The 56387-nt window shown below is 63.8% G+C and carries 52 protein-coding genes and 1 tRNA gene (1 of these 53 only partly in view); 27 read left to right on the top strand and 26 right to left on the bottom strand.

All coding sequences use genetic code 11. The features are described 5' to 3' along the window. Window positions 1-102: 102 nt before the first annotated feature. From BLW40_RS00995 to BLW40_RS00960, 8 genes are all read left to right on the top strand, one after another. Window positions 103-474, top strand: coding sequence for a DUF2946 family protein (locus tag BLW40_RS00995; protein ID WP_074764634.1), 372 nt, complete (start codon window positions 103-105; stop codon window positions 472-474). A 73-nt stretch (window positions 475-547) separates the two neighbouring features. Beyond that, the gene (locus tag BLW40_RS00990; protein ID WP_083386560.1) at window positions 548-2704 is read left to right on the top strand and encodes a TonB-dependent receptor; all 2157 of its coding nucleotides are present in this window, start codon (window positions 548-550) and stop codon (window positions 2702-2704) included. Beyond that, on the top strand, window positions 2704-3387 hold the full coding sequence (locus BLW40_RS00985; protein WP_074764633.1) for a TonB family protein: 684 nt from the start codon (window positions 2704-2706) through the stop codon (window positions 3385-3387). Before BLW40_RS00990 ends, BLW40_RS00985 begins: the two co-directional genes overlap by 1 nt. A 93-nt stretch (window positions 3388-3480) precedes the next feature. Next, complete coding sequence (locus tag BLW40_RS00980; protein ID WP_074764631.1) at window positions 3481-4086, top strand: hypothetical protein; 606 nt, start codon at window positions 3481-3483, stop codon at window positions 4084-4086. 100 nt (window positions 4087-4186) lie between these two features. Next, complete coding sequence (locus BLW40_RS00975; RefSeq protein WP_074764629.1) at window positions 4187-5206, top strand: ABC transporter substrate-binding protein; 1020 nt, start codon at window positions 4187-4189, stop codon at window positions 5204-5206. Further along, window positions 5187-6236 (top strand): ABC transporter permease, encoded by a 1050-nt coding sequence (locus BLW40_RS00970; RefSeq protein WP_244511011.1) that lies wholly within the window; start codon window positions 5187-5189, stop codon window positions 6234-6236. Before BLW40_RS00975 ends, BLW40_RS00970 begins: the two co-directional genes overlap by 20 nt. Further along, complete coding sequence (locus tag BLW40_RS00965; RefSeq protein WP_074764627.1) at window positions 6230-7021, top strand: ABC transporter ATP-binding protein; 792 nt, start codon at window positions 6230-6232, stop codon at window positions 7019-7021. Before BLW40_RS00970 ends, BLW40_RS00965 begins: the two co-directional genes overlap by 7 nt. After that, window positions 7015-8634, top strand: a complete 1620-nt coding sequence (locus tag BLW40_RS00960) for a GMC family oxidoreductase (protein ID WP_074764625.1) — start codon at window positions 7015-7017, stop codon at window positions 8632-8634. Before BLW40_RS00965 ends, BLW40_RS00960 begins: the two co-directional genes overlap by 7 nt. A 64-nt stretch (window positions 8635-8698) precedes the next feature. On the opposite strand, the gene BLW40_RS00955 is transcribed toward BLW40_RS00960, so the two are convergent. The 3 genes from BLW40_RS00955 to BLW40_RS18040 all read right to left on the bottom strand — a co-directional run bounded on the left by BLW40_RS00955 (window position 8699) and on the right by BLW40_RS18040 (window position 11238). Beyond that, on the bottom strand, window positions 8699-9805 hold the full coding sequence (locus tag BLW40_RS00955; RefSeq protein ID WP_074764624.1) for an NADH:flavin oxidoreductase/NADH oxidase: 1107 nt from the start codon (window positions 9803-9805) through the stop codon (window positions 8699-8701). A 70-nt stretch (window positions 9806-9875) separates the two neighbouring features. Then, entirely contained in the window at window positions 9876-11048 is a 1173-nt protein-coding gene (nhaA, locus tag BLW40_RS00950) for a Na+/H+ antiporter NhaA (protein ID WP_074764622.1), read from the bottom strand. A gap of 61 nt (window positions 11049-11109) precedes the next feature. Continuing rightward, window positions 11110-11238, bottom strand: coding sequence for a hypothetical protein (locus tag BLW40_RS18040; protein ID WP_280139879.1), 129 nt, complete (start codon window positions 11236-11238; stop codon window positions 11110-11112). A 408-nt stretch (window positions 11239-11646) separates the two neighbouring features. On the opposite strand from BLW40_RS18040, the gene BLW40_RS00945 reads away from it, so the two are divergent. From BLW40_RS00945 to BLW40_RS00915, 7 genes are all read left to right on the top strand, one after another. After that, on the top strand, window positions 11647-11850 hold the full coding sequence (locus tag BLW40_RS00945) for a TOBE domain-containing protein (RefSeq protein WP_074764620.1): 204 nt from the start codon (window positions 11647-11649) through the stop codon (window positions 11848-11850). Between the two features lie 237 nt (window positions 11851-12087). Further along, entirely contained in the window at window positions 12088-13479 is a 1392-nt protein-coding gene (locus BLW40_RS00940) for an ethanolamine ammonia-lyase subunit EutB (protein ID WP_074764618.1), read from the top strand. Window positions 13480-13481: 2 nt separating this feature from the next. Continuing rightward, entirely contained in the window at window positions 13482-14252 is a 771-nt protein-coding gene (gene eutC / locus BLW40_RS00935; protein ID WP_074764616.1) for an ethanolamine ammonia-lyase subunit EutC, read from the top strand. A 27-nt stretch (window positions 14253-14279) separates the two neighbouring features. Then, a complete protein-coding gene (gene eat, locus BLW40_RS00930; RefSeq protein ID WP_074764614.1) occupies window positions 14280-15686 on the top strand; it encodes an ethanolamine permease in 1407 nt (468 codons plus the stop codon). Window positions 15687-15878: 192 nt separating this feature from the next. Then, the gene (qhpR, locus tag BLW40_RS00925) at window positions 15879-16880 is read left to right on the top strand and encodes an AraC-like transcriptional regulator QhpR (RefSeq protein ID WP_425283695.1); all 1002 of its coding nucleotides are present in this window, start codon (window positions 15879-15881) and stop codon (window positions 16878-16880) included. 61 nt (window positions 16881-16941) lie between these two features. After that, the gene (locus tag BLW40_RS00920) at window positions 16942-17154 is read left to right on the top strand and encodes a rubredoxin (protein WP_244511010.1); all 213 of its coding nucleotides are present in this window, start codon (window positions 16942-16944) and stop codon (window positions 17152-17154) included. A 13-nt stretch (window positions 17155-17167) separates the two neighbouring features. Further along, a complete protein-coding gene (locus BLW40_RS00915) occupies window positions 17168-19060 on the top strand; it encodes a PhoX family protein (RefSeq protein WP_074764610.1) in 1893 nt (630 codons plus the stop codon). Window positions 19061-19117: 57 nt separating this feature from the next. On the opposite strand, the gene BLW40_RS00910 is transcribed toward BLW40_RS00915, so the two are convergent. Genes BLW40_RS00910 through BLW40_RS00900 form a run of 3 tightly spaced genes read right to left on the bottom strand, consistent with a single transcriptional unit; the run spans window position 19118 to window position 20316 of the window. After that, entirely contained in the window at window positions 19118-19543 is a 426-nt protein-coding gene (locus tag BLW40_RS00910; protein WP_074764608.1) for a DUF6691 family protein, read from the bottom strand. Window positions 19544-19552: 9 nt separating this feature from the next. After that, window positions 19553-19987, bottom strand: a complete 435-nt coding sequence (locus BLW40_RS00905; RefSeq protein WP_074764606.1) for a YeeE/YedE family protein — start codon at window positions 19985-19987, stop codon at window positions 19553-19555. After that, entirely contained in the window at window positions 19984-20316 is a 333-nt protein-coding gene (locus BLW40_RS00900) for an ArsR/SmtB family transcription factor (RefSeq protein ID WP_074764604.1), read from the bottom strand. Before BLW40_RS00900 ends, BLW40_RS00905 begins: the two co-directional genes overlap by 4 nt. A gap of 116 nt (window positions 20317-20432) precedes the next feature. Between BLW40_RS00900 and BLW40_RS00895 the strand changes: the two genes are divergently transcribed. Beyond that, a complete protein-coding gene (locus BLW40_RS00895) occupies window positions 20433-22097 on the top strand; it encodes an FAD-dependent oxidoreductase (RefSeq protein WP_139305443.1) in 1665 nt (554 codons plus the stop codon). 80 nt (window positions 22098-22177) lie between these two features. Here BLW40_RS00895 and BLW40_RS00890 read toward each other — a convergent pair whose 3' ends face one another. The 8 genes from BLW40_RS00890 to BLW40_RS00855 form a co-directional block, all read right to left on the bottom strand. After that, on the bottom strand, window positions 22178-24103 hold the full coding sequence (locus tag BLW40_RS00890) for an NADH-dependent [FeFe] hydrogenase, group A6 (protein ID WP_074764600.1): 1926 nt from the start codon (window positions 24101-24103) through the stop codon (window positions 22178-22180). A 28-nt stretch (window positions 24104-24131) separates the two neighbouring features. After that, window positions 24132-25832, bottom strand: a complete 1701-nt coding sequence (locus BLW40_RS00885) for an NAD(P)H-dependent oxidoreductase subunit E (RefSeq protein ID WP_074765053.1) — start codon at window positions 25830-25832, stop codon at window positions 24132-24134. Window positions 25833-26399: 567 nt separating this feature from the next. Then, window positions 26400-27479 carry a [FeFe] hydrogenase H-cluster radical SAM maturase HydE gene (hydE, locus tag BLW40_RS00880; protein WP_074764598.1) on the bottom strand — a complete coding sequence of 360 codons (1080 nt, stop codon included), beginning with the start codon at window positions 27477-27479 and terminating at the stop codon, window positions 26400-26402. Continuing rightward, on the bottom strand, window positions 27476-28714 hold the full coding sequence (gene hydF / locus BLW40_RS00875) for a [FeFe] hydrogenase H-cluster maturation GTPase HydF (protein ID WP_074764596.1): 1239 nt from the start codon (window positions 28712-28714) through the stop codon (window positions 27476-27478). The genes hydE and hydF overlap by 4 nt, the downstream gene beginning before the upstream one ends. 16 nt (window positions 28715-28730) lie before the next feature. Then, window positions 28731-30122 carry an aspartate ammonia-lyase gene (locus BLW40_RS00870; RefSeq protein WP_139305442.1) on the bottom strand — a complete coding sequence of 464 codons (1392 nt, stop codon included), beginning with the start codon at window positions 30120-30122 and terminating at the stop codon, window positions 28731-28733. A 2-nt stretch (window positions 30123-30124) separates the two neighbouring features. Beyond that, complete coding sequence (gene hydG / locus BLW40_RS00865; protein WP_074764592.1) at window positions 30125-31531, bottom strand: [FeFe] hydrogenase H-cluster radical SAM maturase HydG; 1407 nt, start codon at window positions 31529-31531, stop codon at window positions 30125-30127. Between the two features lie 132 nt (window positions 31532-31663). Continuing rightward, window positions 31664-33355 (bottom strand): methyl-accepting chemotaxis protein, encoded by a 1692-nt coding sequence (locus BLW40_RS00860; RefSeq protein WP_244511009.1) that lies wholly within the window; start codon window positions 33353-33355, stop codon window positions 31664-31666. 130 nt (window positions 33356-33485) lie between these two features. Next, window positions 33486-34112: a TetR/AcrR family transcriptional regulator gene (locus tag BLW40_RS00855; RefSeq protein ID WP_244511008.1), complete on the bottom strand. Its 627-nt coding sequence runs from the start codon at window positions 34110-34112 to the stop codon at window positions 33486-33488. A gap of 112 nt (window positions 34113-34224) precedes the next feature. On the opposite strand from BLW40_RS00855, the gene BLW40_RS00850 reads away from it, so the two are divergent. From BLW40_RS00850 to BLW40_RS00840, 3 genes are all read left to right on the top strand, one after another. Further along, on the top strand, window positions 34225-35484 hold the full coding sequence (locus BLW40_RS00850; protein ID WP_074764590.1) for an MFS transporter: 1260 nt from the start codon (window positions 34225-34227) through the stop codon (window positions 35482-35484). Between the two features lie 140 nt (window positions 35485-35624). Beyond that, the gene (locus BLW40_RS00845) at window positions 35625-36095 is read left to right on the top strand and encodes a copper chaperone PCu(A)C (RefSeq protein WP_074764588.1); all 471 of its coding nucleotides are present in this window, start codon (window positions 35625-35627) and stop codon (window positions 36093-36095) included. Beyond that, complete coding sequence (locus tag BLW40_RS00840; RefSeq protein WP_074764586.1) at window positions 36085-36696, top strand: SCO family protein; 612 nt, start codon at window positions 36085-36087, stop codon at window positions 36694-36696. Before BLW40_RS00845 ends, BLW40_RS00840 begins: the two co-directional genes overlap by 11 nt. A 5-nt stretch (window positions 36697-36701) precedes the next feature. Here the strand turns inward: BLW40_RS00840 and BLW40_RS00835 are convergent, their stop codons facing one another. Next, a complete protein-coding gene (locus BLW40_RS00835; protein ID WP_074764584.1) occupies window positions 36702-37961 on the bottom strand; it encodes an MFS transporter in 1260 nt (419 codons plus the stop codon). A gap of 198 nt (window positions 37962-38159) precedes the next feature. On the opposite strand from BLW40_RS00835, the gene BLW40_RS00830 reads away from it, so the two are divergent. Continuing rightward, entirely contained in the window at window positions 38160-38972 is an 813-nt protein-coding gene (locus tag BLW40_RS00830) for a substrate-binding periplasmic protein (RefSeq protein WP_074764582.1), read from the top strand. 54 nt (window positions 38973-39026) lie between these two features. After that, window positions 39027-41069, top strand: coding sequence for a sensor histidine kinase (locus BLW40_RS00825; protein ID WP_139305441.1), 2043 nt, complete (start codon window positions 39027-39029; stop codon window positions 41067-41069). Between the two features lie 9 nt (window positions 41070-41078). On the opposite strand, the gene cowN is transcribed toward BLW40_RS00825, so the two are convergent. The 3 genes from cowN to BLW40_RS00810 form a co-directional block, all read right to left on the bottom strand. After that, window positions 41079-41411, bottom strand: a complete 333-nt coding sequence (gene cowN / locus BLW40_RS00820) for a N(2)-fixation sustaining protein CowN (RefSeq protein WP_074764578.1) — start codon at window positions 41409-41411, stop codon at window positions 41079-41081. A 139-nt stretch (window positions 41412-41550) separates the two neighbouring features. Beyond that, window positions 41551-42330: a LytTR family transcriptional regulator DNA-binding domain-containing protein gene (locus tag BLW40_RS00815; protein ID WP_074764576.1), complete on the bottom strand. Its 780-nt coding sequence runs from the start codon at window positions 42328-42330 to the stop codon at window positions 41551-41553. Further along, window positions 42327-42869 carry an FUSC family protein gene (locus BLW40_RS00810; RefSeq protein ID WP_074764574.1) on the bottom strand — a complete coding sequence of 181 codons (543 nt, stop codon included), beginning with the start codon at window positions 42867-42869 and terminating at the stop codon, window positions 42327-42329. Before BLW40_RS00810 ends, BLW40_RS00815 begins: the two co-directional genes overlap by 4 nt. A gap of 156 nt (window positions 42870-43025) precedes the next feature. On the opposite strand from BLW40_RS00810, the gene BLW40_RS00805 reads away from it, so the two are divergent. The 3 genes from BLW40_RS00805 (at window position 43026) to BLW40_RS00795 (ending at window position 47246) form a co-directional block, all read left to right on the top strand. Then, on the top strand, window positions 43026-44825 hold the full coding sequence (locus tag BLW40_RS00805) for an assimilatory sulfite reductase (NADPH) flavoprotein subunit (protein ID WP_074764572.1): 1800 nt from the start codon (window positions 43026-43028) through the stop codon (window positions 44823-44825). Between the two features lie 2 nt (window positions 44826-44827). Next, complete coding sequence (locus BLW40_RS00800) at window positions 44828-46567, top strand: NADPH-dependent assimilatory sulfite reductase hemoprotein subunit (RefSeq protein WP_074764570.1); 1740 nt, start codon at window positions 44828-44830, stop codon at window positions 46565-46567. A 157-nt stretch (window positions 46568-46724) separates the two neighbouring features. Continuing rightward, complete coding sequence (locus BLW40_RS00795) at window positions 46725-47246, top strand: helix-turn-helix domain-containing protein (protein ID WP_074764568.1); 522 nt, start codon at window positions 46725-46727, stop codon at window positions 47244-47246. Here the strand turns inward: BLW40_RS00795 and BLW40_RS00790 are convergent. Together BLW40_RS00790 and pdxH are read right to left on the bottom strand one after the other, a co-directional pair. After that, window positions 47194-48138 carry a cation diffusion facilitator family transporter gene (locus BLW40_RS00790; protein ID WP_139305440.1) on the bottom strand — a complete coding sequence of 315 codons (945 nt, stop codon included), beginning with the start codon at window positions 48136-48138 and terminating at the stop codon, window positions 47194-47196. The genes BLW40_RS00795 and BLW40_RS00790 overlap by 53 nt on opposite strands. After that, on the bottom strand, window positions 48111-48713 hold the full coding sequence (gene pdxH, locus BLW40_RS00785) for a pyridoxamine 5'-phosphate oxidase (RefSeq protein WP_074764566.1): 603 nt from the start codon (window positions 48711-48713) through the stop codon (window positions 48111-48113). The genes BLW40_RS00790 and pdxH overlap by 28 nt, the downstream gene beginning before the upstream one ends. Window positions 48714-48998: 285 nt before the next feature. On the opposite strand from pdxH, the gene BLW40_RS00780 reads away from it, so the two are divergent. Further along, window positions 48999-49937: a DnaJ C-terminal domain-containing protein gene (locus BLW40_RS00780; RefSeq protein ID WP_074764564.1), complete on the top strand. Its 939-nt coding sequence runs from the start codon at window positions 48999-49001 to the stop codon at window positions 49935-49937. Between the two features lie 382 nt (window positions 49938-50319). Here BLW40_RS00780 and BLW40_RS00775 read toward each other — a convergent pair whose 3' ends face one another. The 3 genes from BLW40_RS00775 to BLW40_RS00765 all read right to left on the bottom strand — a co-directional run bounded on the left by BLW40_RS00775 (window position 50320) and on the right by BLW40_RS00765 (window position 52354). Then, window positions 50320-50760, bottom strand: coding sequence for a response regulator (locus BLW40_RS00775; RefSeq protein ID WP_074764562.1), 441 nt, complete (start codon window positions 50758-50760; stop codon window positions 50320-50322). Window positions 50761-50872: 112 nt separating this feature from the next. Further along, window positions 50873-52186 carry an MFS transporter gene (locus BLW40_RS00770; RefSeq protein WP_211656693.1) on the bottom strand — a complete coding sequence of 438 codons (1314 nt, stop codon included), beginning with the start codon at window positions 52184-52186 and terminating at the stop codon, window positions 50873-50875. Window positions 52187-52261: 75 nt separating this feature from the next. After that, window positions 52262-52354: transfer RNA gene (locus BLW40_RS00765), tRNA-Ser, on the bottom strand. A gap of 488 nt (window positions 52355-52842) precedes the next feature. Here BLW40_RS00765 and BLW40_RS00760 point away from each other — a divergent pair. Continuing rightward, window positions 52843-53283: a ribbon-helix-helix domain-containing protein gene (locus BLW40_RS00760; protein WP_244511007.1), complete on the top strand. Its 441-nt coding sequence runs from the start codon at window positions 52843-52845 to the stop codon at window positions 53281-53283. A gap of 41 nt (window positions 53284-53324) precedes the next feature. Further along, a complete protein-coding gene (locus BLW40_RS17275) occupies window positions 53325-53537 on the top strand; it encodes a hypothetical protein (protein ID WP_074764557.1) in 213 nt (70 codons plus the stop codon). Between the two features lie 60 nt (window positions 53538-53597). Here BLW40_RS17275 and BLW40_RS00750 read toward each other — a convergent pair whose 3' ends face one another. The 3 genes from BLW40_RS00750 to BLW40_RS00740 all read right to left on the bottom strand — a co-directional run. Beyond that, window positions 53598-55451, bottom strand: coding sequence for a hypothetical protein (locus tag BLW40_RS00750; RefSeq protein WP_139305439.1), 1854 nt, complete (start codon window positions 55449-55451; stop codon window positions 53598-53600). Between the two features lie 165 nt (window positions 55452-55616). Further along, window positions 55617-56126: a hypothetical protein gene (locus tag BLW40_RS00745; protein ID WP_139305438.1), complete on the bottom strand. Its 510-nt coding sequence runs from the start codon at window positions 56124-56126 to the stop codon at window positions 55617-55619. Between the two features lie 95 nt (window positions 56127-56221). Next, window positions 56222-56387: the end of a methyl-accepting chemotaxis protein gene (locus tag BLW40_RS00740; protein WP_074764552.1), read on the bottom strand. It continues 1514 nt past the right edge of the window; 166 of the gene's 1680 nt are visible here — the last part of the coding sequence; its start codon lies beyond the right edge, outside the window; the stop codon is at window positions 56222-56224.

Raw genomic sequence — 56387 nt, 5'->3', positions numbered from 1 at the left:
AGTAGACTACAAGATAAATGGCGCCGTCAAGACCTCCTGTCCCGCCCCGTGACAAGGGCGGGGCGATCGCAACGCTTCCCGCCGGGACGAAGCCCTGCCTGCATGACCCGATTCCGCCTGATCTCGTGGTTTGGATTGGTCCTGATCGTCTTTCAGGTGGCGGCGGCTGCGCTGATGCCGACGGTGACGGTGGCGAGCGTTCAGGACCGGGCAATGGCGGAGGGGCCGATCTGCGGGACGCAACGGCAGGCGCCAACGGAAGCCCCCATTCTCCCCGCCGGACAGGCCGATTGCGTCCATTGCCTGTTCTGCCTGCCGCTGTTGCAGGGCCATCTTGCTCTGACGGAAGAGGTGGCGGTGCCAGTGCCCGGTCCGCGCTGGGACATGGCGGTGGCGCGGCCCCCTGCGATGGTGCCGGTTCAGCCCGAACCTGTCCGCCCCTGGGCTCCGCCCCGGGCCCCGCCGGGCGTTTGACGCCTCGCTGATCGTCGCCCCGAACGCAGATTTTCGAACGGACCTCCCGTTGTCCGCGCGTCAAGGATTCCCGATGCCGCATCGTCTTTTCGCGGAGCACCTCCGCCTGTCCGCCGCCGCTGTCGCCCTTTTGTCGGGGATGGCCGCTTTTCCCATGGAACGGGCGATAGCCCAGACCGCGACCGAACTTCCCCCCCTTCCGGTCGATGCCGAGACATCGACGGAGTATCGGACTCAATCGACCACCACTCTTGAGGGCGAAGCCTTGGCCGCCCGCCGTGCCTTCGTCAGCGATACCGCCGCTGTGCTGGGCACGATTCCCGGCGTGGACTCCGCCACCGGTGGTGGTGTTTCCGGTCTGCCGACGGTGCGTGGCCTGGGCGACGACCGCAACCGGGTTCTGATCGACGGCATGCCGCTGAGTTCGGCCTGCCCCAATCATATGAACCCGGCGACCTCCTATATCGACCCGAGCCGGATCGGCAGTATCGACGTCGTGGCCGGGATCACCCCGGTCAGCCAGGGCGGCGACAGCAGCGGCTCGACGATCGCGGTCAAATCGGCTTCGCCGGTGTTTGCTGCGCCGAACGAAGGCGTTCACACCGAAGGCAGTCTGTCCTCGTTCTATCGCAGCAATGCCCGCACACTGTCCGGTGCGGTGTCGGGCACGGTGGCGACCGAGGATGTCAGCCTCGGCTATACCGGATCGGGGGTGCGGGCGCGCAATTACCAGGACGGCAACGGCAACCGCGTCGGCGTCAGTCAGTATGCCGCCCTCAACCACGCCGCCACCCTGGCCGCGCGCGGAGACGGCACCTTGTTCACCCTTCAGGGCGGCCAGCAATTCATCCCCTATGAGGGCTATCCCAACCAGCGGATGGATCTGCTGTGGAACCGCAGTACGTTTCTCAATTCAAGCCTGAACAAGGCATTCGATTGGGGAACGCTGGAGACCCGGCTCTATTGGCAGAAGGTCGAGCATTTCATGAACTTCCTGCCGGAGAAGAGTGCGACCGGCAGCATGCCGATGTACACGGCGGGGCGCGATCTCGGTTATTCGGTCAAGGGCGAGATTCCGTTGACGGCCACCGATCTGCTGCGGGTCGGCCACGAATTGCACAGCACCACGCTGAACGATTGGTGGCCCGCCGCTGGGATGATGGGGCCGAACACCTTCATCAACATCAAGGACGGCAGCCGTGACGTGTTCGGCACCTATGCCGAGTGGCAACGCTCGTGGAGTCCGCAATGGACGACGTTGTTCGGGCTCAGGAACGACACCGTGCTGATGAATGCCGGGCGAGTGCAGGGCTATAGCTCTATGGCGACTTATGCTGCCGACGCCGCCGCGTTCAACGCCCGCGACCATCACACCACCGACATCAATTTCGATGTGACCGGGCTGGTCCGCTTCGAGCCCGCTTCGGACTCGACCTATGAGGCTGGCCTGTCGCGCAAGACCCGCTCGCCTAATCTGTATGAACGCTATTCCTGGTCGGCGGATGGCATGGCCAGTTCGATGGTGACGTGGTTCGGCGATGGCAACGGTTATATCGGTGACGTCAATCTGAAACCGGAAACCGCCTACACCGCCAGTATCAGCGGCGATTGGCACGACGAAGCGCGGGACGATTGGGGGATCAAGGCGACGCCCTACATCACCTATGTCCGCGATTACATCGATGTCGACAAGGTGAAGGATTACACTGGCCGTCCCGCGCGCACGGGCTTTTCGCTGTATCGCTTCGCCAACCATGACGCGCTGCTGTATGGCGTCGATCTCGGTGGGCGCAAGCGACTGGCGGTCAGCGAATCCTATGGCCGGTTCGATCTGACCGGGGCACTGGGGTGGGTCCAGGGCGAGCGGCTCAATACCGGAGACAGCCTCTATCACCTGATGCCAATCAACGCCAAGATCGGTCTGGATCAGAAAATCGGCCGGTGGAGCAACGGGATCGAGGCCCGTCTGGTCGGTCGTTCCACCGACGTCAGCACCCTGCGCCACCAGCCGGTGACGCCGGAATATGCGGTGTTCGATCTGCGCAGTTCTTACGATATCGAGGTGATCCGCGTCGATTTCGGGATCACCAATCTGTTCGATACCCAGTATTACGCGCCTCTGGGCGGGGTCGATTACATCGGGTTCAGCCAAAGCGGGTGGAGTCAGCCCTATGGGCCGCTCGCCTCGCCGGGACGCTCGTTCAACGCCGGACTCACGGTCCGGTTCTGATGACCTCCGACCGGATCGGTTGGGGATGGCGGTCTTTTGGCCTGGGCGTGCTGCTGTCTCTGGCGGGACATGCGGCGGTGCTGGCCTGGATCGTCGCCGCCTCGACCGCTCCGGTCGGGCCGAGCCAAGGTGATCCGGCGATCTTGGTCGAGATCGTGCTGACACCGCCTGCCGTTGCCCCTGCCGAGCCGTCCCGTCCGCCAGAGGTTGTTCCGCCCCGTCCGGCGACGATGGCGGCGCGTCCGCATCGGGTCATGACGGCAGCGCCCCCGGTGAAACCGGCACCGGCACCGGTGGGGGCGGGGGAGTCGGACCCGTTGGTGCCTGACACCGCGCTCGCTTCGGTGGGTCCGGCGAGCGCTTCTGTCTCGCCCACCGATTCCGCCCCGGTGCTCCCCGACCGAGACGAGGCGGCGGAGGTGCGCCGCTATGCCGAAGCGGTCTGGACCCATCTTCTCGCCCACCGGCCACGCGGGGTGCGTCGGCGCGGCACGGTTTTGCTGGCTTTTACGGTGTCGCGGGATGGGACAGTGATCCAGGCGGCTATCGTCCGCTCCAGTGGCGAAGAACTGTTGGATCGGGCGGTGCTGGCCGGACTGGCCGCCGCCGCGCCCTTTCCCTCGCCGCCGGACGCAATCGGCGACACGGCCTTGAGCTTCAGCGTGCCGGTCCAGGTCCGGTGAGTTGCGCCAATAAAACAACAAGTCTACTAGATATTCGAATTATGATGGGGCAGAGTGATCCGTCTCGTCCTGATCGCAGCGGAAGTTTCTGGTATGCCGTCTCCCAATCATCTGTCTCGCCTTGGATTTTTGGGCCGCGTCCTGCTCGTCGTCGTCCTGCTCCAGGCTGCCCTGATCGGGCTGGCGACGCTGCGCAGCGGTCATTGGCCCGACAATGTGCGGGTTCATCCCTGGGCCGACAATCTTCGTATCGTTCTGACTCATACCCCCCGGCTTGGGATGGCCCTGCCGGTTGTGCTGCGCGAGCCGCTGTTCGAGGTGCGCCGCTCGATGCCGGATACGCCCCTTCCGGAATGGTCTCTACACTTCCTTCCCGCCAATCTGTTGGCGAGCGCTCTGGTCGTGGCGATCTGGCTGGCGGCACGTCGGCACCGACAGCGGATCCGCGTTTCGTCCGCCTTGATCAATCCCGGGGCGATGATCGTCACCCTTTGCCTGACCAGTCTGGGGTGGGTGGCATGTTGCATCGCGCCCAGTTGGGCAGTCGCGGTGGCGATGGTCGGGCTTCCGGTCGATCTGGCTCTTTCCCTGGCCCCGCTCGGCCCGGTTCTGGGTGGGGTAGGGCTGACGATGATCGCCCTGGGCCTCCTGATTCAATGGAGCCGGGAGTCCCGCCTGGAGCGAGCGCGGAGCGGCTAACAGATTACCATTCTACTAGTCTATTGACTCGGTGGGGTAATGAGTGGTCATATCCGACTGTCCGGTTGCTGACGACCCTGATCACAATGGGAATCCTGCCATGGCCGATATCTCGATCCCCCTTTCGCGCCGCTCCGTTCTGATTGGTGCCGCCGCGGCCGGGATTGCTGCCCCACTGGGTGGGGGCGCCTTTGCCCAATCCGTCGCGTCCACCGCCGAGTTGAAGCCGATCCGCTTCGCCTGGAACGCCAACGCCGCCTGCCTGGCGCCGGTCGCCCTGGCCAAAAGCAGCGGTTTGTTCAAGAAGCATGGCCTTGATGTCGAGTTGATCAATTTCGCCGGATCGACCGATCAATTGCTGGAAACCTTGGCCACCGGCAAGGCCGATGCTGCCGTCGGCATGGCGTTGCGCTGGATCAAGCCGCTCGAACAAGGCTTCGATGTCAAACTGGTCGGCGGCACTCATGGCGGCTGCCTGCGGTTGCTGGGGGTCCAGGGCACCGGCGTGACCGAGGATATCACCAGCCTGAAGGGCAAGACGGTCGGCACCCCCGATCTGGGCGGGCCGGACAAGAATTTCTTCTCGCTGCTGGCGCAAAAGCGCGGGCTTGACCCGGTCAAGGACATCAATTGGCGGCAATATCCCGCCGATCTTTTGCCGCTGGCGGCGGAAAAGGGAGAAATTCAGGCCCTCAGCCATTCCGATCCGCTGACCTGGCTGTTCCTCAAGCGCTATCCCAATCTGTTCGAGGTCGCGACCAACCTGAACGGGGAATATGCCAACCGGCTGTGCTGCCTAGTTGGCGTGCGCGGCTCGTTGCTGCGCCAGGACAAGCCGACGGCGGGCCGGATTTACCGGGCCCTGCTCGACGCCCAGACCCTGACCAACAACGAACCGCGTCTGGCCGCCGAAGCGTTCCAGCCTTATTCGCCCAAAAGCAGCGTCGAGGATCTGATCGCGATGCTGAAGACCCACACCCACGGTCATTCCCCGGTCGGCACCGCCTTCCGTCAGGAAATCGTCCTCTATGCCGAGGAATTGAAACAGATCAACGTATTGAAGCCGACGACCGATCCGCAGAAATATGCGGACCGGGTCTATGTCGATGTGTTGGGCTGATCCGATGGAAACCGCCAACACTCTGGTCCTGCGCGGCGGAGCGAAAGCGGCTCCGCACCGGACCATCCCCGCCGTCGGGACCAATTACGCCCCCTGGTATGGCGGGCTGTTGGCAGGTTTGGCCTGGCTGGCGGCCGCCCTGGTGACGGGGGCGTGGGACGACGTCAATGAATGGACCTATACCGCGCAGCTTGCCGCGATTGAGGCGGCGATCGGCGGGGTGCTGCTTGCCGTCGGTCTGGCGGGCTCTCTAAGTGGTCCTGTGCTCGCGCGGGTTAAGACCTCTGGCGCGTGGCTGGTCGCGCTCGGTCTGGCCGCAACCGGCTGGGAAGCGGTGACCGCGAAGCTGATGTGGCTGCCGCCGCCCTTCTTCGTGCCGCCGCAGGGGCTGCTGGAAGCCTATCTCGATGATTGGCCCCGTCTGTTCGAATGCGCCTATCACTCGATTGCGCTGTTGGGAGTCGGCTTCGCGTTTGGCGCGGCAACCGGTTTCGTCGTCGGGGTGTCGATCGGCTGGTCGCGGGCCGCCGCCTATTGGGGCCATCCGATCCTGCGGCTGATCGGGCCGCTGCCGCCGGTCGCCTGGTTGCCGGTCGCCTTTTTCCTGTTTCCCTCCAGCTGGAGCGCCAGCGTGTTCCTGATCGCCTTGGCGACGGGGATTCCGGTCGCGATCCTGACCTGGTCGGGAGTCTCCAGCGTGCCGTCGAGCTATTACGACATCGCCCGCACCCTGGGGGGCAAGGAGCGCTTTCTGGTGCTGCGGGTCGCCATTCCGGCGGCGCTGCCCCACGTCTTCGTCGGCCTGTTCATGGGGCTGACCAGCGCCTTCGTCGTCCTGGTCGTCGCCGAGATGATGGGGGTCAAGGCCGGCCTTGGCTGGTATCTGCAATGGGCGCAGGGGTGGGCGGCCTATGGCAACATGTATGCCGCGCTGCTGGTGATGGCGGTGGTGTGCTCCTCGCTGGTCACCTTGTTGTTCAAGGTCCGTAACCACCTGTTATCCTGGCAAAAGGGGCTGGTCAGATGGTAGCGCTCGCCCAAGCCGAACCGGCGGTTCTGCCCGGCATGGCGGTGTCGATCGAGCATGTCGATCACAGCTTCGACCTCGACGGTCAGGTGCTGCCGGTTCTGTCCGATGTCTCTCTTGATATTCAACCGGGCGAGTTCGTCGCCCTGCTAGGCCCCAGCGGGTGCGGCAAATCGACCCTGCTGCGCCTTGTCGCCGGGTTGGACACGCCGAAATCGGGCAGCATCGAGGCCGACGGCCTCCCGATTGCCGGGCCGGACCCGTCGCGGGTGGTGGTGTTCCAGGACCCGACCCTGTATCCCTGGCGCACTGTGCACGACAATGTCGCCCTTGGCCTCCAGGCCCAGGGGCTGCTGAAAAGCCATCGCCACCGCATCGGCGAGGCGATTTCGCTGGTCGGGCTGGACGGGTTCGCCAAGGCGTTTCCTCAGCAATTGTCGGGCGGCATGGCCCAGCGCGCCGCGCTGGCCCGCGCCCTGGTCAACGATCCCCGCCTGCTGATCCTCGACGAGCCGCTGGGCAAGCTCGATTCGATCACCCGGATTTCGATGCAGTCGGAGCTGGTGGCGCTGTGGCAGCGCTCCAACTTCACCACCTTGCTGGTCACCCACGATATCGAGGAAGCCCTGTTCATGGCGACCCGGTTGGTGGTGTTCAGCGGCCGCCCGGCGCGGATCAAGGCTGATATCGTGATCGAGCGGCCTTACCCCCGTCACCGCAGCGATCCCTATCTGACCGGATTGAGGCATAAGGCGATGGAATTGCTGGGATTGGCCGAGACATGGTGACGCGCGCACACGATTCCGAGAGCGCCGATTTCGTGATCGTCGGCGGCGGGTCGGCCGGATGCGTCCTGGCCGACCGGCTGAGCGCCAACGGTCTGTACCGAGTGGTGCTGATCGAAGCCGGGGGAGCCGGTCGGCATCCCTCTTTCCACATTCCGGTCGGCTATGTGTGGAACCGCACCCACCCACGCGGCAATTGGCTGTACCGCACCGACCCCCAGCCCGGCACCCGCTTCCGCCAGATTTCCTGGCCGCGCGGCAAGGTTCTGGGCGGGTCTTCGGCGATCAACGGCTTGCTGTACATCCGAGGGCAGGCCGAGGATTACGATGATTGGCGGGCGCTGGGCAATCCCGGCTGGGGCTGGAGCGATCTGCTGCCCTATTTCATCCGGGCCGAGGATCAGCAGCGCGGCGCCGATCCGTTTCATGGCATTGGCGGGCCGTTGGCGGTCAGCGATCCCAGCCTGCGCCATCCGCTCTCGGCGGCACTGATCGACGCCGCCGAGCAAGCCGGTCTGCCCCGGACCGACGATTTCAACGGCAGCCGGGCCGATGGAGCCGGGTATTTCCAGCAGACTGTCCGCCATGGTCGCCGTTATAGCACCGCCGTCGCCTATCTGCGGCGGGCGCGGCGGCGCAAGAATTTGCGGATCATCACCGACGCTCATGTCACCGCTTTGTCGTTCGAGGGGCGGCGGGTGGTCGGGCTGCGCTTCCTGCGCCAAGGCCACGAGGAAGAGATCCGGGCCGGGCGTGAGGTGATCTTGAGCGCGGGAGCGATCGGTTCGCCGCAGATTCTTCAGCTTTCGGGAATAGGCCCGGCCGAGATCCTGAGCGGACACGGGATCGCGATCCGCTCCAATCTGCGCGGCGTCGGCGCCAATCTTCAGGATCATTATATCGTCGATCTGAAATACCGGGTGCGCCACGCGGTGACGGTCAACCAGCAATCCCGCTGGCCCCGGCTGGGGTGGGAGATTGCCCGTTATCTGTTCGGCGGACGCGGGCTGTTGAGCGCGAGTGCCGCCCAGGTCAATCTGGTTGCCGCCAGCGGCATTGACGGTCTCCGCCCCGACATTCAGTTCCATTACATGCCCGCGACACTCGATCCCCGCAGCAACGAACTGGAGCGCCAGCCGGGGATTACCCTGGGGCCGTGCCAGCTTCGCCCCGAAAGCCGGGGCTCGATCACGATCGCCTCGCCCGACCCGTTGCGGCCCCCGTCGATTCGGCCTAACTATCTCGACGCCGAGCGCGATCGCGCCACTTTGGTTCGGGCGCTGGGATTGGGCCGCGCCATCGCCGCGCAACCGGCCCTGGCCCCGTTCCTGGTCGATGAGACCTCGCCCGGTTCCGGAATTGTCAGCGATGACGATCTGCTTGAGTTCGCGCGGGAGAGCGGGCGGACCCTCTACCATCCCGCCGGAACCTGCAAGATGGGGCGGGGCGCCGAGGCGGTGGTCGATGCCCGATTGCGGGTTCATGGCATCGGCGGCCTGCGCGTCGTCGATGCCTCGATCATGCCGATTCTGGTCTCGGGGAACACCAATGCGCCGGTGATCGCGATTGCCGAACGCGCCGCCGATCTGATCCTCGCCGACGCCAGCGCGGCCTGAGCGCCAAGGCTCCGACGGGGGAGGGGCGGGCGTCGCCTCGTCCCCCGTCGGCTTTGCTGATGCGCTATTTCGCCTTCGGGCGGGTCAGCGCGGCCCCCGGCCAGAAGCGGGGGCGGGCGGCGATATATTGCGGCGGGGTGGCCAGTTCGACCCCCAGCGCCTCGGCGGCGCGCCAGGTCCAGCGCGGATCGTCGAGGAAGCCGCGCCCGATCGCGATCAGATCGGCGTCGCCGTCCTGCAAGGTCGCCTCGGCGTCGAGGCCGGACGCGATCAGCCCGACGGCGCGGGTGACGAGGCCGGTTTCGGCGCGAATGCGACGGGCGAACGGGCGCTGGTAGCCCGGTCCGACCGGCACCTTGGCGTCGGGCACCAACCCGCCGGTCGAGACGCAGACATAATCGATTCCGGCGTCGCGGAACGCCTGCGCATAAATCACCGCCTCGTCGATATCCCAGCCGCCCTCGGCCCAATCGGTGGCGCTGATGCGGATGCCGAGCGGCTTATCCGCTGGCCATGCTTGGCGCAGCGCTGCCACCACTTCGAGCGGGAAGCGCATCCGGTTGTCGAGCGAGCCGCCATAACGGTCGGTGCGACGGTTGGTCAGCGGCGACAGGAACTGGTGGAGCAGATAGCCGTGGGCCGAATGGAGTTCGATCGCGTCGATTCCGGCGCGCAAGGCCCGCTGCGCGGCCTGGACGAAGCCCTCGGTGACCCGGTCGAGATCGTCGGCGGTTGCTGCCTTGGGCGCGGGCCAGCCGGGACCGAACGCGAGGTCCGAGGCCGACAGGGTCGGCCAGCCGTCGGGAGCCGGACCGCCGCCGTCCCATGACCGCATCGCCGCCGCCTTGCGCCCGGCATGGGCGAGCTGAATCGCGACCGCGCTGGTTCCGACATGTTTCAGCGATGCGACGAGACGGGTCATCGCCGCTTCGCTCGCCTCGTCGTAAAGCCCCAGGCAATAGGCCGAAATCCGTCCTTCGGGCACCACGCCGGTGGCTTCGATCGTCACCATTCCCGGACCCGAGGCCGCCAGTGCGCCGTAATGCTGAACGTGCCAGTCCTGGGCCTGCCCGTCGCGGGCGCTGTACTGGCACATCGGAGCGACACCGACGCGGTTGGACAGCGTCAGTCCGCGCAGAGAAAGCGGCTGGAACAGGATCGGTTGGCTCATGCTACCCTCACTCGACCTTGGAAGAAGGTCAAGATGATACCGATCTGTCTCATCCGGAGCAAGCCCCGGATCAGTTCCGCCGTTTCACTCCTACCGTCAGCAGGGCGAAGCCCAGCGCCGCCGACAACAGCGAGCCGCCCAGAACGCCCAACCGGACCGGGACGTCATAGGTGGGATCGGTGAAGGCCAGGGTGCCGATGAACAGACTCATGGTAAAGCCGATCCCGGTCAGGACCGCCATCGCGTAGAGCTGGCGCGGGGTGGCACCGGCAGGCAATGCGCCGATCTTCAACGCAAGACCCAGCCCGATCGCCAGCATGATCCCAGCCTGCTTGCCCAGGAACAGCCCCAGCGCCACCCCCAGCGTAACCGGATGGGACAGTACCGCCGGATCTGCGTCGGACAGCGGGATTCCGGCATTGGCAAAAGCGAACAGCGGCAGGATCGCGAAAGTCACCCAGGGGTGCAGTGCGTGCTCGGCCCGCAACAGCGGTGGCGATTGGACCGTGCCCGCAGGCTGGCGCAGCGGGATCGTCAGCCCCAGCGCGACACCGGCCAGGGTGGCGTGAACGCCCGATTCCAGCACGAACAGCCAGAGCAGGGCCCCCACCACCAGATAGGGGAGGAGGCGGGTCACGCCCAGCCGGTTCAGCGCGATCAGGCCAGCCAGGGCGGCGGCGGCGAGCGCCAGGAAGGTCAGCGAAATCTGGGCGGTATAGAACAAAGCAATGATGATGATCGCGCCAAGGTCGTCGATGATCGCCAGCGCCAGCAGGAAGATTCGCAGCGACGGCGGGGCTCGCCGTCCGGCCAGGGCCAGCACCCCGACGGCAAAGGCGATGTCGGTGGCCGAGGAAATCGCCCAGCCCCGCATCGTCACCGGATCGCCCCAGGTGAAGCCGAGATAGACCAGCGCCGGAACAATCATCCCGCCGATCGCGGCCAGGATGGGCAGGGCGGCGCGGCGCAGGCTGGACAATTCGCCCGAAATCGCCTCGCGTTTGATCTCCAGCCCGACCAGCAGAAAGAACACCGCCATCAGGCCGTCATTGATCCAATGGTGCAGACTCTTCGACAGATCGGTTCCGCCGAGGACAAATCCCAGCGGCAGATGCAGCAGCGCCAGATATCCCGATTGAGCCGGGGAGTTCGCCAGGACCATCGCCACAATCGCGGCGGCGACCAGCAAGATACCGCCGGAAACTTCAAGTCGCAGAAAGGCACGGATCGTCGAAAGGGGCATCGGGGCTCCTTGAACTGCTGTGTTTTGCTGCTTGTGCCGAAGAAATAAGGAGAAAATGTGGTCAGCGGTCCGCCGCGCCCTGTGGTGGGGAGGTGGAATCGTTCGCCGAATTGGATTGCTGCACCTCAAGTGCGGCGCAGAACAGAACGACGGCAATCAGGGCGATCAGCCAGAAGGATTCGTTTTTCACGTCGGCGTCTCCCGTCGGTTGGTGCACCCTCCCGAACATCGGGAAGGCCGATGCGGCAGCAGATTCGAAACCATACCATCGCCCGGCAAGGGGGTAAAACTATTCGGGGAGATGGGGGGTGGGCTGCGACTCTCTCAATCCAGGGGCGCTTCTCTGTCGGGTTTGTGAGAAGTCTTTGGTAAGAATGGGGTCGATCCTTGCCCAAGATTTAATCGTTGTTACCATCAACACCATGACGGCACCATAGACTTTGTTCGAATTAACCAGACATCGATATGAAGGAAGACTTCGTAACGGATCGAGATCTGCCTTCGCTTTGACAACAGAGTTGACTCTTCATGATCGTTTGTTATTATCCGGATGTGGATGGTTTCGATATCGTCTGCTTCATTCGGATGGAGGTTGTTCATGAAACTCAGTGCTCGCAATGCCCTCAACGGTAAAGTCATCGAAATCGTTAAGGGGCAGATCGTCGCCAAGGTGAAGGTCGACGTCAGTGGACAGACCGTGACCTCGGTGATTTCGAACGAAGCCGTCGATGATCTCGACCTCAAGATCGGCGACAGCGTCCAGGCGATCATCAAATCGTCGGAAGTCATCATCGCCAAGTAGGCTTTTGCCGGCCGTTGCAGGCAATAAAGGCCCCGGAATCGTCCGGGGCCTTTTTCGTTGCGCGGGATGCGCACGGGCGGCGGTGGCGGCGCCATGGTCTAAAACGAGAAGATCCGCCTCAATGCCCAATCTATAGGCAATAAATATCACAGCCTAAATTTTGTGCTGAAATGTCAAGCGGAGCGGTCGCTTCCTTTGCCATACTCCCCCTATCGAGTGAACAGGGCGGAGGCGGCAATGCCTCGGTATGCGGTGAATGCGGGCGGCGAACGCCATGTCTTTTCCGATCTGAAGACGGTGATGGCTTGCGCCTCGCCGCTTCGGTCGGGGGACGAACTGGCCGGTCTTGCCGCCGACAGCGAATTGCGCCGTGTCGCGGCACGGATGGTGCTGGCCGATCTGCCGCTCACGGTTTTTCTGTCCGAGGCGCTGGTTCCCTATGAAGAGGACGAGGTCACCCGCCTGATCCTGGACGGACACGACGTGGCCGCCTTCGCTCCTGTCTCCCACATGACGGTGGGGCAGTTCCGCGACTGGTTGCTGTCCTATGCGGCGACGAGCGAGACACTGGCGGCGCTGGCCCCCGGTCTGACCCCGGAAATGGTCGCGGCGGTGTCGAAGCTGATGCGCAACGCCGATCTGATCGCGGTCGCGGCGAAATGCCGGGTCGTCACCGCCTTCCGCTCGACCCTCGGCCTGCCGGGGCGGCTCGGCTCCCGGCTCCAGCCCAACCACCCCACCGACGACCCGCTGGGCATCGCCGCCTCGACCCTGGACGGGCTGTTGTTCGGGATCGGCGACGCGGTGATCGGGATCAATCCGGCCACCGACAATGTTGCGGCCTGCATCACGCTTTTGTCGATGCTGGACGAGGTTCGCACCCGCTTCGACATCCCGACCCAGACCTGTGTCCTAACCCACGTCACCAACTCGATCCAGGCGATCGAACGCGGCGCCCCGCTCGATCTGGTGTTCCAGAGCATCGCCGGAACCGAAGCGGCCAACCGGGGCTTTGGCGTCTCGCTGTCGATGCTGGCCGAGGCCCAGGCGGCGGCGCTGTCGTTGCAGCGCGGCACAGTCGGCACCAACGTGATGTATTTCGAGACCGGGCAGGGCAGTGCGCTGTCAGCCGACGCCCATCACGGTCTCGACCAGCAGACTGTCGAGGTGCGGGCCTATGGCGTGGCGCGGCCGTTCTCGCCATTGCTGGTCAACACCGTCGTCGGCTTCATCGGGCCGGAATACCTCTACGATTCGAAACAGATCATCCGCGCCGGTCTTGAAGACCATTGTTGCGGCAAGCTGCTCGGCGTGCCGATGGGCGTTGACGTCTGTTACACCAATCATGCCGAGGCCGATCAGGACGACATGGATGTCCTGATGACGTTGCTGGGCACCGCCGGGGTCAATTTCGTGATCGCCGTGCCGGGGGCCGACGACGTGATGCTGAATTATCAAAGCCTCAGCTACCACGACGTGCTTGGCCTGCGCCATCTGCTCGACCTGCGTCCCGCCCCGGAATTCGACGCCTGGCTGGGCCGGATGGGGATGCTCGATTCGGTCGGTCGGCTGGCTCCGCTGGCGGCGGGCGGTCTGCCGATCACCCGCTTGCTGGGACAGGGAGCCTGATTATGGCCGACAGCCCGATTCCGCTCGATCCCTTCGCCCGCTTCCGCGCCGCCACCCGCGCCCGCATCGGTCTTGGCCGGTCCGGCGACGCCATGCCGCTGCGGCCGCTGCTCGACTTCCAACTCGCCCATGCCCAAGCCCGCGACGCGGTGCACGGTCGGGTCGATTGGGACCGCGTCGCGGCGGCCTTGCCGTCCGGTCCGGTTCTGTCCGTTCACAGCGCTGCGCCGGACCGCCAGACCTATCTGCGCCGTCCCGATCTCGGCCGCAGGCTGGACGAAACCAGCGCGGTCGGCCTTAGCGACGGCGGATGGGATCTGGCCCTGGTGATCGCCGACGGTCTGTCGGCGGCGGCGGTGCAGAGTTGGGCCGCGCCGACGATTGCCGCGATCTTCGACCGCCTGCCGGGCTGGCGGATCGCGCCGGTGGTGTTCGCCAGCCAGGCCCGCGTCGCGATCGGCGATCCGATCGGGGAAAAGCTGGGCGCGCAATTGGTGGCGGTGCTGATCGGCGAACGGCCCGGTCTGTCGGCGGCTGATTCGCTGGGGATTTACCTCACCTACGCTCCGCGCTCCGGGCGGCGGGATTCCGAGCGCAATTGTATTTCCAACATTCATGGCGGTGGCCTGTCGCCATCTCAGGCCGCCGACAAACTGGTCTGGCTGGCGCGTCAAGCCCGGCATTTGCGACTGACCGGGGTTGATCTCAAAGAAGACGCAAACCGAGCGGAACCGATCGGGCCGGGCGCTCCCCGGCTTGATCACGATGCCTAACTCGTTGCACGGCAAAGGAATATTCTCATGTCCAATCCTCCAAAAACAGAACTGAAACGAAGCCTGTCCGGCCTGCATCTGTGGGGCATCGCCGTCGGACTGGTAATCTCGGGTGAATATTTCGGCTGGTCCTATGGCTGGGCGGCGGCGGGAACCCTGGGGTTCCTGGTGACGACGATCCTGATTGCGGTGATGTACACCACCTTCATCTTCAGCTTCACCGAGCTGACCACCGCGATTCCCCATGCGGGCGGGCCGTTCGCCTATTCCTACCGCGCTTTCGGGGCTAAGGGCGGCTTCGTCGCCGGGTTCGCCACCCTGATCGAGTTCGTGTTCGCTCCGCCCGCGATCGCGCTGGCCATCGGCTCCTACCTCAACGTCCAGTTCCCCGGACTCGATCCGAAACTGGCCGCCGTCGGGGCCTATGTCGTATTCATGGGCCTCAACATCGCTGGAGTGACGATTGCCGCCACCTTCGAATTGTTGATCACCGTGCTGGCGATCATCGAATTGCTGGTGTTCATGGGCGTGGTGTCGCCCGGCTTTAGCTGGGCCAATTTCGCCCTGAACGGCTGGGCGGGCGGGTCCGGCTTCTCTTCCGAGGCGATTTCGGGCGTGTTCGCGGCGATCCCCTTCGCGATCTGGTTCTTCCTGGCGATCGAGGGTGCGGCGATGGCGGCCGAGGAAACCCGCAATCCGACCCGCACCGTTCCGGTTGCCTATATCGCGGGCATCCTGACCCTGGTGACGCTGGCGTTCGGCACGATGATCATGGCGGGCGGCGTCGGCGATTGGAGCAGCCTTGCCAACGTCAACGATCCGCTGCCCCAGGCGATGAAGATCGTTGTCGGCGACAATTCCGGCTGGCTGCACATGCTGGTGTGGATCGGTCTGTTCGGGCTGATCGCCTCGTTCCACGGCATCATCATGGGCTATTCGCGCCAGATTTTCGCCCTGGCCCGGGCCGGGTTCATGCCGCCGACCTTCGCCACCGTCAATCCGGTGACCAAGACCCCGGTCAAGGCGATCCTGGCGGGCGGCGTGGTTGGAATCGCCGCGATCTTCTCCGACAGCCTGATCGAGATCGGCGGATTGCCGCTGACCGCCAATATCGTGACGATGTCGGTGTTCGGGGCGATCGTGATGTACATCATGTCGATGGCCGCCCTGTTCAAGCTCCGCGCCAGCGAACCCAATCTGGAGCGTCCGTTCCGCGCGCCGTTCTATCCGGTGTTCCCGGCGATTGCCCTGGTGTGTGCCCTGGTGGCGCTGGTGACGATGATCTACTTCAACGTCCTGGTGTTCGCTCTGTTCTGCGGATTGTTCCTGCTCGGCTTTATCTTCTACCGCTTCACCGCCCATCTGCGGGACGGAGCCGAGGCGGACGATATGCTCGATCTGGCTCAGAACGAGGCGCGTGCTCTGGTCGATTGATCGGGTCGAAGCCTCTCTTTGGAATGCGGGTCGCCCCAATCGGGGCGACCCGTTCTCGTTTGGCTCGATGCTTGCAAGGTATTCGGGTGGAGGTGTCCGATGGCATCGGCGCGCGCGCATCATCAGCAATTTCCCCCGTCGGGGTGCCTTGAAAATAGGCAACGGAACATTCTGGCTGCCGCAGCTTCAGGCGTGGCCCGGTTTATCCTCAGCCATGGCGGACAGGCTGACACCGTGTTCAGCCGGGCCGGGGTCAGCGAGGATTGTCTGGGCAATCCGATCCTTGCCCTCGATCTGGGGGCCTATTGCGCGATGATGGAACTGGCGGCGGGCGAAACCCGGCACGACAATTTCGGGCTGTGGTTCGGCCAGCAATTCCAGCCGCATGATCTGGGCCTGATTGGCGAGATCGCCCTGGCCTCGCCGACGCTGGGGGCGGCGGTGGAGAATCTGGCGACTTTGTTTCCGTTCCATCAGCAGGCGACCGAAACCCGTTTTGTCCGCGAGGGCGAGATGCTGCGGCTGGAATACCGCATTCTCGACGGCCGCATCCTGGAGCGACGCCAGGACGCCGAACTGACGATGGGGATGTTCGCCAACGTCTTTCGCACCTGTTTGGGCCGCGATTGGGCTCCCGAAGAGGTGCAGTTCGAGCACCCCCAGCCGCTGGACTGGCGCGAACACCGCACCGCGTTTGATGCGCCGGTTCAGTTCGCTCAGCGCACCAATTGTCTGGTGTTCCGCGACCGCGATCTGGGACGGCGGATGCCGGGCGGCGATCTGGCCCGGCTGACCGGTCTGCGCGCCCACCTGATCGCGCTGGCCGGAGGCACCGGAATTACCCCGTTTCTCGACCGGGTGCGGGCGGAAATCCGCAGCCGTCTGCCCGAGGGGGCCGCCCATATCGAGGACGTCGCCGAGGGGCTGGGGCTGGCCCGCTGGACCCTCCAACGCCGTCTGGCCGAGTACGGCATCGCCTTTTCCGCTTTGGCCGAGGAAGTGCGGCGCGATCTGGCCGAGCATTATGTTCGTCAGGCGCATATTCCGTTGTCGGATCTGGCCTTTTTCCTGGGCTATTCCGAATTGTCGGCCTTTACCCGGGCGTTTTCCCGCTGGTTCGGGCTGTCGCCGTCCAAGGCCCGCGAAGTGTGGCGCTTGGGCGGCGATACCACGGCGACGCTCCCTGGACTTTGATCGTCGCAATTTTCATCGAAACGCCATCCACAGGATGGAGCGGTCGGGCTAATTTCAGGGAATGAGCGAATCGGCTTTCCCTCTTGCCCCGATCATGGCGCGAGACACCAATGGTGCGCTGGCGCTGTGGGTCTGCAATCGCTGCGGCCATGTCTATTCCCCCGCCGAGGGCGAACCGCTTCAGGGCATTCCGCCCGGCGTGCCGTTCGAGCTTCTCCCCGAAGACTGGCTGTGCCCGCATTGCGGTGCCCCGCATTCCCTTTTCATTCATTGACGGAGTCAGTTCGATGTCCGCACGTTCGACCTCTCCCTCCCTGTCGGAGCTGATCGACGCCCGCCTGTCGCGCCGCGAGGTCGTCCAGGGCCTTCTCGCCAGCACCGCTTTTGCCGCGCTGCCGGGTGCCGCGTTCGCGGGCACGATGGGCGATCCCTCGACGCTCACCTTCGTCCAGCCGTCCCACACCATCAGCCCGGATCAGGCGGTGTCGCCCGGTCACGCCGCCCAGGTTCTGGTCCGCTGGGGCGATCCGATCGAGGCGGGACTGGAGCCGTTCGATCCGCGCCGCTTGACCGCGGCCGGACAGGAAAAGCGGTTTGGCTATAACAACGACTTTCTGGCCTTCCTGCCGTTGCCGGTGGGGTCAACGGTCTCCGACCACGGGCTGTTGTGCGCCAATTTCGAATATACCAATCCCGAACTGATGTTCCCGGGGCTGGAGATCAAAACCAAGCTCGAGACGATGACCCGCGAGCAGGTCGATGCCGAGATCGCCGCCCATGGCCATGGTATCGTCGAGATTCGCCGCGAGGGCGACACATGGAGCGTTGTCGAGGCCAGTCCGTTCAATCGCCGTCTGTCGGCGCTATCGACCCGGATTGCCCTGTCCGGTCCCGCCGCCGGACATCCCCGGCTGCGGACCTCGGCCGATCCCGATGGCCGCACGGTGATCGGGACGCTGAACAATTGTTCGGGCGGCGTGACCCCGTGGGGAACCGTGCTGATCGCCGAGGAGAACATCGACACCTATTTCGGCGGTGACCCGAAGAAGACCCAAGAGGCGGCCAACCATGCCCGGATGGGGTTGAAGGGGAAGAGCCGCTATGCCTGGTCGCGCTTCCACGACCGCTTCAACGTCGAGAAAGAGCCGAACGAGCCCAATCGCTTCGGCTGGGTGGTCGAAATCGACCCTTACGATCCCACCTTTACCCCGGTCAAGCGGACCGCGCTCGGCCGCTTCAAGCACGAGGCCGCCACGGTTGTCGTCACCCCGGATCGCAAGGTGGTGGTCTATACCGGCGATGACGAGGCGTTCGAATATCTCTATCGCTTTGTTGCCGCCCGCAAATACGACCCGACCCGGCGTCAGGCCAATTTCGGCCTGCTCGACGAGGGCACCTTGTCGGTTGCCCGCTTCGATGACGAAGGCGGGCTGGTCTGGCTGCCGCTGGTGTTCGGCCAGGGACCGCTGATCCCGGCCAACGGCTTCAATTCCCAGGCCGACGTGGTGATCGAGACGCGCCGGGCCGCCGATCTGCTGGGGGCGACCCCGATGGACCGGCCCGAGGATGTCGAGGCCAGCCCGGTCACCGGCAAGGTTTATATGGTGCTGACCAACAACACCAAACGCCCGCCGGAAAAGGTCAGCCGGGCCAATCCGCGCTCGGACAACCGTCACGGCCATATTCTGGAACTGATTCCGCCGGGGGCGGGCAAGCCCGGAACTGCCCACCATGACGCCGAACGGTTCCGCTGGTCGGTGCTGTTGCTGGCGGGGGCCGAAAAGGATGGGGCTCACTATCACCCCAAGACCGCGCAATACGGTCAGTGGCTGTCTTGTCCCGACAACATCACCTTCGATCGCAAGGGACGGCTGTGGATTGCCACCGATCAGGGATCGGCCCAGGCCCGCCACGGCATCCCGGACGGCATCTATGCCTGCGATCTGGAAGGCGAAGGCCGCGCGCTGGTCAAGTTCTTCTATGCCGTACCGAAAGATGCCGAGATGTGCGGCCCCTGCTTCACTCCCGATGGCACCACTCTGTTCGCGGCGGTTCAGCATCCGGGCGAGGATTCGACCTTTGACTCGCCCTCCACCCGCTGGCCGGATTTCAAGGACGATATGCCGCCTCGCCCGTCGGTGGTGGCGATCCGCCGCAAGGACGGACGTCCGATCGGTTGAGTGGTTTTTTGCGATGAAGAAGGAGGACCGTCCGCGCCGCGCGGACGGTCCTCCTTCTTACTTTGCCGGGCCTGTCCGCCGCGAGATGAGGTCGAAGAGACCCAGCCCGAACAGCATCGCAAGGACAAAGGCGATGCCTTTTGTGGCTCCGAATCCGAGCAGGACCAGAGCCGGACCGGGGCAGATGCCGGCCAGTCCCCAGCCGACACCGAACAGGGCGCTGCCGACGACAAGACGGGTGTCGATCTGTTTTTGAGTCGGAAGCTGCATCGGCTTGCCCAGAAAAGAGAGCGCTTTGCGCCCGCCGATCCGGAAGGCAACGAGACCGACCGCGATCGCGCCTCCCATCACCAGAATCAGCGACGGGTCCCAGGCACCGGCGAGATCAAGAAAGCCTTGGACTTTGGCCGGATTGCCCAACCCGGAAACGATCAATCCGAGCCCGAAGGTCAGTCCGATCGCGAAGGAAAGAAAAAGGGTCATGGACTGTCCTCACGGAAGCAGGTGACGAACGACAAAAACGGTCAGGAAGCCGGTGGCCATGAAGCTTGCCGTCGCGACCAGCGAGCGGGGCGACAGACGCGACAGACCGCAGACACCGTGACCGCTGGTGCATCCCGAGCCCATCCGCGCGCCAAACCCGACCAGAACCCCCGCGACGACGATCGACAGCCAGCCCGCGTCGATGCGGACCTCCGGCAGGGTGGAAAACAGGGAATAGGCCAGCGGGGCGAGGCAGAGCCCAAGGACAAAAGCCGCCCGCCAAGCGATGTCGCCTGGGGTGGAGGGGCGCAACAAACCCGCGACGATCCCGCTGATTCCGGCAATCCGCCCCAGCAAAAGAAACATCAGGGCGGCAGCGAGGCCGATCAGCACGCCACCAGACGCCGCCGATAACGGAGTGAAGTTGATCCAGTCGATATTCATGTATTTTCCACTTCGCCAGGACAGTAAAGTTCAAAGAGCGTCGTGAGTAGGGTGATAACCTTTGGATTTTTCACGGTGTAGTAAACCCGCTTTCCTTCGCGCCGGGTTTCGACCAGCCCATCCGAACGCAAGACGCCCAATTGTTGGGACAGCGTCGGCTGGTGGATATCGAGCAATGCTTCCAGCTCACCCACAGATTTTTCGCCTTTGCACAATTGGCATAGCAGCAGCAGGCGCGTTTCGTTGGCGAGCGCGAACAGGGTTGAGGTGGCTTCGGCTGCCGCAGCGCGCATCGTATCGATGCTGGGGACGGATCGGGCGGGTTCCATTCCAACTCCATAATATATTCTGAAACATTATATTGATTGATATAATGTTTTGCAATAGGGTCTCTCTCAGAGGTCGTCGTCACGACCCTGGATCGACCTTCTTGGGAGTATTGTCCGTGGAGCACAATAGCATCCTCGTCATCGGCGGCGTCGCCGCCGGCGCCTCCTTCGCTGCGCGGGCGCGTCGCCTGTCCGAGTCGGCGCGAATCACCATCGTCGAGCGTGGCCCGGACGTGTCGTTTGCCAATTGCGGGCTGCCGTACCATATCGGCGGCGAAATTCCGAACCGCGACGCGCTTGCCGTTCAGTCCGCCGCATCGCTGAAGGCCCTTCTCAACCTCGATGTGCGCGTCCGCACCGAGGCGGTCGCGATCGACCGCGCCAACAAGCGGGTCGAGGTCAAGAACCTCGACACGGGGCAGAGCGAATTCCTCTCCTATGACAAGCTGATGCTGGCCCCTGGCGCGTCGCCGCTGCGTCCCCCGCTGCCGGGGATTGAGGATTCCCGCATCTTCACGCTGCGCAACCTCCAGGACATGGACCGGATCATCGCGGCGACCGAGACCGGTATGCGAGCGGTCGTCATCGGCGCCGGTTTCATCGGGCTGGAAATGGCCGAACAATTGTATCGCAAGGGACTGTCGGTCCAATTGGTCGAGTTGCAAAAACAAGTCATTCCGCCGCTCGACGCGCCGATGGCGGCTTTGGTCGAAAGCGAACTGCGCCATCACGAGATCGGCCTGCATCTCGGCGACGGCATCGCCCGCTTCGAGAGCGAGGCGAACCATGTGCGCTGCCACCTCTCCTCGGGCGCGTGTCTCGACGCCGATATCGTCGTTCTCTCGATCGGGGTAAAGCCCGACAGCGAATTGGCCAAGGCGGCCGGTCTGGAATTGGGGGCGAGAGGACATATCGTCGTCGATCCGTTCCAGCGGACCTCCGATCCCGACATCTATGCCGCCGGGGACGCGGTGGAAACGATCGACCGCGTCATCGACAGCAAGACCGCGGTTCCGATGGGTGGCCCGGCCAACCGCCAGGGGCGGGTTGCCGCCGACCATATCTTCATGCCGGAGAAGGCGCGTCCGTATCCCGGTTCGGTCGGGACCGGAATCGTCCGCGCTTTCGAGGCGGTGGTCGGCATCACCGGCTGGAGCGAAAAGCGCCTTGCCGCCGCCGGACTCCCTTACGAGACGGTGTCGGTCAACGACAGCCACCATGCCTCGTACTATCCCGGCGCGCGGCCGATGACGCTGAAGATCGTTTGGGAGCCGACAAGCGGACGTCTGCTCGGTGCCCAGGTCAGCGGTTACGAGGGGATCGACAAGCGCCTCGACGTGCTGTCCACCGCAATTGTCGCCCAGATGACGGTCGAGGATCTGTGCCACCTGGAACTGGCCTATGCGCCGCCGTTCGGTTCGGCCAAGGATGTCATCAATCTCGCCGGTTTCGCCGCCTGTAACCGCCGCGACGGACTGGTCGTCCACACCAGCGATTTGCCGAGCGATCCCCAGGTGCAGGTCGTCGATGTCCGTGGCAAGGCGCTGTCCGAGGCTTTCCCGGTTCCGGGCAAGGCGATCAACATCCCGTTCCTGTCGCTGCGGGCCAGCCTCGACACACTCGACCGCAGCCGTCCGGTGGTGACCGTCTGTGCCTTTGGCAAGATGAGCTATTTCGCCGCGCGGGTTCTGAGCCAGAACGGCTTCGATGTCGCCAGCTTTAGCGGCGGGATCAAGGCCAATATCGATCCGCGCACCCCGGCCAAGCTGCCGAGCCCGTAATCCGCCTCCCCAGCCTGGGGCCTGAGATGGAGCAGGCTCCCCCGTCTCGCCGAAAGACGGGGGAGCCGATCCATTTTCCCTTACGACATGAACTTGCCGCGCGGGGAATAATGAGTGTGGAGGTGGTGGTGGGCGATGTGACCGCACGGCCCATCGGTGAGGAACTCGCGATAAAGCTGGAGCACCACCGGGTTCTCGTGCGACTTGCGGATCGCGAAGTCGCTGTCGATCTGATAGATCGCCTTTGACCGCTTGGCGCGGATCGCGGCGTCGGTCGGGATCGGCTGGCCACCGCCGCCCAGGCAACCGCCGGGGCAAGCCATGAACTCGATGAAGTGGCACTTGCTGAACGGTCCGCCCGCCTTGATGTCTTCCATCACCATCTTGGCGTTGGCCGAGCCGTGGACGATGCCGACACGCAAGGTCACGCCGCGCAGCCAATCCCAATCCGGCACCAGGGGCTTGAACAGATCGGGGACCGGTCCGACTTCCGAGATCGGAATTTCGGCCATCCGTGCCCCTTCGATCCCGCGCACCGGCAAGATGTTGGCGTGGTCGAAGAAATTCTCGACCTGCTTGCCGGTGACGACTTCGATCACGGTGCGGAGCGCGGCTTCCATCACCCCGCCGGTGGCGCCGAAGATGTTGCCCGAGCCGGTCCCGTCGCCGAACGGCTCGTCGAACGGGCTGTCGGGCAGGTGGGGCAGGTCGATGCCGGATTCCGCGACCATCTTGGCCAGTTCACGGGTGGTCAGGGCGTAATCGACGTCCTTGAAGCCGCTCGAGCACAGTTCGGGACGGTTGCACTCAAACTTCTTGGCGGTACAGGGCATCAGGGCGACGACGACGATGTCCTTGGGGTCGATCCCCTTCTTGTCGGCGTAATAGGTCTTCAGCAGCGCGCCGAACATCTGCATCGGGCTCTTCGCCGAAGACAGGTTGGGCACCGCGTGCGGATAGAAATGCTCGAGATATTTGACCCAGCCCGGCGAGCAACTGGTGAATTGGGGCAGGGCGATATCGGTATCGCCCTGCACCAGGGCCTGATAGAGCCGGATAATCAGCTCGGTGCCTTCTTCGAGGATCGTCAGGTCGGCGGTGTGGTTGGTGTCGAACACGCCGTCGAAGCCCATCCGCTTCAGCGCGGTATTGAGCTGATAGGTCACCTGGCTGCCCGCTTCCAGGCCGAAACACTCGCCGATCGCGGCACGCGGCGACGGCGCGGTCTGGATCACCACATGCTTGGTGGGATCGTCGAGCATCGCCCAGACCTCGTCGGTCTGGTCCAACTCGGTCAGCGCGCCGGTGGGACAGCGATTGATGCACTGGCCGCAATTGACGCAGACCACCGAGGACAGCGGCTTGTCGCCGAAGGTGGCGATGCGCGAGCGGACGCTGCGTCCCTTGACCAGCAACGCGCCGACGCCTTGCAACTCGCTACAGGTGCGGACGCAACGGCGGCACAGCACGCACTTGTTCATGTCGCGCACGACCGAGGGGCTGGAGCGGTCGATCGCGTATTTGGGCTCGGTCGGATGGCCGAAGCGATAGTAATCGACGCCATATTCCTTGGCGAGCGACTGCAACTCGCAATTGTTGTTGCGCTTGCAGATGGTACAGTCGCCATAGTGATTCGACAGCATCAGATCGACGACGTGCCGCCGCGCGGTGCGGACGGCAGGGGTGTTGGTCTGAATCTTGACCGGCTGGGTCACCGGAGTGGCGCAGGCGGCTTGCAGCGTCCGCATCCCCTCGACGGCGACGACGCAGATGCGACAGACGCCGGCGGTGCACAGATCGTCGTGATGGCACAAGGTGGGAATCCGCAAGCCCACCCGACGGGCGGCGTCAAGGATCGTGGTGCCATAGGGCACTTCGACGTCGATGCCGTCGATGGTGACGGCGATCAACGGCACCTCGGTCTCGACCGGGGCGGTTTCATGGTTTCCAGCGTCCGCGGCATCGGCGGCGGGCTGGGATTCGTCGTTCGAAGGAAAGGTATCCATTGTAATCTGATCTCCCCGCTTTGGCCGGTCAGGCGGCGCCCAGGATCGGGCGGGCCATGATTTCTTCCTTGAAATGCGCATTGAGGGCGATGACCACGTTGGGACTCGCCTGACCCAGGCCACATTTCGAGGCCAGCTTGACCGTCTCGCTGAGACTGATCAGGTCATTCAAATAGCGGTTGGAGCATTTCCCCTGTTGCAGCAGCCGGATACCTTCCAGCAGCTTCTGATTGCCGACGCGGCAGGTGGTGCACTGGCCGCAGGATTCCTCGACGAAGAATTCGAGGTAGTTCTCGGCGACTTCGAGCATGTCGCGCTCGGCGCTGTAGACGATGATCGAACCGCCGATGCCAAGATCCTCATAGGCGAGGCGGCGGTCGAACTGACGGGCCGGGACCAACTGCCCGGTATAGCCGCCGATCTGCACCGCCTTGGCCCCCTGGCCGCCGACGGTTTCCAGCAATTGATCGACGGTGATGCCCCAGGGCAGTTCATAGACGCCGGGGCGCGAGCAATCGCCCGAGACGCTGAACAGCTTGAAGCCCTTCGAGCGCTCGGTCCCCATCGACGAGAACCATTTGGCCCCGCGCGAGATGATGCAAGACAGCGTCGCCAGGGTCTCGACATTGTTGACGACGGTCGGCTGGCCGTGCAGGCCGCGCTCGGCCGGGTAGGGGGGACGGTTGCGCGGCTCGCCGCGCCGCCCTTCCAGGCTTTCGATCAGCGCGGTTTCCTCGCCGCAGACATAGGCGCCCGCGCCCATATGGATGCGGATGTCGAAACAGAATCCCTTCTGGCACAGAATGTCGGCACCCAACAGGTTGGACTTGCGCCGCGCTTCCAGCACCGCTTCGAGATGCGGCTTCAAATGGGTGTATTCCCAGCGCAGATAGACGACGCCTTCGCGCGCACCGATCGAATAGGCGGCGATCGTCATCCCCTCGAACACCATGTCGGCATATTTGCCGAGGATGATGCGGTCCTTGAAGGTGCCGGGCTCGCCCTCGTCGGCGTTACAGATGATGTATTTGCAATCGCCCTTGGCCTTCGAGGCCAAATTCCACTTGATCCCGGTGGGGAAACCCGCGCCGCCGCGACCGCGCAGACCGGACACGGTCAGTTCGGCGATCACCTCGGAGGGGCTGACCGACACCGCCCGCTGCAAGCCGGAATTGATCTCGTGATTGGTGTAGTTGAGGGTGTTGGCGTAGGTCTCGCCGACATTGCCGACGGTGGGGCGGCGGGCGTTGAATTCCTGCCGACAATCCTCGATCACCCGGTGAACCCTGGGCGGCGTCAGATTGGAGAACACCTCGTTGTTCACCATCATCGCCGGGGCCTGGTAATTCATCCCGATGCAGCTGGTCCATTCCAGGGTGAACATCCCGTCCGGCGTCGTCTCGCCAAAGCGGATGCCCAGATCGTTTTCGAGCTGACGGGCGACCGATTTGGCTCCCTTCATAATCGAAGACATATCACGGCTGAGCCGGATGATGAACTTGCCCTTGGGCTTTTTGTTAATGAAATGAAAGAAGGTGGCGACGCCCAACACCTCGGATGCGGAAATTCCGATCAGATCGGCAATATATTGCATCGCAAATTCAGAAACAAAACCGCACTCTGCTTGAACAGACTGCATAATTGGAATGAGTGAAGATTGTTGGCGCCCGTGTTTTTTTACGAGTCTTGATATAAGGGTTTTCTCTTTGTCCTGCCCGGTCAGCAGCATCATGTTTCTCCCTATCTGATACATTGGTTATATTCAGCGTTTCTTGCGGACGCGATCTTTGCCGCGCTCATGGTCTGGATGATACAAAAAATACAGTCTTGTGTATTCAAATTTGGCTGCACGCGCAGACCTCCCCCTGGCGGCGGCGGCTACCCCGACGCACCGGTTCGTTCCCACCCTTGATAACGCCTCCTACGGGTAGGTGGCAAGCTGCCCGTGTGGATAGGGTGTCTCCCGTGAAAAAGTCCCTCGCTGTCGCTCGGTGTACTTTTTCCCGTTGGATTAAAAGGAGAAAAATGGGCTAGGGGCGGCCCAGCGCCCATTTTTCGTGTTGTCTGTTTCACCAGCCTCCGAAGCCGTGGGCGTCGCCCATCGGCCTCGGAGGGAAGTAAATCCATCCCCGCGCGGAAAGCTTGATTGAGCACGGGGATTCTTTTTGAACCGGGGAAAAGTACACTGAGGCCAAAGGCCGAAGGACTTTTTCACGACCGACTAGGGTGTCGAACGGCCATATCGCCGGGACCGGTTGGTCCCAGCGCGGGCCAGAGGTGGACGGAAAGGGGGGGATTACGCCTGGATGGAGTCGGGCAGGCGGAGGCGGGCATGGGGAGAATCGCCCCATTCGTCCCAACCGACTCGGCGACCGGCGGCGATCACCCGGCGCTCAAGGCAGCCCCGGCATTCCAGGCTGCCTTCGTCGAGGCAGGGCTTGCCATCGTAAAGCTGATAGTTGCGACGCACCCCGCGCGGAGTGACGTTGGGCATCGTGACATTGGCGCCAAAGCTGATGCCGCGTTCGCGTCCATCCTCGACCAGGGCCTGCAAGGCGGTGGTGGCGGCGATGTTGAGGGTCGGCAAGGCGAGCCGGGTGACCGCGATCATCTTGAGGCCGAGGAAGAGCAGGGGATCCTTCGCCATCATTGCGGCGGCGGGCATCGCCCCGCCCTGGGAATGGAGGTACGGCCCCATCCCGATCATGTCGATATCGCGCTCGCCGTAAAAGGCGATGTCGGCGGCCAGATCGTCGAGGGTCTGGCCGGGCAGGCCGATCATCACCCCGGTGCCGACCTGGAACCCGGCGGTGCGCAGATCGTCCAGCGCCTGAACCCGCGTCTCGAAGCGCTGGGCGGGGGGATGGAGCGAGGCGAACAGCGCCGGATTGCTGGTCTCGATCCGCAGCAGATAGCGATGGGCTCCGGCAGCGCGCCAGCGGCGATAGGTGTCCAGACTCTGCTCGCCCAGCGACAGGGTGATCCCCAGGCCGCGCGGCAGCCGTTCGCTTAAAGAGCGGGCGCGGATTTCGGCAACGCACTCTTCGACGAAGGCGACGAATCCTTCGTCCCGCCGCTCCCCGGCCTGGAGCACGCACGAGCCGTATCCGGCTTCGGCGCAGAACATCGCCGCCTCGACCACCTCGTCGCGGTCGAGGCCATAGCGTTCGATCGCGAGATTGCTGCGACGAATCCCGCAATAATAGCAATCGAGTGCGCAGCGGTTCGAGAGTTCGACGATGCCACGGTAATGGACTGCGTCGCCGACCGTTGCGGTGGCGCGGTCATAGGCGGCGCGGCGCAGGTCTTCGATTTGGGCGGGATCGGAGAGGCCGAGCAGGCGGACCATCTCGGCATGGGACAAAGCGAGCGTCATGGCCGCTCCTCCCGCGCCCGCTCGAACGCGGCCAGCGCTGCCGGGAAACAGCCCAGCGCCCGGGGCAGCACCCCCTGGAGCAGCGAAATCGCCACGCCGTAATTGGTCATCGGCACCCCTTGGGCTCCGGCGCGGTCGAGCCGGGCCAGCATATGCCGCCGCGTCACCGTGCAGCCGCCGCATTGGATGATGAGGGAATAGGGGCTGAGGTCGTCGGGAAAGTCCTTTCCCGCAGCGACTTCGGTCTTCAGTCCGCCGCCGACATATTGGCCAAGCCAGCGCGGAATCTTGACCCGGCCGATATCGTCGGCGAGCGGGTGGTGGCCGCAGGTCTCGCCGATCAGCACCCGGTCGCCGGGGCGCAGCCGCTCGATCGCCGCCGCACCAGCGGCGAGACGGTTGAGGTCGCCCTTGAACCGCGCCATCAGGATCGAGAAGGTGGTCAGCGGAATCTGTGGCGGCGTGTCGGCGGCGGCTTTCAGCACCACCTGAGAATCGCAGATCACCAGCTTGGGCGGGCGGCCGAGGCGAGCCAGCGCGTCGGGCAATTCGCGCTCCTTGACCACGATGCACATCGCGTCGCTGTCGAGAATTTCGCGGATCACCTGGATTTGCGGCAGGATCAGCCGTCCCTTCGGCGCGCCGAGATCAATCGGCACCACCAGCACCGCCAACTCCCCGGCGGGGACCAGATCGCCGACCAGACGCGGCTCTTCCAGCCGGGCCTCAGGCGCAAGACGGGCTATCGTCCGTTTCAGATCGTCGAGACCGGCTCCGCCCAACGCCGAAACGGACAAAGCCTCGCGCCCGGCGGCAGCGGCGGCCGCCAGCGCCTCTGCGCTGGGCGCGGCCAGATCGCTTTTGTTGAACACCACCAGGGTGGGGGTGGCGCGGGCGTGCAGCGCGTCGGCCAGTCCGGCTTCGAACCGGCCGAACCCGTCCGGGCCGACCACCAGCAAAGCGAGATCGACCCGCTCGAGAATCGCCTCGGTGCGGCGGACCCGTTCCGCGCCCAGCGCGCCGTCATCGTCGATCCCGGCGGTATCGACGAACAGGACCGGGCCGATCGGGGCCATCTCGATCGGCTTTTCAACCGGATCAGTGGTGGTGCCGGGGACGTCCGAGACAATCGAGACGCTCTGCCCGGTCAAGGCGTTGATCAGGCTGGATTTGCCGACATTGCGTCGGCCGAACAGGCCGATATGCAGGCGCAGGCCGCGGGGTGTCTCTTGCATGCTCGGTCGTCTCTCCCTATCCGCGATATCCCAACGCCATCATCGCCGCGGGCGACAGCAGCCGGTCCAGCGTCGCCCGGTCGGCCAGCCCGGCCTCGAGTGCCAGCTCGATCACCGGCCGCCCGCTGGCCCGCGCCTGGGCAGCCAGGGCAGCGGCACGCTGGTGCCCGATCAGCGGCACCAGCGCGGTCACAATCGCCCACGAGGCGGCGACATGACCGGCACAGACGGCGCGGTCGGCCTCGATTCCGGCGACGCAGCGCTCGGCAAACAGCCGGTTGACCGCCTCCAGCGCCGACAGGCTCGACAGCAGAGCCTCGGCCAGCAACGGCAAAAAAGCATTCAGTTCCAGTTGGCCCGACATCGCCGCCGCCGTCACCATCGCATCGTTGCCGATCACGTACAGTGCGGTCTGGCCGACCGCTTCGGCGATCACCGGATTGACCTTACCCGGCATCAGGCTCGATCCGGCCTGGACGGCGGGCAGGATCAACTCGCCCAGACCGGCACGCGGCCCCGAGGCGAGCAGGCGCAGATCGGACGAAATCTTGAACAGAGTGGTGGCGTGCGCCTTCAAGATGCCGGAAACCTCGACGAACGGGTCGGCATTCTGGGTGCAATCGACCAGATTTTCGGCCCGCGACAGGTTGAACCCGGTTTCGGCGCGCAAGGCTTCGGTGACGGCGAAGATATAATCGCGCGGCGCGGTCAGGCCGGTGCCGATCGCGGTGCCGCCCAGATTGACCACGCGGAGCCGTTCCTCGCATTTGAACACCCGCCAGCGGTCGCGCGACAGCGCCTCGGCCCAGGCGGAGAATTCCGCCCCCAGGCTCATCGGTGCGGCGTCCTGAAGCTGGGTGCGGCCGATCTTGACCACGTCGGCAAAGGCGGCCTCGCGCGATTGGAACGCGGTCTGAAGGGCGGCAATCGCCGGTTCCAGCCGCTTCAGCAACGCGATCGCCGCCACCTTGATCGCGGTGGGAAAGACGTCGTTGGTCGATTGGTGCAAATTGACGTGGTCGAGCGGATCGACCCGGGCATAGTCACCGCGCCGCGCCCCCAGAAGTTCCAGGGCGCGATTGGCCAGGACTTCGTTGACATTCATGTTGAGCGAGGTGCCCGCCCCGCCCTGAAGCGCATCGACGACGATCTGGCCGTTGAGGCTGCCGTCGGCCAATTCGGCGCAGGCGGCCAGGATCGCCTCTGCGATGTCCTTGGGCAGAAAGCCAAGGTCGCGGTTAGTCCGCGCCGCCGCCGCCTTGACCTGGGCCATTGCCTGGATCAAAGCGGGCGAGGGCGGGCGTCCGCTGATCGGGAAATTCTCGATTGCCCGCAGGGTGTGAATCCCCCACAAGGATTCGTCGGGAATATCGCGTTCGCCCAGCAGATCGCGTTCGCGTCGCGCCATTGTCAGCAGAACACGTCGCGCTTACCGGCCCGCACCATGTCGGCCAGCCGTTGCGCCACCCGTCCATCCTTGGGGTCCATCGCGGCGATTTCGGCGGCGATGGCCTTTTCCCCGGCGGCCAGGGTCGCCGGGTTGCCGTAATCGAGCAGATATTCGAGGAAGGTGCCGACGGCGTTGGGGCCGCACTTTTCCTTGATCTCGCCGGTCTTGGCCAGATCCATGAAATCGCCGCCGGTGCGGCCGACCCGGTAACAGGCGGTACAGAAAGACGGGATGTAGCCCATCTCGGCGATGTCCTGGACCACCTCTTCGAGGCTGCGGTGATCGCCCAACTGGAACTGACCGGACTCGAAGCGCTGTTCGTCGGCATAGCCGCCGGGATTGGTGCGCGACCCGGCCGAAATCTGCGAGACGCCCAGGGCATAGGTCTCGCGCCGCATCGCCGCGTTCTCGCGCGTCGACATGATCAGGCCGGTATAGGGCACGGCAAGGCGCAGGATCGCCACCAGCTTCTTGAAATCCTCGTCGGAGACAGGCTGGGGCGGGCAGGTCGCCATGTCCGACCCGCTGGCCGGTTCCATCCGGGGGACGCTGATGGTGTGACAGCCGACGCCAAAGCGCTCTTCCAGATGGGCGATGTGGCTAAGCAGGGCCAGAATCTCAAAGCGCCAGTCGGCCAGACCGAACAGCAGCCCCATCCCGACATCGTCGATCCCGGCGGTCATCGCGCGGTCGAACGCGGTCACCCGCCAGTCGAAATCGGCCTTGCGCCCTTTGGGGTGGGTCGCGGCATAGACTTCGCGATCATAGGTTTCCTGAAACAACTGATAGGTACCAATTCCTGCGCCGTGCAGGGCGCGGAATTCCTCGACCGTCAGGGGGGCGAGATTGGCGTTGACCCGGCGGATCGCTCCCGCCCCTTTCTGGACCGAATAGATCGTCGCGATCGAGTCCAGCACATAGCTGAACCCACCGGCCCCGGCATAGGATTCGCCCGCGACCATCAATACCCGCTTGTGCCCCTGATCGATCAGGATTTCGGTTTCGCGAGCGATTTCCTGCTGGCTCAGCGTGTGGCGGACCAAGGCTTTGTTACTGGCGCGGAAGGCGCAGTACAGACACTCGTTGCTGCACCGGTTGCTGATGTAAAGGGGCGCGAAGAACACCATCCGGCGGCCATAGATCGCTTCTTTGACCTGCTTGGCGGCGGCGTACATCTCTTCGATCAGATCGGGTCGGGTCAGGGCCGCCAGAACCGCGACATCGTCAAGGTCCAGCCCCTTCATCTCGCGCGCCTTGGTCAGAACCTCGGCAACCCGTCTGGTGTCCTCGACGGCGTTACGGGCCAGCGTGGAACGGATGCGACCGGCATCGAGCCAGTCGGGGGCTTGGGAGGCGGGGAGGGTCATGATGGGCGGTCTTCCTGACGTGAGGGGGGCGAGCTTCGATCCGCCCGCTTTTTTCGTTGCCCTCATTCTTCCGCGCCGGTCGGGTCGAAGTCCAGCGGAACGTGACCGCCCAACATCGACCCAGGGTCAGGATCAGGCGGTGCGGACCCCTTCCAGGAAACGCTCGACCACCGACTTCATTTCGGTGGCGTCCTGCGACAGCGTTCGGGCCGACACCAGCACCTGGGCTGCTGCCTCGCCGGTTTCCGCCGCCGATTGCGACACGCCGCCGATGTTCGAGGCGACTTCGTTGGTCCCTTGCGCTGCTTGCTGGACGTTGCGGGCGATTTCAGCGGTGGCGGCCGATTGTTCCTCGACCGCGGCCGCGATGGCTCCGGCGATGCCGTTGATTTCCTCGATACGAGTGACGATCGCGCCGATTGCGGCGACCGCTGCTTCGGTCGCCGACTGAACCGCGCTGATCTGGGCACCGATTTCCTCGGTCGCCTTGGCGGTCTGGTTGGCAAGGTGTTTGACCTCGCCCGCGACGACGGCAAAGCCCTTGCCGGCATCTCCGGCCCGGGCCGCCTCGATCGTCGCGTTCAAGGCCAACAGGTTGGTCTGCGAGGCGATGTCGTTGATCAAGCTGACCACGGCACCAATCTTCGCCGAGCTTTCCGCCAGCCCCTTGACCGTCTCGTTGGTGCGACTGGCCTCGGTGCAGGCGGCTTGAGAAACCCGCGAGGATTGCTCGACCTGACGACCGATTTCGGTGATCGAGGCCGACAATTCCTCGGCGGCGGAGGCAACGGTCTGGACGCTGGTTGAGGCTTCTTCGGTGGCGGCGGCGACGGTCGATGCCTGCTGGTTCGAGCGGTCGGCGTTCGAGGTCATCGCCTGCGCCGTGTTTTCCATCTGCCCAGCTGCCTGCGAGACCATGTCGAGCACGCTGCCAATCGCCTGATCGAAATCGCTGGTCAGGCTTTCAATCCGGCGGGTGCGTTCCTCGCGGGCGGCTTGCTCGGCGCGGCGTTCGGAGCCCATCTGTTCGGTCCGAATCGCATTGTCCTTAAAAACTTGAACCGCCTTGGCCATTTCGCCGATTTCGTCGCCGCGGTCGCGGGCGGGAATCTCGATCGCGTGGTCGCCTTCGGCCAACCGCCGCATCGCTTCGGTCATCGCCGAAATCGGCTGCGCGATCATAGATCTGAGGGACAGGGCCAAAACGATGATAACCCCCGCGATCACCGCGAGGTCGATAAACAGAGCAATTCGAGCGTTTGTATAGCTATTATTTAAAACATCAGCCGCCTCTCTTGCTCCTGCTCTATTTAATTCAACATCTTCTGTTAATATATTTCGCATATCTGTGTATAACTCACGACTTTTCCCTAATTGAAGCTCTCGCGCTTCTTGTTTTGATCCTTGTCGCGAAAGATCGAGGACTTTGTCGGTTGTTTGGATGTAGGCGTTCCAGTCGCTGAGAAATCGTTCGTAAATGGAGCGTTCTTCTTTTGAGGAGATCAGGGCTTCATATTTTTTCTGGGTCTCAGCGATCTGTTCGCGCTGGCGAACGACATTTCGATCCTGTTCGGCAATCCCCTCGGGGGTGTAGGTAGCAATGTGAGCGAGTTCGCGCACACGATGTTCAACCACCAGGGTTTCCAACCGCGCCAGGGTTTCGACGCTGGGCATCCAGTTCTGGCTGATATCCACGCCGGCGCGGTCCATCTCCGCCATCTCGTACAGATTGATCGCCGCGTTGATCAACATGATCAGCATCACCAACGCGAACGCCAGGCTGAGTTTGACCGATATCTTCAGGTTGTTCAGCGCCGTTATCATCCTCGTCCTCCCCATCGGCAAGGCAGCATCTTACTTTTGGATGATACCAGATCATAGGCCATATATATATAGGCATAAGTTCTCCCCCCGTACTTTGTGCGGGCGAGACCGGACGGAAGAGGAATAGGACTCAGCCTGCTGTTTGGGGCGTGGCGGCTTGGGCGGCGGCGATCAGCGCGTCGGCGGCGGCAACGAGCGCGGCGACGGGGTTGTCGTCACGGGTCAGGGTATTGCCCAGGCAATAGGCTCCCTCCATCAGCAGCATCAGCTGGTCGGCCAGAGTCTGTGCCGAGGCAATGCCCAAAGCGGAGGTCAGCAGGGTGAGGCGGTGGCGCAGTTCGCGCTTGTTATCGAGAGCGACGGCATGGCCGGGATGGAGGGGATCGGGGAACTCGATTGCGGTGTTGACGAAGGCGCAGCCGCGATAATCCGGGCTGGACACCCGCTGTGCCAGCGCGGCAAACAAATCGTGCAATTGGGCGCGTGGATTGCCCCGGCTGGCGGCGATCACATCGTCCCACCACAGCCAATAGCGCCGGTTGCGGTCGGCTAAGAACGCCGCGACAAGATCGTCCTTTGACGGGAACGAGCGGTAGAGGCTCATCTTTGCAACGCCCGCCTTTTCGATGACCGCCTCGATGCCAACGGCGCGAATTCCTTCCCGATAAAACAACTCTGCCGCCGCAGCCAGGATGCGGTCGCGGGCGCAGGGTTTGCCGGGGCAATCGGAGGAAGACGGTTTTTCGCTGTTCATCATGTGTCCGGTCGTGACATCGGTTGACAATGATAGGAACCCTTGTGTAACCGTGCAAGGAGTAGACCGACCTGTCTCATCTTGCGCCCGGTCTCCTGCCGCCCCCGAGGTCTTCATGTCGTCGCCACCGCTCGTTCCCCGACTCCACTATGGCTGGATCGCCGCCGGGATCACCTTCGTCACCCTGCTGGTCGCGGCGGGAATCCGCTCCGCGCCGGGCGTGATGATGGTGCCGCTCGAAACCGAATTCGGTTGGAGCCGGGCCACGATCTCGGTCGCGATTTCGGTCAATCTGGTCCTGTATGGGCTGATGGCCCCGTTTGCCGCCGCTCTGATGGACCGGTTCGGGGTGCGGCGGACGATGGCGGTGGCCCTCTCCGTGCTGGCGGTCGGAGTCGCCGCGACCATCGCGATGGGCGCGCCGTGGCAGATGATCCTGCTGTGGGGGATCGTCGTCGGAGCCGGGTCGGGCAGTATCGCCTTGGTGTTGGGGGCGACGGTGGTCACCCGCTGGTTCGATTCCTGGCGCGGGACGGTGATGGGGGTGCTGTCCGCGGCCAACGCGACCGGGCAATTGGTGTTTCTGCCGCTGATGGCGCTGGCGGTACAGCATTGGGGCTGGCGCGCCGCCGTTTTGCTGGTCGCGGCGGCGGCGGCGATTCTGGTTCCGGCGGTTTGGCTGCTGATGCGAGAGCGCCCGGCCGATCTCGGGGTGTGGCCGGTGGGGGCGACCGAGCCACCGCCTCCGCCTCCGCCACGGGGCAACCCGGCCCGGACCGCGATCGTGGCGTTGGGCGAAGGGATGCGTTCGCGTGATTTCTGGCTGCTGGCTGGAGGATTCTTCGTCTGCGGCCTGTCGACCAACGGCCTGATCGGAACCCATCTGATCCCGGCCTGTTTCGATCACGGCATTCCCGAGGTTCGCGCCGCCGGTCTGCTCGCGGTGATGGGGCTGTTCGATCTGGTCGGCACCACCTTGTCGGGCTGGCTGTCCGACCGCTGGGATTCGCGCCGTCTGCTGTTCTGGTATTACAGCCTGCGCGGGCTTTCGCTGATCTTTCTTGATGCCGCGTTCGGGCCGGACGTGTTCGGCCTGTGGCTGTTCGCGGTGTTCTACGGGCTGGACTGGATCGCCACCGTGCCGCCGACGGTCAAGCTGGCCGCCCAATCGTTCGGGCGAGAACGGGCCGGGGTGATGTTTGGTTGGATTTTCGCCGCCCACCAGATCGGGGCGGCGGTGGCGGCGTTCGGGGCGGGATGGATTCGAACCGATCTCGGCGATTACTGGCTGGCCTTCGTTCTTTCGGGCGTCGCCTGTCTGTTCGCCGCGACGATGTCGTTGATGGTCGGAGGCAAGAAGCCGATCCCCGCCTGAGACAATGGATGACAAGGATCTCGTCAAGACATTGTCTTTAAAATATTTTTCTTTTGGTTGAATTTCCCTTGCATCGACGGATGCGAGGGGGAGGGAAAACCGTTATCCTGTGTGGGTGGTCCGAACAATAAAGGTGCGATATGAAGCGTTTCATCGGTGCCGTTGCGATCGGATCTCTGGTTCTGGGTGTGCCCGTCCTTGCCGCCGAGATCGAGATCGGTAATGCCTTTCTGCGCCCCCCGGTGGTGGCCGGGGGCAATGGAGCCGCCTTCTTCACCATCACCAATAGCGGTCCGGCCGACCGCCTGATTTCGGCCGCGACACCCGTCGCCCGCTCGGTCGAATTGCACACCCATATCCGCGACGGCGATGTGATGCGGATGCGCAAGGTCGATTCGATCGCCGTTCCCGAGCAAGGGCGGGCCGAACTGAAGCCGGGTGGCGACCATGTGATGCTGTTCGGTCTGGACCCGGCGGTGACCGCTCCCGGGACCCGCGTGCCGCTGACCTTGACCTTTGACCGGGCGGGACCGATCCAGATCGAGGTTCCAGTCGCGGCCTTGCCCGCCGCGGCCTCTGGCCATCGCGGGGCGATGCAAGGTGATCAATAAGAGTGTCAAGGTCGCGGGGGCGACCGCCGCTCTCGCAATCGTCCTGATCATGACGGCGGCGCTGGTTCCCGGCCTGTCCGACCGGATCGCCCAAGGGGTGGCGCTGGTCGCGTCAAGCCCGGGCCAGGGCGGTTTCTCCCTGACCGATCCGGCTGGGAAAACGGTCACCGACCGCGATTATCGCGGCCGCTTCATGCTGGTTTTCTTCGGCTACACCTTTTGCCCCGATGTCTGCCCGACCACCCTGACCGTCCTGGCCGGGGCGCTCGACCGCTTGGCTCCCGCTACCGCCGCCAAGCTGGTGCCGATCTTCATCACCCTCGACCCCGAGCGCGACAGCCCGGCGGTGATGGGCCAATACACCGCCGCCTTCAGCCCGGCGATCGTCGGCCTGACCGGAAGCGCCGACGACCTTGCCAGGGTGAAGCAAAGCTATCGGGTCTATTCCGCCCGGGTTCCGGGCAGCGCTCCCGACCTCTATACGATTGATCATTCGGCCCTGCTGTATTTGATCGGTCCCGATGGGCGCTTCCGCGCCACCCTCGATCCCGGCCATTCCGCAGCGGAACTGGCGGCGGCGCTGACCCGCGCCGTCGAATAGGGGGCTCAGTCCGAGTCCGTCTCGCCAGCGCGGCGGTGCCGCTCGGCCCGCAAGCGGGGCAGGTGGCGCTGGAACAGGATTCCGGCGGCGGCGCAGATCAGACCGCCCACCGCCACCGTCGGCGGTGCCCCGATCCGTCCCGCCAGCATCCCGGCCAACAACGCGCCGAACGGGGCCATACCGATGAACATGATCGAATAGAGCGCCATGGTGCGGCCGCGATAGCGGTCGGGCACCATCGTCTGGATCAGGGTGTTGGTGGCGGCCATCTGGACCATGAAGGCAAATCCGGCTCCGACCAGGATCGCGGCGGACAGCCAGAACCAGGGCGACAGGCTGAACAGCACCAGCATCAGGCCGAACGCGGCCGAGCCGTGGGCGACCCAGTTTTCCAGTCCCTGGGAATTGCCCCGCGCCGCCAGCAGGATCGCGGCGGCAAGGGCGCCGAGGCCCGAGGCGCTCATCAGCATCCCCAGCCCGGCCGGGCCGCCGCCGAGAATGCGGTCGGCGAAGATCGGCATCAGCACGGTATAGGAGATCCCCATCAGGCTGGAGATGCCGAGCAGCAGCATCAGCGCCCGGATCGGACCGTGTCCCACCACAAAGGAAAAGCCGTCGCGGACATGGGCCAGCACGCTGCCCTGGCTCGGTGGGCGTGGTTTGTGCTGCCGTCGCATCGCCAGCAGACCGGCGATCACCGCCAGATAGCTGATTGCGTTGAGGGCGAAACACCATCCTTCGCCGCCCGCCGCGACCAACAGACCCGCAATCGCCGGGCCGAACAGGCGGGCACCGTTGAACAGCGAGGAATTCAGCGCGATCGCGTTGGGCAGATCGTCATGCCCGACCATTTCGACAATGAAGGCCTGACGGGCCGGGATATCGAAGGCGTTCGAGACTCCCAACAGCGCCGCCAGGATGAACAATTCCCAGACCTGGACCCGCTCGGTCAGGGTCAGCCCCGCCAGGATCGCCGCCAGAACCATCGCGCCGGTCTGGGTCATCAGCATGATGCGGTGGCGGTCGAAGCGGTCGGCAACGACGCCGCCCAGGGTGGCGAGCAGAAACACCGGCCCCTGGGCGGCAAAGCCCATCAGTCCCAGCAATTCGGCTGAACCGGTCAGGCGGTAGACCAGCCAGGATTGCGCCACCGTCTGCATCCAGGTGCCAACCAGGGAGACCAGTTGGCCAGCAAAGAACAGCCGGTAATTGCGGTGGTGGAGGGCGCGGGCAAGATTGGCGAGCGAGGAATGGGGGAGGGTCATGGTCTTTTCAACTCCGCCCGAAGCCGGGCGGCAGGTCAAGCGCCCTGTTTGGAAATTGTCCAGATTTATCGGGGACTGTCCGTATTCCTTGTCTTGGCTGGCGGGATATCGAAAAATCACTCAAGATCGCCGATGACACTATCGGTGGCGCCGCCGCTTTGGGGGCAGGGACGATCAACGGTCGGGAAAGGGAGACGGATGTCGGTTTGGCGGCGATGGTGGGCGGGCGGGCTTGCAGTCACAATCTTAGCGATTGCCGGCGCGACCGGCGCTCCGGCCCTGGCCGCCGACGATCGTCAGGCGACGATTCATCAGCGCGGGGTTCTGCGCGTCTGCATCTGGCCCGATTATTACTCGATCACCTATCGCAATCCCCGCACCGGCACGCTGGAGGGGATCGACATCGACATGGCCCGCGCCTTCGCCGCCGATCTGGGGGTGTCGGTTGCCTTTATCGAAAGCTCGTTTCCCCGCCTGATCGATAATCTGACCGAGAATGCCTGCGACATCGCGATGCATGCGGTGGGCGTGCGGCCCGATCGCGCCGCCCATGTTGCGTTCAGCCAGCCGACGCTGATCAGCGGGATCTATGCCGTCACCTCGCGCGATCATCCGACCTTGCATAGTTGGGCCGATATCGACCGGCCCGGAATGGTCGTCGTGGTGCAAAAAGGGACCTATATGGAGCCCGAGATGCGCCGCCGTCTGGTCCACGCCGAAGTCCGCGTGGTGACCGCCTTGCAGGAGCGCGAGCGCGAGGTCGAAAGCGGCCGTGCCGACGTCTTCATGACCGATTATCCCTATGGGCGGCGGATGGCCGATCTGACCGATTGGGCAAAGCTGCTCGAACCGCCGGTCCCCGTCGCTCCGACCGCTTATGCCTATGCCCTGCCCAAGGGAGAGCCAGCCTGGCTGGAGCGGGTCAATCGCTTTGTTGCGGCAGTCAAGGCCGACGGTCGCCTCCGCGCGGCGGCCGAGCGCCATCGTCTGTTACCGATTCTGGCCAAGTAGCGGGGAGGAGGGATGGGACACCCCGTGCCGCCGCCCTCCCGCCCTGTGTCCCCCGTGACTGCCATTGGCGGCCAGCGCCTGCGCCCGTCCAAACCGATGTGGACCGCCGGTTTACTGGGGCTGGCGGTGGCGGGGCTGTTCGCGGCGGCGGTGGCGGTGTCGCTGCGCGACGCGATCGAGCATCAGGGGGACCGTGCCCATCTGGTCGCCTCCCTGGCCGAGGAAAGCCTGACCCGCAGTCTGGAATCCACCGAAAGCTCCCTGGCCGCGATCGGATCGGTGGCGCGGAATCCCGGCACCGAATCCGCCCTGCGTCAGGCGTTCGAGCATTCGCTCCGCTTTGCCCCTCATCTGCGACAGGTGGTGGTGATCCGCCGCGACGGCCACGTCCTGGCCGATAGCGCCAATCGCTCGACCGGGCAAAGGGTCGATCTGGCCCGGCTCGGATTTCAGAAGGATGTCGGTGGCGAGGCTCCATCGGAGCCGAGCCAGCTCGACGTCGGCGGCAACGTCACCGGGCGCTATCTCCCCATTCTTGGTATGTCCCCCGATTTGTCGCCCCGCAGCATCGTCCCGGTGGCGCTGGCCGCTGGTCCCGACCTGATCGTGATCGGCGCGCTTAATCCGACCCACCTGATGCGGCTGCTGTCGCTGGCCGGGCTGGGACCGTCCAGTTCGGTCCAATTGACCCGGCTGGACGGTCAGCCGATCCTGGCCGCCGAGGATCGGGACCGCTCGATCCTGGCAGGGGGGCGGGGGGTCTCGCTGGTCCAGGTGGTCGATCAAGGGCTCACACACGGGATGTTGACCCTGTCGAGGCCGGGAGACGCCGGGGTGGCCGCGTTCCGTCTGTCGTCGCATTACCCGCTGGCGGTGGTGGCAGCGATTTCGCGCCGAGACGGTGTCGAAATCTGGCTTCGTAGCAGTGGAACCCTGCTGTTCTGGGGGGCGGTGTCGTTGGGCGGCCTGCTGGTCGGTGGCGGGCTGCTGCTGCGCGAGATGGTGCGCCGGGTCGGCTTGCAGGACGAGGTGCGGCTGCTGAGCCTGACTCAGACCGTGTTCGCCCATTCGGCCGAGGCGATGCTGATCACCGACGAGGAGAACCGCATCCTTGCCGCCAACCCGGTTTTTGCGACCCTGACCGGGTTGGACGCGGCGGCGCTGGTCGGGCGCTCTCCCGACGCGTTCCTCGGGCCGGTAACGGTCGAAGACCGCGGCGACGGCAGTCCCTCGCACTGGCGGCTGCGCTCGCAAGACGGCACCTCGCGCGCGGTGACGATGACCCGCGCCCCCCTGGGCAGCGGCAGCGTGATCGTGACCTTGAACGACATTACCGAGCGGATCGACAACGAACGGCGGCTCCAGGACGCGCTGCGTCAGGCCGAGTTCGCCAACCGGGCCAAAAGCGAATTTCTGGCGGCGATGAGCCACGAACTCCGCACCCCCTTAAACGCGATCCTGGGGTTTTCCGAGATCATCCGCGACGAACTGGGCGGGCCGATCGACCCGTCATTGTGCCGCGATTTTGTCGCCGACATCTACAATAGCGGCTCGCATTTGCGCGATATCATCAACGATCTGCTCGACCTCGCCCGGATCGAGGCGGGAAAGCACAATCTGGTCCCGCAGCCGCTCGACATCATGGCCGAGATCGCGATTTGCACCCGATTGGTGCGCGAGCGCGCCTCGCATCACGGACTGGATCTGGTGGTCGAGACGTGCCCCGAATCCTGCTCTGCCGTGCTGTACGCCGATCAGCGTGCGGTGCGCCAAATGCTGTTCAACCTGCTGTCGAATGCGATCAAATTCACCCCGTCCGGGGGGCGGGTCGCCGTGTCCTGCCGCTGCGACCCCGACGGAACCGTCCGGTTGATCGTCAGCGATACCGGGATCGGTATCGCGCCGGAACTGCATGAAACGGTGTTTCACGCCTATGAGCGGGTGCCCAACACCGAAATTCGCAAGATCGAAGGCAGCGGCCTCGGCCTTGCCTTGGTGCGGACGATGATGGATCTGCACGGCGGAGCGGTGACGCTGGAGAGCACGCCCGGTCTGGGCTCGACCTTTACCCTGGTCTTTCCTCCCGTTCCGGCCTGACCGTCGCGGTCAGAAACACTCTTCCTCGAGCTTCTTCAACGCCTCCATCGCTTCGTCATCGTCATGGTCCTCGAACAGTTCGACCATGTAGTAAACGTGGGAATGGAGCAGCAGCAGCTTGTCGGTGGTCGCGGTCGCGCTGCTTTCGGCCAAGGCCAGACGCTCGCGGAAGCGGATCCACAGGGCGTTGTTCTTCGCCGGGTCGTCGATGTGGCGATAGAGATGGCCCAACACCACCTGCATGTTGCCTTCGAAATCGATGCCGCGAAAGCTGATATAGCGGTCGGGGTTAGAGGCGGACTCATCCGGGGACAGGGAGAGCGAAGCCGGGGAAGACGTCATGGACCGTACCTTCATACCAGGAGAAGCCGAACCTTGGGCTGCGTTAAGGTGACATCGTGGCGCCCAAGCGGACAAGTGCTTGCGCGTGAACCGTTTGATATCTGCATGAACGGCATCGAAGCTGCACGGGCGACCAGGATCATACCGCAAGCAAGCGGCGCACCAGGTCGATTTTGTCGCGGCTGACCGGGATCAGGGTCGAGTCCGGATCGGCCAGGCGGAGGTGGAGGCGACCGTGATCGCGCTCGGCAGCGAGAACGTGGCGGATGTTGACGAGATGGCGGCGATGGACCCGCACGAAGATCGCCGGGTCGAGCCTGCGTTCGAGATCGGCCAGCGAGCGGGGGCAGAACGCGGAGAAGGCCAGGGTTTTCGCTTCGGCGTAATGGCCCTGGGCGGTCAGGCAAGCGACCTGATCGACGTCGATCAGGGTGGTGACGCCGCCCTTGCCCCGCATCAGCGGCAGCTTGACCAGCGGGCCCAGGCCGTCTTCGCGGCTTTCTCCCATCTGAAGCTCGCCCTGGGCGTGGAACATCATGCAATAGCCGAGATTGGCCGGAGCCGGACCGGTCTGTAACCGGGTCACCTTCGCCACCAGACTCCCCATCGGTGTCGATACCAGCAGCGAGGCGGTGCCGTCGGCGGAATCCCGAGCGCAATCGATCAGCCAGCCGACCTTGGCCCGTGCCCCTTCGGGGTGAAGCGACAAGATATCGACCCCGAACAGCGGCGTGGCGGAGTCGCGGCCCAGTAACTGGCGCGCCAGCGGATTGGCCGCGCGAATCTTGCGGGCCGCATCGAGGATCACCACTCCGACCGGTGTCCGTTGCAGCCGGTACTCGAACGATGCGCCATCGACCGAGCCCGGGGCCAGGAAGGAGGCGGCTCGGTGCCCATGGGATTTGGCTTCGTCGGTCATCGTCTCTCTTTTCGGCGCAGCCACAGCGCCGTGACTCCCGCCCAAATCAGCGCCACTCCAAGGGCCATCGCCGACCCCAGACAGGATTCCAGAAAACGCAGCGAGGCGTTGCTGACCGGATGGAGGTCGGGATTGATCACGGTCAGGATCGTGATCACCGTGACCGTGATCGCCGACAGGCGGCCCCCATCGGTCATCTTGAGCAAGGCTCCGATCCCCGCCGCCAGTCCCGCCGCCAGGGCGAGGCCGATCGTGCTGAAGGGAAAGGCGGTCAGATAGGCGGCGGCGATCACCGCGCCGACCAGGGTGCCCCACACCCGCAAAATGGCGGCGGTGCGGGTGCCGGGCAGGTCGTCCTGGAGCGAGGCCAGTCCGGACACTGCCGCCCACATCGCGCCGAACAAAGCGGAATCGGGATGGATTAGTCCGGTGAAATAGAGGCCACCGCAATAAGACAGCAGGACGACGATGACAGCCTTTACCGCCCGGCTGAGAGCGAGGGAGCGGCGAAACGAATCGAGAGTGAGAGCGCGTATCATGTGATTTGGAAGATAAGGCGGGTGGCAGGTGGAGACAAGCCTGCCCGAATCGGTTCCCGGCCGAGCGGAAAATAGTGATGGCGTCCCATTGAGAAAGACGCTGCGGCTGCATAAATGCCGGTTGACCTGTTCCGAACAGCGACCATCCGAGGTTTCATGACAGCCGAATCCCCCCTTCGCGCGTCTCCCCTCGGTCCTGAGGCGGCACGTAAGCTCGACGACCTCGTCGGGTTGCTGTCGTTGGACGAGGCGATGTGGATCAGCGGCTATCTGGCCGGATTCGCCGCCCGCTCCCGCCCCGGGGCCGTCCCGTCCGCAGCCCGGACCGAGTCCGTCGCGACCGAGCCGCTGGTGATCCTGTACGGGTCACAGACCGGCCATTCCGCCGATCTCGCCCGCCATATCGAGCACCGCGCCATCGAGCGGGGGCTGGCCGCCCGCGCCATCGACATGGCGTCCTATCCGCTGCCGGAGGTCAAGGCACTCCGCCATCTGTTGGTGGTGGTCAGCACCTATGGCGAGGGCGATCCGCCGGATTCGGCGCGTGGATTTCACGAATTCCTGATGGGCCGACGGGCTCCGCGTCTGGCCGGGGCCGAGTTCGCGGTGCTGGGCCTGGGCGATTCGAGTTTTCGCCATTTCTGCAAGACCGCCCGCGAGATCGACGAGCGGCTCGAGGCCCTGGGGGCGCATCGCCTGACGACGCGCCTGGATTGCGACGTCGATTACGAAGAGGTCGCCGAGGCATGGATCGAGGCGACGCTGACCGCGATTGCGCCGCACCTGACCAAGGTTCCGGTCGTCGCCGTGGCCACTGCGACGGTCTCGTCCGGCGGATATGACGAGGCCAATCCGTTTCCGGCGCCGCTGCTTGACACGATTCCCATCACCGGACGGGGCTCGGACAAGGTGGTCCGGCATGTCGAACTGTCGCTGGAGGGCTCGGGTCTGGTCTATCAGCCCGGTGACGCCCTGGGGGTGCAGCCCCGCAACGATCCGGCGTTGGTAAGCGAACTGATCGAGACGTTGCGGCTGGACGGCGACACCGTCGTCGCCGCTGGCGGACGGTCGGAGCGACTGGCCACGATCCTGGAACGCTCGCGCGAGATCACTCTGGCGACGTCGCGCTTCATCGACCTCTATGCCGAGGCGGCGAAGTCGAAAAAGCTGAAGGTTCTGACCCGCCCCGATCGCCGCGACGATTTGGAAGCCTATCTGAAGGATCGCCAGATCGCCGATATCGTCCGTGAGTTTCCCGCCAAGGGGTTGGCTCCGGACGCCTTTGTCGCGATGTTGCGAAAGCTGCGGCCTCGCCTCTATTCGCTGGCCTCCAGTCCGCTGGCTTATCCCGACGAAGCTCATCTGACCGTCGGTCTGGTCGCGTTCGGGTCGGACGAGTATCCGCGCCGGGGGGTGGCCTCGGGCTGGCTGGCCGAGCGGTTGGGGCCGGAGGACACGGTTCCGGTCTTTATCGCCGCCAACGAGCATTTCCGCCTGCCCGACGACCCGACCCGGCCGATCCTGATGATTGCGGCGGGGACCGGTGTGGCGCCGTTCCGCGCCTTCATGCAGCATCGCGAGGCGACCGGGGCGACCGGCCGGACCTGGCTGTTCTTCGGTGACCGTCACTTCCGCACCGATTTCCTCTATCAGAGCGAATGGCAGCGTCTGGTCAAGACCGGGCTGCTGACCCGGATGGAGGTCGCCTTCTCTCGCGATCAGGCGGAAAAGGTCTATGTCCAGAACCGGCTGATCGAGCATGGACGCGAGGTGTTCGCCTGGATCGAGGGCGGCGGCCATCTCTATGTCTGCGGTGCCGCTGCCACCTTGGGACCGGCGGTCGAATCGGCCCTGATCCGCATCCTCGCCGACCATGGCGGTCTGCGCCCCGAGCCAGCCGCCGAATATCTCAAGCGTCTTCAGCGCGAAGGCCGCTATCAGAGGGACGTCTACTGACCATGGATGACCATCGCCCCGTCTCGCCCGACGACCGCTCGCGCGACGTCACCCAGCCGCTGTCGGCGCTCGGCCCCAACGAAAGCCTGAAGGCCGGCAGCGATTTCCTGCGCGGCACCATCGCCCAGGGTCTGACCGAGCCGTTGAGCGGCGGGATCTCCGCCGACGATCAGATCTTGTTGAAATTCCACGGCATCTATCAGGAAGATGACCGCGATCTGCGCGACGAGCGGCGGCGTCAGAAGCTGGAACCGGCTTTTGAATTCCTGGTGCGCTTGCGTATGCCGGGCGGGATCTGCCAGCCCGCGCAATGGCTGGTGCTTGACGAACTGGCCCGCACCTATGCCAACGGTACCTTGCGGCTGACGACGCGGCAGACCTTTCAGTTCCACGGTATCTTGAAGAAAGACCTGAAGCGGACGATCCAAGGCATTGATAAGGCTTTGATCGATTCGATCGGGGCCTGCGGCGACGTCGTGCGCGGGGTGCTGTGCGCCTCGCTGCCCGAGCGGTCGCGTCTGCACGCCGAAATGTACGATCTGGCGAAACGGACCAGCGAGCATCTGCTGCCGAAAAGCCGAGCCTATCATGAAATCTGGCTCAACGAGACGAAGGTGGCGGGGAGTCCGGCCGAGGACGAACCGTTGCTTGGCCGCACCTATCTTCCGCGTAAGTTCAAGATCGCCTTCGCCGCTCCGCCATCGAACGACGTCGATGTCTATACCCACGATCTCGGCTTTATCGCGATCGCCGAAGACGGCCGGTTGGCCGGGTTCGATATCGTCGCAGGCGGCGGGATGGGGCGGGCCGACAACGATCCCACCACCTTCCCTCGTCTGGCCGATCCGATCGGCTTTTGCGGTCCCGACGAGGTGATCGAGATCGCCGAGACGGTGGTGGCGATCCAGCGCGATTATGGCGACCGCGTCACCCGCAAGCACGCCCGGATGAAATACACGATCGACAATCGTGGGGTGGAGTGGTTCAAGGGCGAACTCGAGCGCCGCCTCGGCCGCCGTCTCGAGGCTCCGCGCCCCTTTGTCTTTACCGCCAACACCGATCCGTTCGGCTGGACCGAGGGAGAAGACGGGCGCTGGCACCTCACCCTGTTCGTCGAAAACGGCCGGGTCAAAGGGCGGATGATGGAGGGGCTGCGCGCCATCGCCGCGATCCATCAGGGCGATTTCCGCCTGACCGCCAATCAGAATCTGATCCTGGCCAATATTCCCGCCGCCGAGCGGGGGCGGATCGAGGCGATGCTGGCCGAGTACGGCATGGGCGAGGGCAGCACGGCTCCCAGTCAGTTGCGGCGCAATGCGATGGCCTGCGTTGCCTTGCCGACCTGCTCGCTGGCGATGGCGGAAAGCGAGCGCTATCTGCCCGGATTCATCACCCGGCTGGACGGAATTATGGCCGAATGCGGCCTTGCCGAGGTTCCGATCATTCTGCGAATGACCGGATGCCCCAACGGATGCGCCCGCCCCTATGTCGCCGAGATCGGTTTTACCGGGCGGGGACCGGGCACCTACAACCTCTATCTCGGCGGTGGCTATCACGGCCAGCGCCTCAATCGTCTGTTCCTTGAAAACGTCGATGAGGACACCATCGTCGCGACCCTCGCTCCGATCCTGCGCCGCTTTGCCGCCGAACGCTTTGCCGACGAACATTTCGGCGATTTCCTGATCCGGGTCGGACTGGTCGCGCCGGTGACCTCCGGTCGCGATTTCACCCCTATTAAGTGATAAATTTTTTCTGAATGGAGTTTTTATGGAGTGTACGACCTAAGGTCGTTACGCGATTTCATATATTTTCTTAGGTTGCCGAGTGTGCAAGGATGTTACGTCAGGGTTTTGTCAATCCGGACAAACCAGGGGATTCGCAACCTAGGCGGATTATATCGTGTCAAACACTCGTTCAAAAAGCCGAGGACGCACGCTTTCCGGGCGTCCTAACCCCGTCGATATTCATGTCGGTGAGCGTTTGCGCCTGCGCCGGATGGTGCTCGGCCTCAGTCAGGACGCTTTGGCGTGCTTGCTGGGGCTGACCTTCCAGCAGATTCAGAAATACGAAAGCGGGGCCAACCGCGTCGGCGCGTCACGGCTGTACGATCTCGCCCGCGCACTTGATGTGTCGGTCGATTATTTCTATGACGAAATGAACGAGCAGGTGAAGCAGGCCAGCCCCCGCCATCTGGCCAAGCTGGAGACAGAACCGGAGCTGCCCCCGGTTCTGGCCGTCAACAGTCGCGAAACTCTCGATTTGATCCGGGTCTATTACCGGATCAACGATCCGTCGGTACGTCGTCGCGTACACGACCTCGCCCGTGCTTTAGGGGTACAGCTCGAGCGTCACGCCGAGCGGGGGCGGCTTAGTCCGGAATCGGATGGATCTCGACAACCTCATCCGGATCCTGGTGAATGATGATCTCGAAGCGGGGGTATTCCGCCAGGATTGCCGCTTCGACCTCGTCGGCGATCCGGTGTGCCTCTGCCAGCGGCAAATCCCCCGGCAATTCGAGATGAAGCTGAATAAAGCCCTGTCGACCCGAGGTCCGGGTCCGCAAATCGTGCATGCTGCGCACTTCGGGATGGGCTAGGGTCAGTCTGCGGATGTTGTCGCGGTCGGAATCCGGCAATTCGCGGTCCATCAGCGTGTCGAGAGCGCCCCGCGCGATCTGGGCCGCGTTGTACATCAGCCACAGGCCGATCGCGATCGCGAAGATCGGATCGGCGATGGTCCAGCCCGGCCCCATCGCCAGCAAGAGCGAGACGATGACGCTGGCATTGATCGCGACGTCGCCAGCGTAATGCAACGAATCCGCCGAGATCGCCAGCGACTTGGTCCGGGCCACCACCCGGCGCTGGAACGTAACCAGGGCCAGGGTGGCCAGGATCGAGAACACCATCACGGCGATACCCCACTCGCCATGATTGACCGGTTCGGGGTGGACCAGACGGCCCCCCGCCTCGACCAGCAGCAGACCGCCCGAACCGACGATGAACGCCGCCTGCCCGAGTCCGGCCAGCGCCTCGGCCTTGCCGTGGCCGAAGCGGTGTTCGTGATCGGCCGGTTGCAGCGCCTGACGCACCGCCATCAGGTTCAGCGCCGAGGCGGCGAGATCGAGCGCCGAATCGATCAGGGTCGAAAGCAGCGCGACCGAGCCGGTAGCGATCCAGGCAGCCAGCTTGGCCGCGATCAACAGCGCCGCCGTCGCAGTCGAGGCATAGGTCGCCAGCCGCATCAGCCGGGCCTCGGCCTGTTCGGCCTCCCGCGAGGAGGCCGACGCTACGGGAACAGAGTGACGATCGTCCATTGTCCATTTTCCCGAAGAAAAACCTGCCGGTCGTGCAGGCGGAATTGGCGGTCCTGCCAGAATTCGATCCGTTGCGGCACCAGACGAAAGCCCGACCAGTGCGGCGGGCGCGGTACCGTGCCCAACCCGAAGCGGGCCGTGAACTCGGCAATTCTCCGCTCGAGTTCGAATCGGCCGGTCAGACGCTGCGATTGGCGTGAGGCCCAGGCCCCGATTTGGCTGGCGCGAGGGCGGCTGGCGTAATAGGCATCGGCCTCTTCGTCCGAGACCGGTTCGATTGCCCCTTCGACCCGGATCTGACGCTTCAGGCTTTTCCAGTGAAAGCACAAGGCAGCCTGGGGGTTTTCGGCCAGATCGCAGCCCTTGCGACTTTCCAAATTGGTGTAGAAGACAAAACCGCGCTCGTCCGCGCCCTTTAACAACACCATCCGCACGCTGGGACGACCGCTCGCATCGGCAGTGGCAAGCGCCATCGCGTTGGGATCGTTGGGTTCGTGGCGGGCGGCTTCGTCCATCCAGGCGTGAAATTGGGGAAGCGGGTCGTTCCCGTCAGCCGGTATCGAGGTATGGGGCATGATATCCTGTGGAATGGTTCCCCTTTGCCGGGGGCCCCTCAAAATGCCCTAATTTTCTCTTATATGGTAGTCGTTCCTTGACTCTGGTCTTGACGCGCAGAGACTGAGATGCAGCCGCAATTTGGTGTTTCCTTGCCGTCATTTCAGCGTCGCCGATCCGCTCCCGTCACGAGGGCGGTGTATTCCCCGGTGGTGAAGTTGGCCGAGTTTCCGTAACATGCCGCCCGATGGGAGCCCGACTTCTCCCACCCCCTGCTTTTTCTCGATCATGCGGACGCCGATACAGTGAAAGATCCTTATCAGATTCTGGGCGTGGCCAAGACCGCCAGCGACGACGAAATCAAGAAGGCTTACCGCGCCCTGGCGCGCGAGTTGCACCCCGACCTCAATCCCGGTGACAAAAAGGGCGAGGAGCGGTTCAAGGACATCTCTGCCGCCTATGACTTCCTGTCGGATTCGACTCGGCGGGGCCAGTACGATTCCGGCGAGATCGACGCGTCCGGCGCGCCGAGGCGGACTCGCTCGACCTGGCGTCCGGGGACGGGCGGCGGCACCGATTGGGGCTCGGCCGGGTCGGCCTGGGGCTCGCGCAGTGGCTTTTCCTTTGGTGACGATGCCGACGACATTCTGGCCGAGATGATGCGTCGCAAGGCCCAGGGCCGCGCCGCCCGTGCCGAGACCCATCGCGGCGGCAGTGAGGTTCGTCATTCGCTGACTGTGTCGTTTACCGACGCCGCCATGGGCGCAACCAAGCGGGTGACCTTGATCACCGGACGCACCGTCGAGGTCAAGATTCCAGCTGGGGCCACTGACGGTCAGACCCTGCGGCTGAAGGGGCAGGGGCAACCCGCCGGTCCGACCGCCGCAATCGTTCCCGACGCCTTCATCGACCTCCATGTCGAAAGCCATCCCTATTTCGTCCGCCGCGATCTCGACATCCTGGTCGATCTGCCGATCTCGGTGCAGGAAGCGGTGCTGGGCGGCAAGGTCACCGTGCCGACGATCGACGGCAAGGTCACCCTCAGCGTTCCGCCCGATTCGAATGGCGGTGGGGTGTTGCGGCTGAAGGGGAAGGGAATCGTCGGGGCGGACGGGGCTCGGGGCGATCAACTGGTCACGCTGCGGGTGATGCTGCCCGAGAACGACTCCGAGTTCAAAAAACTGATCGAGAAATGGGGGCCGCGCAACGGCTATGACCCTCGCGCCCGCGCTGGGATGGTCTAGAATCGACAAGTCGGTCGTGAAAAAGTCCTTCGGCCTTTGGCCTCAGTGTACTTTTCCCCGGTTCAAAAAGAATCCCCGTGCTCAATCAAGCTTTCCGCGCGGGGATGGATTTGGTTCCCTCCGAGGCCGATGGGCGACGCCCACGGCTTCGGAGGCGGGATTTCACCAGTTTTGCGCGCTTAAGCGGCGCAAAGCTGGTGAAACATACAACACGAAAAATGGGCGCTGGGCCGCCCCTAGCCCATTTTTCTCCTTTTAATCCAACGGGAAAAAGTACACCGAGCGACAGCGAGGGACTTTTTCACGGGAGAATCGACAAGAGGGGAGGGGGCGTTCAGCCCCCGAACCGAGCCGGTTCGGATCGCCCGGTTTCCCGGATCGGTCAGGCGCGATGGCCGGGGAGCCGCATTACCCCGAACCAATATTCCTGAATGCCCTGGATCGCGGCGAACAGGGCATCGACATCAACCGGCTTGGTGACATAGCCCGACGCTCCGGAACGGTAGGCGATGGCGATGTCGCGCTCGGCGTCCGAGGTGGTCAGCATCACCACCGGAATGTCGCGCAAATGGGTGTCGGCTTTCAGTTCGTTCAGAACATCGTGCCCGTTTTTGCGTGGCATGTTGATGTCGAGCAGGATCAGGTCGGGTCGGGGAGTGCCGTTTTTTCCGATGGTTCCGTCGCGAAGGAATTCCATCGCCGCAATTCCATCGGCGACATGGTCCAGCCGACAGGGGTAGCGGCCAACGGAAAACGCCGCCTTGACCAGACCGGCATCCCCGGGATCGTCGTCAACCATCAGAACGGCATAAGGGGACGGCATCGTGATACACGTCCTATCATTACGAATGAGTGTAAGTGTACCCCATCTTAGGCGAGAACGGGGTATACTTTCGTCCACCCAACAAGATTAATCGGAGTCGCGTCGTCCCGCCTCATGCCAAGGGGGGCGTGGGTTCCTGAGTCGGTTCGGTGGTTTGAGGGGGCAGCTTCAGCACGATCGCCCCGCCCAGCAGCAGCAGGACGGAAATCGCATACAGGGCGGCGGAACGGTCGGACGATAAGACCCGGGTCCAGATCGCCATGTTGGGGCCGATATAGCCGCCCAGATTGCCGACGGCGTTGATGAAGCCGATTCCGGCGGCGGCGGCGGTGCCGGTCAGGAACGCGGTCGGGATCGGCCAGAACAAAGGCAACGCGCCGATCACCCCCAAGGCCCCGATCGACAGAAACGCCGTCGCCAGCAGAGGCGAATCGGCAAACAGGCCGCTCAGTATCAGCCCTGCCGCACCGGCGGTGACCGTACAGACGAAATGCAGCCGCCGTTCCCCGCTGCGGTCGGAATGGCGGCTGATCAGGATCATGCCCACCGTTGCCACGCCATAGGGAATCGCCGACACCAGACCGACATCGAGATAGCTCTGGACGCCAAAGGAATGAACGATCGTCGGCAGCCAGAAGGTGATGCCGTAAAGACCGATGGTCAGGGTGGCGTAAACGAGGCACAGCGCATAGACCTTGCCCGACGTAAAGGCGTCGGCCAGATTTCGCTTTGGTTTACGTGCTTCACCCGATTCCAGGTTGGCGGACAAGATCGCTTTTTGCGCGTCGGTCAGCCATTTCGCCTCGGCGATCGAACTGTCGAGGTGAAACAGCACCCAGATGCCGACCAGCACCGAGGGGATACCTTCGACCACAAACAGCCATTGCCATCCGGCCAGCCCCGCCGTCCCCGACAGGGTTTCCATGATCAACCCTGAAATCGGATTGCCGATCACCCCGGCCAGCGGAACCGCCGCCATGAACCAAGCGGTCCGGCTCGCCCGCATCGACGAGGGATACCACAGGGTCAGATAGAAGATGATGCCGGGAAAGAACCCGGCCTCGGCGATGCCAAGCAGAAAGCGCATCACGAGAAAGACGGTTTCGTCGGTAACGAACATCATCGCCGCCGACACCAATCCCCAACTCATCATGATGCGGGCAATCCACCGTCTGGCACCAAATCGCCGCAGGGCCAGATTGCTCGGCACCTCGAAAAAGAAATAGCCGAGAAAGAAGATTCCTGCGCCGCTGGCATAGGCCGCGTCGCTGAGGCCCAGATCGCTCGACATCTGCAATTTGGCAAAGCCGACATTGACCCGGTCGAGATAGGCCAGGATGTAGCAGAGAAACAGAAAGGGAAGGATGCGGAGATCGACCTTGCGATACGCGGCGGCAACGGCCTGGGCGGAGGGGGGCACCATCATTCCTCCGGTTCGGATGTTGGATAACATCCGTCAGACGTCGGCGTTAAGTCGCAATGAATCCTTGCCGAGGCAAGGTGGCGGAGGGGGCGGGATTCGAACCCGCGCTAAGGTTTGACACCCTAGGACGGTTTAGCAAACCGTTGGTTTCAGCCACTCACCCACCCCTCCGCAGAAGGTGGTTGCTAACCACCGTGGCTGGAGCAGTGTTTCTAGCGGAAACTGCTTCGGCCCGTCAATGCCTCGTTTCAAGAATTTTGTCGAACCATCGATCAAACACAGTTCGGCGGAAAAAAAGGGAAGGCGATTCGAGGCGAAAGCCAACCCGGCCGTCCGTTTGCCTCCGCCCCGGTTTGCATTGGGATTGCCTTCCCCATCCTTACCCTTATTCCTTTTAACTCCGCCGCCTTTGGCGTGGGGCCTTCCCCGAGGAGGAAGGAGGCGCGCTTTGGCGTCGGGGTGCTGTACCTAAGCACAAATTCCTTAATAGGTGTATTCACCTCCCGTCCCAACACCTGCTTTTGATAGAAAGCTTATGCATTTGGTGATAAAATGCATGCGTTTAGACTTGTTTTCGGGTCGGCGACCTTCCCGACTGGGCGATGGTGGGGGGACACATGAGTTGCAGCGACACCAAAGGCGTCGTGGCCGACATCAACATGCGGATCGAGTTGAAACGCATGATCGATCGCACGCTGGCAATGGATAACGGTCCATTGGCGGCGATTCTCCAGGTTGCGGTCGGGACGCTGGACCAAAGAATTGCTCAACCGCAAAGCCACATCGAAGAGAAGGAAGAACCCCGCTCAATCTCCGCGATGATCTGCCGAAACGTGCGGGTCGATGGGCGACGGACCAGCGTCAAGCTGGAAGGAGAATATTGGCAGGTTCTCGAGGCGATGGCCTTTGAAACGGGGGGAAGCCTGGACAGGCTGTGCGACGCGGCCCGGCGCGATTATCCCTATCGCAGTCTTGCCTCTGCCCTGCGGGTCTATGCCTTGGCGATGCTGTCGCAAGCTGCGGCCCCGCCATCGTTTTTCCCGGCCGAGGGCTCTGATTCCGGATCGAAGCGGTCGGGCAGGAAACGGCAGACGGCATAAAAATAATAAGGAAAAACAGGTGAATAGACGAGGCTGGGGAAATGCTCAAAGTGCAGCTGGGAGATGTTTACGAGAGCGGCAATCGTTCCCGTGTCGTGTGGTCGGTGGACGGTCTCATTTCGGTTCCGGGGTTGGGCCAGATCGTGCGTCTGGTCCAGATCGACGGATTGGGAAAGGTGATGCTGACCGCAGACGATTTGATGTGCCAGCAGGGCTTCCGCAAAGTCAGGGACGTGGCGTTGCCGTTGACCTGATTGGGAGGCCGATCCGTAACCTGCCCGAGGGTGGGTGCCCTCGGGCAGTACCGGTTTTTGCTAATATTTCAGGTCACTTGCCCTGACAAAGCCCTTGAACAGCCAGGATTTGACGATCCGCCATTGGCCGGTTTGGTCGCGGTGGATCAGATGCGAGGCTCCCACGGGAAGGGTGAGCGCAATCGCCGTCTCCAGCGTCTCGCTGGAATTCAGGACATAGGCGTAATCGCTGATCTCGTTCGCAGCGAAATTCGCATAATCCTCTTCGGTTGAGTAGTAAGAAATTCTATCAGCTAATTGGGTGCCATAGCCCAGATTGTATTCCATCTGGTTGTGCATCCCGACTTTGGGGGGGTCGATGAACCACACCTTCGTGCCGGGGGGGAGCATCGCCTTTAGTTCCGGCGCGACCTCGGCGATATGCATTTTGACCTTGTGGATGTCAAAGCGCAGCAATCCCGCCCCCAGAACCGGCCCGGCGATGAGGACGAGCAGGCTGATCGTACCCCAGACGGCAACGATTCTGTTCCTGGTTGCGGTTTCCGCCTTGCGACGCCACACCACGCCAAGCAGAGCGGCAAGGGTCACCAATTGCACCCCGCCCAGTTGGGTGTTGTAGCGCCAGAACGACGCCGCCGAACTGCCTTCGTTGCCGATGAAGACGGCGATATAGGTCCATAGCAGGAAGGCGTTGAAGCCGAGAAACAAGATTGTGAAGACCTGGGTGATCGCCAGCGGCTGGCTGCCGCCTTTGATCAGCGTCCACAGACCAACCAGAACGATCAGGGCGGAGAGGCCGAAATAACCCGACTTGTTGTGGGTGACGGTCAGCATTGATCCCAAAGTCTCGGGCAATACGTTCCAATGCCATGTGTCGAATGCCGAGATCGGCATCTCGCCGCCGCCCAGCAGCATCACATGATGCTTCCACACCAGCAGCATCGCCAAGGCGACGAGGAACGGCGTCAGGGCCCAGCCCAACCGTCGCGGCGTCCGTCGTGCGACCATGGCCAGACCGATCAGCAGCAACCCGAACAGCGCCAGCGTCGATTGTTTGGTCATCACCAGCGCGGCGAAGACGGCGGTGGCCTGGAGCATCAAGGCCGGACCCGGACGGGAGTCCGTCTGAACCAGGCGCAGCCCGAGGATTACGGCGAAGGCCAGCGAAACCGCGGTGGCGCATTCGGCATAATTGGCCAGCACCAGCCGGGGAACGAAGGTCGGCGAGAACAGGGTGACGAAGGCGAGGGCGATGGCCGCGTCGCGCCAGCGCACGGCGCGTTCGGATCCGGGCGGTTCGTCGCGGAAGGTGCGGATCAGCAGCAGGGCCAGGGCACCGAGCAGGATGAGATTGAAGCGGTCGATCGCCGTTTCGGACAATTGCCCCGACAAAAGACTGACGAGATAGGCGACGATGGCCCCGGCAGGTGGGTACGCGGGGAACTGGCTGTCGGTCGGCTCCAGGCCCGGGCCGGGGAAATGATCGAACAGCACCAGATAGCGCAGGTTGGGCAGCCAGGTGCCGAAATCGTCGCCCTCCGACGCCTGCATCGAGGCCGTTACCGCCAAGATCGGCAGCAGCAGCACCAACAGCTTGACGATTCCGCCGCCCATCGGAACCGCCTTGCGGCGGATCAGGACGATTGCGAAGACCAAAGCGGCAAGCCCGGTCAGCAATGCCAGGATCGTCAAGGGGATCGCCAGCAGACTGTTACCGACGACGAACAGGACGACCACCAGTCCCCAGCCGACCACCAGATCGGCCGCAGCGACGGCGTCGCGGTTTCCGGTCACGATGCGAAGGCCAGCTCCGATCGTCGCCAATCCGGCGACGATCGCCAGGAATGCCGCCACCTGACCGAGCGCCGGAAGGGTCGGCATCAAAGCCGGCAAGGTGTTCAGAAGCAGAGACATCGAATCGCTCATGGAAACGACCTTATCATTTGAAACCCTGGCTTTATCGGAGATTTCGGCGATAACGGCAAGCTGCGCCGTCCCTGAAAAGCAGGACTTGCGCCCCAGGGATGCCGATCTGGGCAGGTTCTGCCGGGGATGGACGCCTCCGGTCGGCAAAAACGATCAGGATCGGTCGTTTTGTCCGAGCAATTGAGCGGTCAGAAACGAGGCCGCGTTGGTCCAACTTTCCATCCGTCCGTCCCGCCGCATCGCCTCGAAATCGATCGTGAAGGTCAGTGCGGGGCGGTCTTGCCATTGCGCCTGGGTCATCGCGGTCGGCGATTTGACCACCGTGCCCCCCAAGGCTTTGGCGATCTGCTGGGCGCGGCGTTGCGCCAGTTGCGGCCCGCCAATCTCGTCGTTTTCGAGGACCAAACGACCGAAAGAGCCGGAAATTTCGGCATAGCCTTCGTTGCTGACGCTGGCCACACTCTTCCCCCCGACCTCAATCCGGGCATATTCGCCGTAATCGGTCTGTCCATTGGGAACGGTATATTCCTGCTCGATGATCTCCTTGGTCTGGCGATAAAAATCGACCAGATCCTGTCCCTCGAGCCTGACTGCCTTCACCTTCGACATGTCGAGGGGGCGTAAGGAGGAAACCGGGATGCCGTGGGAGGGCGAAGACGTCATGAGAGCGATCCTTTCCGCAGGATTCCGCAAGGTGCGGCGTTTTCAGCTTATGCAAACGCCGCACCAAAATCCTTGCGAAGGGCCGCCGACTTGGATCAGGACATCAGCCGGGACCGGAAGTCGCTGATCTTGTGGTCGAGCAGCGAGGCCTGTTGCGCCAGGGTTTCCGACGCCCCCGACATCCCGCTCGCCGAATCTCCGACCCGCCCGGTGGCATCGCTGACAGTGCGGGTGATGGCCAGAACGGATTCGGTATCGTTG

It is taken from the genome of Magnetospirillum fulvum (genome assembly GCF_900108475.1).
In the GTDB taxonomy this organism is placed as follows: Bacteria; Pseudomonadota; Alphaproteobacteria; order Rhodospirillales; family Magnetospirillaceae; genus Phaeospirillum; species Phaeospirillum fulvum_A.
This window is presented reverse-complemented; position numbering and strand designations above follow the sequence as displayed.

Excerpts from the sequence above, each read along its gene's own strand:
- BLW40_RS00830 (WP_074764582.1), top strand. The coding sequence starts at position 38,160 with ATGTCGGTTTGGCGGCGATGGTGGGCGGGCGGGCTTGCAGTCACAATC.
- BLW40_RS00980 (WP_074764631.1), top strand. The coding sequence starts at position 3,481 with ATGCCGTCTCCCAATCATCTGTCTCGCCTTGGATTTTTGGGCCGCGTC.
- BLW40_RS00965 (WP_074764627.1), top strand. The coding sequence starts at position 6,230 with ATGGTAGCGCTCGCCCAAGCCGAACCGGCGGTTCTGCCCGGCATGGCG.
- BLW40_RS00940 (WP_074764618.1), top strand. The coding sequence starts at position 12,088 with ATGCCTCGGTATGCGGTGAATGCGGGCGGCGAACGCCATGTCTTTTCC.
- nhaA (WP_074764622.1), bottom strand. The coding sequence starts at position 11,048 with ATGCCCCTTTCGACGATCCGTGCCTTTCTGCGACTTGAAGTTTCCGGC.
- BLW40_RS00810 (WP_074764574.1), bottom strand. The coding sequence starts at position 42,869 with ATGATACGCGCTCTCACTCTCGATTCGTTTCGCCGCTCCCTCGCTCTC.
- BLW40_RS00770 (WP_211656693.1), bottom strand. The coding sequence starts at position 52,186 with ATGATGGTGCCCCCCTCCGCCCAGGCCGTTGCCGCCGCGTATCGCAAG.
- eutC (WP_074764616.1), top strand. The coding sequence starts at position 13,482 with ATGGCCGACAGCCCGATTCCGCTCGATCCCTTCGCCCGCTTCCGCGCC.
- BLW40_RS00835 (WP_074764584.1), bottom strand. The coding sequence starts at position 37,961 with ATGACCCTCCCCCATTCCTCGCTCGCCAATCTTGCCCGCGCCCTCCAC.
- BLW40_RS00905 (WP_074764606.1), bottom strand. The coding sequence starts at position 19,987 with ATGAATATCGACTGGATCAACTTCACTCCGTTATCGGCGGCGTCTGGT.
- BLW40_RS00915 (WP_074764610.1), top strand. The coding sequence starts at position 17,168 with ATGTCCGCACGTTCGACCTCTCCCTCCCTGTCGGAGCTGATCGACGCC.
- hydF (WP_074764596.1), bottom strand. The coding sequence starts at position 28,714 with ATGCAAGAGACACCCCGCGGCCTGCGCCTGCATATCGGCCTGTTCGGC.
- BLW40_RS00890 (WP_074764600.1), bottom strand. The coding sequence starts at position 24,103 with ATGGATACCTTTCCTTCGAACGACGAATCCCAGCCCGCCGCCGATGCC.
- BLW40_RS00805 (WP_074764572.1), top strand. The coding sequence starts at position 43,026 with ATGACAGCCGAATCCCCCCTTCGCGCGTCTCCCCTCGGTCCTGAGGCG.
- BLW40_RS00850 (WP_074764590.1), top strand. The coding sequence starts at position 34,225 with ATGTCGTCGCCACCGCTCGTTCCCCGACTCCACTATGGCTGGATCGCC.
- BLW40_RS00750 (WP_139305439.1), bottom strand. The coding sequence starts at position 55,451 with ATGTCTCTGCTTCTGAACACCTTGCCGGCTTTGATGCCGACCCTTCCG.
- BLW40_RS00900 (WP_074764604.1), bottom strand. The coding sequence starts at position 20,316 with ATGGAACCCGCCCGATCCGTCCCCAGCATCGATACGATGCGCGCTGCG.
- BLW40_RS00775 (WP_074764562.1), bottom strand. The coding sequence starts at position 50,760 with ATGCCGTCCCCTTATGCCGTTCTGATGGTTGACGACGATCCCGGGGAT.
- BLW40_RS00995 (WP_074764634.1), top strand. The coding sequence starts at position 103 with ATGACCCGATTCCGCCTGATCTCGTGGTTTGGATTGGTCCTGATCGTC.
- BLW40_RS00745 (WP_139305438.1), bottom strand. The coding sequence starts at position 56,126 with ATGACGTCTTCGCCCTCCCACGGCATCCCGGTTTCCTCCTTACGCCCC.
- pdxH (WP_074764566.1), bottom strand. The coding sequence starts at position 48,713 with ATGCCCCATACCTCGATACCGGCTGACGGGAACGACCCGCTTCCCCAA.
- hydG (WP_074764592.1), bottom strand. The coding sequence starts at position 31,531 with ATGACCCTCCCCGCCTCCCAAGCCCCCGACTGGCTCGATGCCGGTCGC.
- BLW40_RS00885 (WP_074765053.1), bottom strand. The coding sequence starts at position 25,832 with ATGCTGCTGACCGGGCAGGACAAAGAGAAAACCCTTATATCAAGACTC.
- BLW40_RS00860 (WP_244511009.1), bottom strand. The coding sequence starts at position 33,355 with ATGATAACGGCGCTGAACAACCTGAAGATATCGGTCAAACTCAGCCTG.
- BLW40_RS00870 (WP_139305442.1), bottom strand. The coding sequence starts at position 30,122 with ATGGCGCGACGCGAACGCGATCTGCTGGGCGAACGCGATATTCCCGAC.
- BLW40_RS00790 (WP_139305440.1), bottom strand. The coding sequence starts at position 48,138 with ATGGACGATCGTCACTCTGTTCCCGTAGCGTCGGCCTCCTCGCGGGAG.
- hydE (WP_074764598.1), bottom strand. The coding sequence starts at position 27,479 with ATGACGCTCGCTTTGTCCCATGCCGAGATGGTCCGCCTGCTCGGCCTC.
- BLW40_RS00910 (WP_074764608.1), bottom strand. The coding sequence starts at position 19,543 with ATGACCCTTTTTCTTTCCTTCGCGATCGGACTGACCTTCGGGCTCGGA.
- BLW40_RS00760 (WP_244511007.1), top strand. The coding sequence starts at position 52,843 with ATGCGGATCGAGTTGAAACGCATGATCGATCGCACGCTGGCAATGGAT.
- BLW40_RS00945 (WP_074764620.1), top strand. The coding sequence starts at position 11,647 with ATGAAACTCAGTGCTCGCAATGCCCTCAACGGTAAAGTCATCGAAATC.
- BLW40_RS00975 (WP_074764629.1), top strand. The coding sequence starts at position 4,187 with ATGGCCGATATCTCGATCCCCCTTTCGCGCCGCTCCGTTCTGATTGGT.
- BLW40_RS00985 (WP_074764633.1), top strand. The coding sequence starts at position 2,704 with ATGACCTCCGACCGGATCGGTTGGGGATGGCGGTCTTTTGGCCTGGGC.
- BLW40_RS00855 (WP_244511008.1), bottom strand. The coding sequence starts at position 34,112 with ATGATGAACAGCGAAAAACCGTCTTCCTCCGATTGCCCCGGCAAACCC.
- eat (WP_074764614.1), top strand. The coding sequence starts at position 14,280 with ATGTCCAATCCTCCAAAAACAGAACTGAAACGAAGCCTGTCCGGCCTG.
- BLW40_RS00955 (WP_074764624.1), bottom strand. The coding sequence starts at position 9,805 with ATGAGCCAACCGATCCTGTTCCAGCCGCTTTCTCTGCGCGGACTGACG.
- BLW40_RS00845 (WP_074764588.1), top strand. The coding sequence starts at position 35,625 with ATGAAGCGTTTCATCGGTGCCGTTGCGATCGGATCTCTGGTTCTGGGT.
- BLW40_RS00800 (WP_074764570.1), top strand. The coding sequence starts at position 44,828 with ATGGATGACCATCGCCCCGTCTCGCCCGACGACCGCTCGCGCGACGTC.
- BLW40_RS00815 (WP_074764576.1), bottom strand. The coding sequence starts at position 42,330 with ATGACCGACGAAGCCAAATCCCATGGGCACCGAGCCGCCTCCTTCCTG.
- BLW40_RS00920 (WP_244511010.1), top strand. The coding sequence starts at position 16,942 with ATGAGCGAATCGGCTTTCCCTCTTGCCCCGATCATGGCGCGAGACACC.
- cowN (WP_074764578.1), bottom strand. The coding sequence starts at position 41,411 with ATGACGTCTTCCCCGGCTTCGCTCTCCCTGTCCCCGGATGAGTCCGCC.
- BLW40_RS00960 (WP_074764625.1), top strand. The coding sequence starts at position 7,015 with ATGGTGACGCGCGCACACGATTCCGAGAGCGCCGATTTCGTGATCGTC.
- BLW40_RS00990 (WP_083386560.1), top strand. The coding sequence starts at position 548 with ATGCCGCATCGTCTTTTCGCGGAGCACCTCCGCCTGTCCGCCGCCGCT.
- BLW40_RS17275 (WP_074764557.1), top strand. The coding sequence starts at position 53,325 with ATGCTCAAAGTGCAGCTGGGAGATGTTTACGAGAGCGGCAATCGTTCC.
- BLW40_RS00970 (WP_244511011.1), top strand. The coding sequence starts at position 5,187 with ATGTCGATGTGTTGGGCTGATCCGATGGAAACCGCCAACACTCTGGTC.